The sequence below is a fragment of the Actinocrinis sp. genome (genome assembly GCF_035605935.1).
GTDB lineage: Bacteria > Actinomycetota > Actinomycetes > Streptomycetales > Catenulisporaceae > Actinocrinis.
The window spans coordinates 1-45,052 of the sequence record NZ_DATNGK010000268.1; the positions used below are offsets into that span (position 1 = coordinate 1).

Below are 45,052 nucleotides of genomic sequence, written 5' to 3' on the forward strand. Positions count from 1 at the left end.
TGCACGGGCACTTCCTGCAGTACTCCGGCGCGATCTGGTACCCGATGGTGTACGACTTCCCGGACCGGATGAAGGAGACCGTCGGCAAACGCAAGCGGCGCAACGGAATGGCCCGCGCGCTCAAGTACATGGACCAGTACCACGCGGCGCACGTCTTCCCCTTCGCCGGGCCGCCGTGCTTTCTGGATGATGATCTTTTTCACCTCAACGACGTGGATCGGGATGAGGCGAACGTCTTCCCGGACCAGTTCGTCTTCCTCGAGTACCTGGCCGAGCAGGGCCGGGAGAACGCGCACCTGTTCCTGACCGGCACGACCGTGGAGCTGTCCGCGGACGGCGGCTGCGCGGTGGAGCAGATCCCTGAGACCGAGGTGGCCCGGATCCGGGACGACCGGCGCGCGTATCTGCTCTCGTACAAGGAGAAGGTGCAGCCGGTCATCGACGAGATCAAGGCGGCGCTTCCGGCGGACCGCTCGGATCTGGTCGGGCAGCTCAAGGAGTGGGTGGAGCCGCTGATCGCGACCGCGGACCAGACCTGCGCCGGGCTCAACGGCCGAATCCTGCTGGAGGTGGCGGCGGTAGATGGCGCAGCGGACGAGCTGATCCTCTTCGACTTTCTGGACCGGCGGATCGATCTGTACGCGCAAGAGGAAGTGCGCTACCGCTTCCGGGTGGCCCGGCCGCTGATCGAGGAGCTGGTGCGCCACCGCGAGCAGGACTGGGTGAACGAACTGTTCCTCTCCTGCCGGTTCGAGGCCTCGCGTAAGGGTCCTTACAACGAGTACGTGTACACGTTCTTCAAGTGCCTCTCCGTAGAGCGGATGACCTACGTCGAGGGCTACTACGCCGAATCGTCAGGAGTCGAGGATTACGCGCGCGTCGACGGCTACGTGGTGCAGCGGCACTGCCCGCACCTGAAGGCCGACTTGGTGCGCTTCGGCACGGTGCGCGACGGCGTGCTGACCTGTCAGCTGCACGGCTGGGAGTTCGAGCTGGCCACCGGTCGCTGCCTCACCAGTGATGATCGCAAGCTGCTGAGTCGGCCGTGCCGATCCGGCGACGGTGAAGACGCCGCGCAAGACGCCGCTTTCCCGGAGATCACGGCGTCCACAGTGCACTGATCAGGCGCAGGGTTTTCCCCTGCCTTCCTCGCGGTTCCGGTCGCACAGTGCCGCGCGGCTGTGCCATTCTGACAAGGTGTCGTCAAGTCTCCGCGGGACTGACGGCACGTCAGGGGGCGGTCGTAGCGGAAACTGGGGAGGCGCACGTTGGCGGTTTCTGAGGCGTCCCAGAGCAACGGTTTGGCGTCACCGCAACAGCCGCGGCAACCGCAAATGCAGCAGCAGCCCGAGCCGCCACGGCTACCCGCACGGCGCCGACGGCGCCCCGCGGCGCGGCTGCGCGAGCTGTGGACGCGGCGGCCCAACGTGTTCGCCTTCCTGCTGCTCGGCTCGCTGGTGCTGGCGCTCGCGGTCACCTCGTGGAGCACCGGCTTCCACAGCGGCTTCTGGCCGAACTTCCTGCTCAACTCCGCCGGGGACCTGATCGGCGGCATGATCGTGCTCTTCCTCATCGAGCCGATCGTGCGGCAGGCCGCGGCGCAGCAGATCCGCCAGCATCCGCGGCTCGACTACGGCTGGTTCCTGCGCCGGGTCGGCGAGGCCCGCAAGCAGATCAGGATCCTGGACACCTTCTCCGGCATGTTCGGCAACGATCACGACGGCGCCATCAGAGCACTGCGAGATGCCGCGATCCAGGGCGCGGACATCAGGGTGCTGCTGATGAGCCCGAACACCGACGCCTCGGCGCTGCGCGAGTTCCAGCTGCGCCAGACCATGCCCGGGCTGTGGATCAACGACCGGATCCAGGCGAACATCGCGGACTTCCGGCTGCTGGAGGCGGCGATCCTGGCGGTCGGCAACGGCCTGCCGCACGGCCGGTTCGAGCTGCGGCTGTACACCGTGGCCGCGCCGTTCACGCTGTACGGCTGGGATGATCGGGCGCTGTTCGCCTTCCTGCCGCCGCACGCCCTGTCGAATCAGTCCACGCAGTTGGAGATCACCGACCAGTCGCAGTTGGGCCGGGAGGCGCTGGACCAGTTCGAGGCGATCTGGGCGGACGCGGCCCCGATCCCGCAGTTGCTTCCGGTGCTGGTGGTGGACGAGCAGGCGAACAGGGACCTGCTGGTGCGGTTCGTGCACATCGACAACGCCACCTATCTGATCAGCAAGCGGATCGACGCGGCGATCCATGCCAATCCCGCGCTGCGCATCCGATTCGGTGATCAGAGCACTGTGTTCCAACCGGAGGCGATCGCCTCGGACGATCCGGTGGCACGGGTGCTGGACCGTGAGTTCTACGCCAAGTACGCGCGCCGCCCCGACGCCGGATTCCACCTGCTGCGGCCAGAAGCGGACGTGTCCACGCCGACGGACCGGCCGCGCGAGTACGACTCGCTGCCGACCCGCACGCTGGTCGATCTCATCGGCGAGTCGCAAGAGGTCATCCGGATCCTGGACACCAGTTCCACGCTGATCGCCGAGGGTGGCGCGCCGCTGATCCGCACCATGGAGCAGGCGCTGGCCCGCGGGGTGAAGGTGCAGGTGCTGCTGCTGGCCCCGACCACTCAGGTGGCGCAGGACCGGGCCGCCGAGATCCAGGATCCGGCGTTCGACACCAGGATCGAGGAAAACATCAGGGAGCTGCGACGACTGGCACGCAAGACCGCGATGGACGGGGTGGCCGCGGACCGGCTCGAAGTACGGCTCTATGACCGGCTGCCGGAGTGCAGCGTGCATCAGGTGGACGACCGGATCATGGTCGCCTTCTTGCCCTACCAGCGGCGTACCTCGCGGGTGAAGCATCTGGAGATCGGCAACGACGCCTCGCTCGGCCAGTTCGCGCAGCTCCAGTTCGAGTCGAAATGGCAGGTGGCACGGCCGCTCGACGGCATGCGCTACGCGAACCTGCACAACGGTGCGGAGCTTCGCAGACTACTGCTGCGCATTTGGGATACCGAAGCGGCGGGAGAGGACGCCACGGGCGCGCGTTACCTGGCGTCGACCAGGATCGAGGGGATTCTCACGGCCAGCGGCCGGGGACCGGGGCCGGGCGAGGACGCGCACGTGCCGCAGGTGCGCTTGGAGGTCGAGGACCGGCCCGGTCAGCAGTACTGCCTGTCCGAGCCGATCTTCGCCGATTCGCCGGAGGGGATCCTCGCGGCCGAAGTGTTCGCCGTCGTCTTCGGGGTGGCTCCGGACGCGCCGATCCGCCGGCTCGACCCGGTCAGCGGGCACGTGCCGGGACCGGGGACGGCACCGGATGATGCCGAGGCGCGGTCCCGGGCTTAGGCCAGGCTCAGGCGGACATGGCGCGTTCCACCGCGTCCAGCACGCGGTCGACGCTCGGAAGATGCCAGTGTTCGAGCTTCGGCGGCGGGTAGGGGATGTCCAGTCCGGTGACTCGCAGCACCGGGGCTTCGAGCCGGTAGAAGCAGCGCTCTGATACCCGAGCGGCGATCTCGGCGCCGAACCCGGCGAACCCGGCGGCCTCGTGGACCACGATGGCACGGCCGGTACGCTCGACGCTGGCCAGCACGGTGGCGTCGTCGAAGGGCACCAGGCTGCGCAGGTCCAGGACTTCCAGGTCGTAGCCGAGTTCGGCGGCGTGCTGCGCGCTCTCCAGAGCGACCGGCACGCTCTGGCCGTAGGCGATGAGGGTCAGGTCGCGGCCGGTGCGCCGGATCGCGGCCGTGCCGATCGGCCCGGTGGTCACCGGAAGGGTGAGCTGCGCCTTGGACCAGTACAGCCGCTTGGGTTCGAAGAAGACCACCGGATCCGGCGACGCGATCGCGCTGCGCAGCAGCCAGTAGGCATCCTCGACCGTGGCCGGGGTGACCACGTGGATGCCCGGGGTGTGCGCGATGTAGGCCTCTGATGAATCGCTGTGGTGTTCGACGCCGCCGATGCCGCCGCCATAAGGAATGCGGATGACGATGGGCATCGGCAGGGCGCCGCGGGTGCGGTTGCGCATCTTCGACAGATGGCTGACAAGCTGCTCGAAGGCCGGGTAGGCAAAGGCGTCGAACTGCATCTCGACCACCGGCCGGTAGCCGTACATCGCCATGCCGATCGCGGTGCCCAGGATCGAGGCCTCGGCCAGCGGGGTGTCGAAGCAGCGGCTCTCGCCGAAGCGCGCGGCCAGGCCGTCGGTGACCCGGAAGACACCGCCGAGTTCGCCCACGTCCTCACCGAAGACGACGACCCGTTCGTCTGCCGTCATCGCGTCGGCGAGCGCCTGGTTGAGCGCTTTGGCGAGGGTGAGGGTCGCGGGCTTGGCCGGCGCGGGCGCGGAAGGAGTCGCGGCGGGCAGGGAGGGGGACGCGGTTGCCACGGACATCAGGCCTGCCCGCCCTGCGCCGCGTCATGCTGCTGCCCGTCGCGCTGTACGGCGGCGGCCTCCGCCTCGATCATGGCTCGCTGCGCGCGCAGCTGCGGGGTGGGGCTGGCGAATACGTGATCGAACATGTCGGCCGGGTCCACCTCGGGCTCGCGCACCAGCTCTTCGCGCATCGCGGCCGCGTACTTCGCGCCTTCCTCGCCGATCGCCGTGTCCAGGCCCGCGTCGAGGTGGCCGATCGCGGTCAGATAGCGGGCGAGGCGGTCCACCGGGTCGCGGCCGAGCCACAGGTCTACTTCGCTGGTGTCGCGATAACGGTTCGCGTCATCCGCGTTGGTGTGCGGCCGGATCCGGTAGGTGATCGCCTCGATCAGCGTCGGGCCGCCGCCGCTGCGGGCCCGCTCCATCGCCTCGCCGAGCACGTGCATCAGGCCGATGACGTCGTTGCCGTCGACGCGCACGCCGGGCATGCCGTAGCCGACGCCCTTGCCTGCCAAGGACAGCGCGTGGGTCTGCTTGCGCAGCGGCACGGAGATCGCGTACTGGTTGTTCTGCACCAGAAACACCACAGGAGCCTGATACACCGCGGCGCTGTTGCAGGCTTCGTGGAAGTCGCCCTCACTGGTCGCGCCGTCACCCAGCAGACACAGCGCGACAACCGGGTCGCCGGCCATCTTCGCGGCCAACGCCAAGCCGACCGCATGCGGGGCCTGAGTCGCCAACGGAGTGCACTGCGGAGCGGTGCGCCAGCGCTTCGAGTCGTAGCCGCAATGCCACGAACCGCGCAGCAACGTCAGCGCCTCAACGGGATCGATGCCACGCACCGCGAGCGCGGCGGTATCCCGGTAGGTCGGGAAAAGCCAGTCCTGCGGCTCAAGGCAGAGCGCCGCGGCAGTCTGGCACGCCTCCTGCCCACGCGAGGAGGGGTACACGGCCAAGTGCCCCTGCATCACCAGGGCTGTCGCCTCGGTGTCGAAGGCACGAGCCAGCCGCAACGCCCGATACAGCGCGAGCAATCGGTCCCCGGCAAGCAAGTCCGGGGCCGGGCGCAGGCCCCCCTCGACCGGTGCGCCGTGCTCATCGAGATAGCGCAGCGGATCGGTGTCCCAGTACGAGGCGGCGGCCGCGGGGTTGCCGCGGGTAGCCGCCAAGGGCAGGTCGAGCAGCGTCATGGGTTCTCCACGGGGCCGGTCTCGGTTCCCGACCGAAGGTTCGGTTGGGCGTACGGCCCCAGTCTGCGTGACGCGCGGGGCGGTGTCCACACTGTGGGACGAACGACTGCTCGAAGACCTGACGCAGAGCTGGCGCGCAGCTGGCCGACTCGCGAACCGGGTTAGCGGCGAGGCGGATTACGCAGGCCCTCGAACACGATGGCAGCCAGGGCGTCGGCCAGTTCCCCCGCCTCGACCCCAGCTCCGCGCCCACCCGGCCGGTACCACTCGGAGATCGAGTTGACCATGCCGAAGACCAGGCGCGCGGTCAGCCGCGGGTCGAGCCCGGCGCGCAGGTCGCCCTCCTCGATCGCCTCTGCGGCCAGCTCGGCGACCCGGTGATCGAAGTCGCGGCGCCGGTCGAGCGCGTCGCGCTCGGCAACCGTGTTGCCGCGCACCCGCAGCAGCAGCGTGACGTGCGGCAGCTTCTCGACCAGCTCAAGGCAGGTGCGGCGCACCACGTACTCAAGCCGATCAGCGGCCCGGCCCTCGCGCGCACCCGGCTCGTCGAGGATCCCGAACAGACCGTCCAGCGCCCGGGTCACCGCGAGGCGCAGCAACTCTTCCTTGCCCGACACGTGGTGGTAGATCGAGGACTTGGTGATGCCGGCCGCCCTCGCCAGGTCCTCCATCGAGGTGCCGTCATAGCCGCGCACGTTGAAGACCTCGACCGCGACGGCCAGCAGCGACTCGACGCTGTGGCTGTCTTTGCGCCCGGCGGTCGGGGCGGCTGTCGAGGCGGCGGCCGCGGAGACGGCGGCGGGGGGTGTGCTCACCACGGTTTGGCCTCCTGTGGGTGGTGCTCGGATGCCTGCCGACCTACCCTGCCAGACTACCGAACGTTCGGTTACTCTAAGAAGAACGCGCGTCGAATCAGTACCGGCACTGCTCGCGCAGTCCCGCATCCTCGCAAGGAGCCGCCATGACCGGCAACGCCGCCGACCTGGTCGCCCGCCATCGTCCTACCCTGGACGCCGCGCTGGCCGCGATCCGCACCCGCGAGTTCTTCACGCACTTCCCGGAGCAGATCAAGGCCTACCCGCAGGAGCGCGCCGCCGCGGGGAAGGCCTGGTTCGACGGGCTGCTCGGCGGTGCTTTCCCGCTGGAACAGGCCGGCACCGACGGGCAGGTCGGCGGCGAGCGCTCGCCATACGGGTTCGAACTCGGTGTCACGTATCCGCATTCTGATATTGATGCGCTACTGCCCGCCATGGCGTCCGGTCTGCCGGCTTGGCGGGATGCCGGAGCAGAAGTCAGGGCGGCCGTTTGCATCGAGATCCTGACTCAGCTCAATGAGCTGTCTTTCGAGGTCTCATACGCCGCGATGCACACTTCGGGCCAGGCGTTCGGCATGGCATTCCAGGCCGCCGGACCGCATGCGCAGGACCGCGGTCTCGAAGCCGTCGTGTACGGATACTCGGCGATGAATTCCCATGTGTCGCAAGCCTTGTGGGAGAAGCCTCAGGGCTCGCGCCCGCCGGTTCGGCTCGCGAAGAAGTGGGTCGCGGTCCCGCGCGGAATCGCCCTGGTCATCGGCTGCAACACCTTCCCCACCTGGAACGGCTACCCGGGCCTGTTCGCCTCCCTGGTCACCGGCAACGCGGTGCTGGTCAAGCCGCACCCGAACGCGATCCTGCCGCTGGCGCTGACCGTGCAGGTCGCGCGGAAGGTGCTGGCCGAGGCCGGGTTCGACCCGAACCTGGTCGCGCTGGCCGCCGAGGAGCCCGCGGAGCGGCTGGCCAAGACCCTGGCGCTGCGGCCCGAGGTGCGCATCATCGACTTCACCGGCTCCAACGAGTTCGGGGACTGGCTCGAGCGCAAAGCCGTACAAGCGCAGGTGTTCACCGAGAAGGCCGGGGTGAACACGATCATCGTGGACTCGTTCCCGGCGGATCAGTACCCTGCCGCGCTCGACCATCTCGCCTTCTCGCTCTCGCTGTACACCGCGCAGATGTGCACCGCGCCGCAGAACCTGCTGGTGCCCCGCGATGGCGTGCGGGTCGGCGACGAGGTCCGCTCCTTCGAGCAGTTCGGCTCGGATCTGGCGGCGGCGGTGGACAAACTGCTCGGCGACGACGCACGGGCGAGCGCCGTGCTCGGCGCGGTCGTCAACCCGTTCATCGTCGAACGGCTGACCCAGGCTGAGGGCGTGGGCAAGACCGTGCTGGCGTCGCGGGAGGTGAAGCACCCTGAGTTCCCCGAGGCGACCGTGCGCACGCCGCTGATCGCGGCCGTGGACGCGGCCGACGCGAGCGTGTACGAGCACGAATGGTTCGGGCCGGTCTCCTTCCTCATCGCCACCGAGGACACCAAGCACTCGATCGACCTCTACCGGCGTACGGTCTCGCGCAACGGCGCGCTCACCGCCGCGGTGTATTCGACCGATGAGTCGGTCATCGCGGCCACGGAGGAGGCGACCTGGGACGCGGGCGCGAACCTGTCGATCAACCTCACCGGCGCGGTGTACATGAACCAGTCCGCCGGCTTCTCCGACTACCACGGCACCGGCCTGAACCCGGCCGCGAATGCTACTTACACCGATCACGGCTTCGTCGCGTCGAGATTCCGCTTCGTACAGTCCCGCCGGCCCGCGTAGATCGCGTTTCGACGGTCCTTCGAAACACCGCTGACACCAGCGGAAACAGGGCCTGCTACGGCTTCAGCGCCGTGGCAGGTCCTTTCTTTGCTTTCCCGCCGCGTCCGGTAACAGAGAAGTAACGTTCGACGGGGCTGTCGCCGGGGGGCTTGTGAGAGCGCTCTCAAGGATGTACGTTTCCGGCATCCCCGAGGGGTAAGCGCTTACGCAAGCGCTTACCTGGACGGGATTGTGTGCTTTTGCTCCGTTCGTACCGGTGACGCCGCAACCCGGCCGAACCGTCCGCTTGCCGAGGTGCGCCCCGGCTCGCGGGGTTCTGAAACAGACGCAGTTGGAACCCGACCGACCGAACCAGCTCATAAAACCAGCACAGCCGAACCGGCCCACTCGAAACGCACGCAGTGCTCCCGTATGCAACGCCGCATCCCGAAGGGAGGGAACCGTGGTGCCCCAAGACGCGACGCCAGAACACGCTGCGGACTCAGCGTTCGACACCGCGCTGCTCCCCCTGGACGGAGCGGCCGTCGATGTGCTGACCGCGGAGCCCCGCAAGGCGACCGCCCCGCTGACCATCTACGACGTGGCGCGGCACGCCGGGGTCTCGATCGCCTCGGTCTCCCGAGTGCTCAACGGCCACGCCACTCCGCGTCCGGAGACCCGTGACCGGGTGCTGCGCGCGGTGGCCGAACTCGGCTTCGTGCCGGACGGCGCCGCTCGCGCGCTCTCCAGCCGGCTCAAGGAGATCATCGCCGTGGTCTACCGGCGCGCCCCGCTCGCGCCGCCGGACGACCCGGTGTTCGAGGACGAGTCGGAAAACCTCGCGTTCGTCGACGTCATCAACCGGGGCGTGCAGATCGCCGCCCAGCACCGCGGCTTCGACCTGCTGCTCAGCTCGGTCGAAGTGGACGACCACACCCCCGGGCCGCGGATCGCGAACCTGGCCGGCAAGAGCGACGGGATGCTGCTGCACGACCGGGTGCTCACCCCCTCCGGGATCGTGCGCCTCGCCGACCGGGTGCCGGTGGTGACCCTGGCCGGCACGCCGACCCGGGCCAGCGTGAACATCAGCGGCGACAACATCGGCGGCATGCGTGACCTGATCAAGCATCTGATCGAGGTGCACCATTGCGCCAGCATCGCCTACCTGTCCGGTCACGCCGACAGCCCCGACAGCGTCGCGCGTCACCGGGTGGTACGCGAGACCGCCGCCGAGTACGACGTGCGCGTGATCGCCGGCCCGCACTGGACCGGTGAGTACAGCGCCACCGGCGGCGCCCGCGTCATCAGGGCCCTGCTCGACTCGGGGACCGCGATGCCGGACGCGATCGCCTGCGCGAACGACCAGACCGCGCTCGGTGTGCTGCACGCGCTGCAAGAGCGCGGTTATCACGTGCCGGGCGATGTGAAAGTGACCGGCTTCGACGACATCCCGGTTGCCCGGCACGTGGTGCCGCAGCTGACTACCGTGCGCCAGCCGATTCAGGACCTCGGCGCGATGGCCTTCGACGTGCTCTATTCGATGATCAGCGGCGAGCGTCCTGATGAGCGGCAGCTGGTGCTGCCGGTGCAGGTCGTGGTGCGCGGCAGTTGTGGCTGCGCCGCCGAATCGCCGCCCTCCTTCCCCAGAACCGCCTGAAGGGTGCCGTAGGAAGACAATGCCTACCCTGATACGCAGACTCATGTTCTACGCGGTGACCGCGTTCGTGGCCATCAGCGTGAACTTCTTCCTGCCCCACCTGATGCCGGGCAACCCGGTGCAGGCGATGATGGCCGCGGCCGGTCCGAGCCTGGACCACAACTCGGTGGCCGCGCTCGAGGCGCAGTTCGGCATGGGTACCGGGCAGTCGCTGATGTCGCAGTACTGGACCTACTGGGGCCAGCTGTTCCAGGGCAACTTGGGCATCTCGGTCTCGCACTCGCCGGAAACCGTGGCCAGCGTCATCGGCTCCGCCCTGTGGTGGACCGTGATCCTGGTCGGCACGGCCACGGTGCTCAGCTTCATCATCGGCACCCTGGTGGGCGCGATGGTCGGCTGGAAGCGCGGCACGGTGCTCGACCAGGTGCTGCCGACCGCCACCTTCTTCCAGGCGATCCCGTACTTCTTCCTGGCCACGGTGTTCCTGTACTTCTTCGCCGAGCAGCTGCACTGGTTCCCGGCGGACTTCAAGGGCTACGACACCAACAACTACGTGATCGGCTTGAACCCCGGCTTCATCGGCAGCGCGATACAGCACGCGGTCCTGCCGGCGCTGACCATCGTGGTCAGCTCGGTGGCCGGCTGGATCGTCGGGATGCGCAACATGATGGTGACCACCATGGATGAGGACTACGTCCTGGTCGCGCAGGCCAAGGGGCTGCCGAACCGGCGGGTCATCTACTACGCGGCGCGTAACGCGGTGCTGCCCAGCATCTCAGGGTTCGCCAACGCGCTCAGCTTCGTGGTGGCCGGCTCGCTGCTGACCGAGCTGGTGTTCTCCTACCCCGGACTCGGCAACCTGCTGCTGAGCGCGGTGACCAACGTGGACTACCCGCTGATCCAAGGCATCTTCCTGATCATCACCTTCGCCGTGCTGGCGGCCAACCTGCTGGCCGACACGGTGTACGTGCTCCTCGACCCGCGCACCCGACAGGAGGCCTGAGCATGCTGCGCGTCCTGAAATCGCCCAAGATCGCGTTCGGTCTCGGCCTGTTCCTGTTCTTCGCGCTGATGGCGATCTTCGGCCCGTCGATCGCGCCGTACCCGGACCCGCTCAAGCTGGTCGGCACGCCGTGGCAGCACCCGAGCGGCCAGCACCTGCTCGGCACGACCCAGCAGGGCCAGGACGTCTACTCGCAACTGCTGATCGGCGCCCGGCCGACGCTGATGATCTCGTTGATCGCCGGGGTGATCGCGACGCTCCTTTCGGTGATCATCGGCGTGGCCGCGGGCTTCTTCGGCGGCATCGGCGACAACCTGCTCTCGATGCTGGCGAACATCTTCCTGGTGCTGCCGGCGCTGCCGTTCCTGATCGTGATCAACAGCTACCTGCCGGCCGGCGGAAAGTCCAACTCCTTCCTGCTGGCCACGATCATCAGCCTGACCGGCTGGGCCTGGGGCGCCCGGGTGCTGCGCGCGCAGACCCTCTCGATGCGCAAGCGGGACTTCGTGGACGCGGCGCGCATCAGCGGTGAGCGCTCCTGGCGGATCATCATCTTCGAGATCGTGCCGAACCTGGTTCCGGTCATCGCCTCCTCGTTCGTGTTCACCGTGCTGTACGCGATGGGCACCTACGTGGCCCTGGCCTTCATCGGCGCGATCGACCCGAACCAGCCGTGGAGCTGGGGCTCGATGCTCTTCTGGGCGCAGTCCAACACCGCGGCGCAGGTCGGCGGCTGGTACTGGTTCGCCGCCCCCGGCATCTGCGTGGCGCTGCTCGGCACCTCGCTGGTGCTGCTCAACTTCGGCATCGACGAGTTCATCAATCCGCGGCTGCGCGCGGCCGGCCTGTCCCGCAAGGGGCTCAAGGCCGCCGGGGTGCGCTCAAGCAACACGCTGGGCCTGACGCCGGTGGTGCGTAAGACCCCGGTCCCGGCGGCGACGATCATCGAGGAGACGGTGTGAGCGGCCTGCTCGGAACCCAGCGCACTGAATCGGCGGGGCGTCCGCGCTCGCGCGGCGACGTGGTGCTCGATATCTCAGGGCTCTGCGTGGACTACGGCTTCACCGACGACGCCGTGCACGCGGTGGTCGACGCGAGCCTGACGCTGCGCCGCGGCGAGGTGCTCGGCCTGGCCGGAGAGAGCGGCAGCGGCAAGTCGACGCTGGCCTACGCGGTCACCCGGCTGCTGCGCGCACCCGGCGTGATCACCGCGGGCGAGGTGCGGTTCCACGGTAAAGCGGGCGACTACGACCTGCTGACCGCCGACGCGGAGACGATGCGCGAGCTGCGCTGGTCGCAGCTGGCGGTGGTGTTCCAGAGCGCGATGAACGCGCTGAACCCGGTGCTGACCATCGGCAGCCAGCTGACCGACGTGCTCAAGGCGCACCGCCCCGACCTGAACCGCCAGGCCAGGAAGGACCGCGCCGCCGAACTGCTCAACCTGGTCGGCATCACCGCGGACCGGCTCAGCAGCTACCCGCACGAGCTGTCCGGCGGCATGCGCCAGCGCGTCATGATCGCGATGGCGCTGGCCCTGGAGCCGGAAGTGCTCATCATGGACGAGCCGACCACCGCCCTCGACGTGGTCACCCAGCGGGAGATCCTCGAGGAGCTGGTCGGGCTGCGCGACCGGCTCGGCTTCGCAGTGCTCTTCATCACGCACGACCTCTCGCTGCTGATCGAGCTGGCCGACACCATCGCGGTGATGTACGCGGGCCGAGTGGTCGAGTACGCGCCGGCGGCCGCATTGTTCCGTTCGCCGCGGCACCCCTACACCGCCGGGCTGCTGAACTCCTTCCCCGGCCTGCACGGCGAGCGGGTGGCGATGACCGGAATCCCCGGCTCACCCCCGGACCTGCGACACGTACCGGAGGGCTGCCCGTTCAACCCGCGCTGCCGGTACGCCATGGATGTGTGCCGCCAGGACGCACCCGTCCTCCTCACGCTGCCCTCGGCCGGCCGGCGCGCCGCCTCGTGCTGGCTTCAGGCCGAGGGCTTCATCGCACCGGAGCCGCTGGCCCTGCCAGAGCCCACCACACTCGGCGCGCGGATCGTGGCCCGGCCCGGCGCGCTGGCCGCCGACCTGAACGACTCCGACCCGCAGGACCCGTACATCGAGGCCGCAGGGAGCGCGCTGTGACCGACCTGAGCAACTACGTTCCCGCGCACGGCGCCGCGCCGGACGGGCAGGTGCCCGCGCTCGAAGCCAGATCGCTGACCAAGCACTTCCCGGTGCGCGGCGGCTGGAGCATGCGCAAGGCGGTGGTGCACGCGGTCGAGGACGTGAACCTGGTGCTGCACCGCGGCACGGTCACCTCGGTCGTGGGCGAGTCCGGCTCCGGCAAGTCGACGCTGGCCCGGATGCTGGCCCGGCTGATCGAGCCGACAGCCGGGCAGGTGCTGCTCGACGGCAAGCCCGCTCCCTCGAGCGGCCGCGCGTATTCGAACCTGGTGCAGCTGGTCCTTCAGGACCCGTTCGCGTCACTGAACCCGATCCATGGGATGCGTTACATCCTCGGCCGTCCGCTCAAAATCCACGGCACCGCCGGGGAACTGGGCATGGACGACGCCATCAAGGACTTGCTCCGCAGGGTGGCGTTGACCCCTGCGGAGCAATTTATCGAGAAGATGCCGCACGAGCTGTCCGGCGGCCAGCGCCAGCGCGTCGCGATCGCCCGCGCGCTGGCGGTGCGGCCGGAGGTGCTGCTCGCGGATGAGCCGGTCTCCATGCTCGACGTGTCCATCCGGCTCGGTGTGCTGAACCTGCTCGCCGATCTGCGCGACCGCGAGCGCCTGGCGATCCTGTACGTCACCCACGACATCGCCTCCGCGCGCTACCTCGCCGACACCATCGCGGTCATGTACGCCGGGCGGGTGGTAGAGGCCGGGCCGGCCGTACAGCTGACCGATCGTCCGCAGCACCCTTACACCCAGCTGCTGCTGTCCGCGGCCCCGGACCCGGACCGCGCCGAGGCGCCGTCGCTGGCTGGAGCCGGTTCACCGCCGAGCCTGGTCAGCCCGCCCTCGGGTTGCCGCTTCCACCCGCGCTGCCCGTTCGCGATGGCCAAATGCGCCGAGCAGGCGCCCCCGGCCTTCCCGGTCGGCCCGGGTCAGACCAGCGCCTGCTGGCTGCACGAGACGCCCACCCCAAAGACCTCCGCCACAGTGTCCGCAAGCGCAGTGGAGGAACGCACCACCCGCTCAGCACCCGACGAAGCACAGGGGTGATCCCGGTGCGGCTTGGAAAGGAGATCGCGCTGCGCTCCCCGCCACCCGGCCGGCGGCGTCGGCCAGGTGTCTGAGACGCGCGAAAGATCGCTCAGACGCAAGGAATGCACTCAGCAAGCCACGACGCGGAATGTCGGGCACACGCCCAGCCGACCGCGCCTGGCACCCCGGATAGATCCCACCACGGTCTTCCCCAAAGATGGTCGGCCACGGCCGACTGGACACAACGGAGTGTAAGCAATGTTCCGGAAATCGCTACGCCCACGGGCACTGGTAGGTGCGGCAGCACTTACTGCGCTCGCCCTGACCGCCAGCGCTTGCGGTAGCTCGCCCAAGCCGAGCAGCAACGCCGGCGGCTCGAAGTCCGCGACGCTGACGATCGAGTCGAACCCGGTCTCGCCGTTCACCGACAACTTCAACCCCTTCGTGCAGACCAGCATCGCCAAGCAGGTGAACTCCACCTCGCTGATCTACGAACCCCTGCTGCAGTGGAACATCACCAAGGCCAACTCGTACTACCCGTGGCTGGCCGACTCGTTCACCTGGAACACCGACGGCACCGCCGTCACGTTCAAGATGCACTCGGGCGTGAAGTGGTCCGACGGCCAGCCGCTTACGGCCAAGGACGTCGCCTACACGTTCCAGCTCATGCAGCAGAACAAGGCGCTCAACGCCAACGGCCTGCCGATCACCGGCGCGAACGCCGCGGATGACTCGACGGTGACGATCACCTTCAGCTCGCCGCAGTACAGCAACATCTACGCGATCTCCGGCCAGACCTTCATCGTGCCGCAGCATCTGTGGTCCGCGCAGGCGGACCCGGCGCACTGGACCGACCCGAACCCGGTCGGCTCCGGCCCGTACACCCTGGACAAGTTCTCGGCGCAGGGCTTCACCCTGAAGGCCAACCCGAACTACTGGCAGGGTGCGCCGAAGGTCTCCGAGGTCAGCTACCCGTCCTACGTGTCCAACACGACGGCGAACCAGGCGCTGACCAGCGGTCAGCTGGACTTCGCCGGAAACTACGTCACGAACATCGACCAGACGTACGTGGCGAAGGACCCGGCGCACAACCACTACTACTTCCCGGCCACCAACACGGTGGTGCTGATCCTCAACGTCACCAAGGCGCCGTTCAACGACGTCAAGGTGCGCCAGGCGGTCAGCGCGGCGGTCAACCGCACCGAGCTCTCCCAGGTCGGTGAGACCAACTACGAGCCGCCGGCCACCTCGTCCAGCGGCCTGCTGCTGCCCGAGTTCACCGACCAGGTGCCCTCGGACCTGGCCAACGACCTGCCGGCCACCTCGGACGCGAACAAGGTCAGCCAGACCATGACCGCGGCCGGTTACGCCAAGGACGGCAGCGGTATCTGGGCCAAGAACGGCAAGGAGGTGTCGTTCTCGATCGAGGACCCGTCCTCGTACACGGACTACTTCACCTGCGCGACGCTGATCTCCCAGGAGCTCAAGCCGCTCGGCTTCAAGGTCTCGGTCAACGGCGTCACCCCGGACAAGTGGACCGCGGACCTCAACGCGGGCAGTTTCGACGCCGCGATTCACTGGGGCGGCGGCGGCCCGACCGCGTACCAGCAGTACGACAACTGGCTCGACTACGGCACCAGTGCCGCGATCGGTCAGACCGCCAACGGCGACTACGGCCGCTACAACAACCCGACGGTGCAGTCCGCGCTCAAGGCCTGGGCCGGCAGCAACGACCCGGCGACCATCAGCACCCAGCTGGGCATCGTGGCGCACGCCATGTCGACCGACGTGCCTGACGTCGTCCTGATGTACGGCGCCGGCTGGGACGCCTACAGCACCAAGCACTTCACCGGATGGCCGACGAAGGACAACTCCTACATCGACCCCCGGCCGAATGACCCGTGGATCGAGTACACCGTGCTGCACCTGACGCCGGTCTCGTAACCACAACCCGCCCCGGATCCGCCGCAGCCGCACTCTGCGCGGATCCGGGGCACTTTTTTACCTGATCATGTTGATTTATCACTATTTTTTGGGAGATTCGGTGGACCTGGGGCGCACCGACGTGAGGACCCCGCAGGCCGCGCGGGACGGGCAGGCACCGCATCCTGCCCGCGACGTAGGGCCGACGCGGGATACGGGGGCCGTACGCGAACTGCTGGGCGCGCTGTCCTTGGAGCAGAAGATCGGCCTGCTGACCGGCGCCGACAACTTCAGCCTGCCGGGCCAACCACTGATCGGGCTGCGGCCGCTGGTGATGTCGGACGGTCCGGCCGGCGTGCGCGGGGCGTTCCTCGACCCCGCCGACCGCTCCTCCAGCCTGCCGGCCCCGATCGCGCTGGCCGCGTGCTGGGACCCGGAGCTGATCGAGCAGGTGGCCGCGCAGCTGGGCCGGGAGGCGCGGGCCAAGGGGATCCACATCGTGCTCGGCCCGACGGTGAACCTGGCGCGCACCCCGTTCGGCGGCCGTGGCTTCGAGAGCTTCGGCGAGGATCCGGTACTGGCCGGCCGCGCCGCCGCGGCCTGGGTCAGAGGGCTGCAATCGGCCGGTGTGGCCGCGACGGCGAAGCACTACGTCGGCAACGACGCGGAGACCGAGCGCTGGACGGCCGACTCCCGGATCGACGAGACGACGCTGCGTGAGCTTTACCTGGCGCCGTTCGAGGCCTGCGTCGTCGAGGGCGAATGCGCGATGATCATGGCCGGGTACAACAAGCTCAACGGCATCACGATGACTGAGCACACGCAGCTGCTGCGTGATGTGCTCAAGCGGGATTGGGGTTTCGCCGGGGCCGTCGTGTCGGACTGGTTCGCGGCACGTTCGACCGTGGAGACCGCGCTGGCCGGTCTCGACCTGGTGATGCCGGGCCCGCACGGCCCGTGGGGCGCCGAACTCGTCGAGGCGGTCGCCAGCGGCGCGGTGTCCGAGTCGGAGATCGACGAGAAGGCGCTGCGGCTGCTGCGGGTGGCCCGGATGGTCGGCGCGCTCGGCGGCGAGGAACCGCGGGCGCAGCCTGGTCCGCGGGCCGACCGGCAGGTGCTGCGTCGGGCCGCGGCAGGTTCGTTCACCTTGCTGCGTAACAGCGGCGGCGCGCTTCCGCTGCCGCGCAACGCGCATTCGATCGCGTTGCTCGGCCCGAACGCGTTGAGCCCGCAGTATCAGGGCCTGGGTAGCGCACAGGTCGGAGCGGCGATCGCAGTCTCCCCCGCCGAGGGACTGCGCGCGGCGCTCGGCGAGCCTACCCAGCTGACGGTGCATCAGGGTTGCCGGACCTGGCTGACCACGCCGACTCCCGATCCGCAGTTGCTGACCGAGCCGGCCACCAGGGCGCCGGGCGCGCGTCTTGAGATCCGTGGCAAGGACGGTGGGCTGCAGCACACCGACGTGCTGGAGCGCCCGGAGGTGACCTGGTGGGACCCGATGCCGCCGACGGTGGTCCGCGCCGAGATCAGAGAGCTGACTTTCCGCACGACGTACCGCGCGCAGGCCCCGGGACCGCACCGGTTCGCCGTGGCCGGGCTCGGCGCGCTGCGGCTGGAGCTTGACGGACCGTTCGAGGAGCCGGCGCCGGTCGTGCTCGCCGAGACCGCCCCGCCGGTCGAGGACCCGATCGCGGCGCTGTCGCAGCCGTTCGAGATCGGCACGGTGCTCGAACTGGACGAGGGCGACCTGGTCGAGGTGTTCGCGTCCTGCGACCCGTCCGGGCACGACGGCGAGTTCACCCGCTTCCAGCTGGGCGTGATCCCGATGCCGGAGGAGGACGCGCTGATCAAGGAGGCGGTCTCGGCGGCGCAGTCCAGCGAGGTCGCGGTGGTCGTGGTGGGCGCGGCCGCGGGCACCGAGAGCGAGGGTTACGACCGGCAGACGCTGGCGCTGCCCGGCCGCCAAGACGAGCTGGTCGAGGCGGTAGCCGCGGTCAACGCGCGCACCGTGGTCGTGGTGAACAGCGGTATGCCGGTGCTGATGCCGTGGGCGGACCAGGTGGCCGCGATCATCCAGGTGTGGTTCCCGGGCCAGGAGTTCGGGCACGCGCTGGCCGACGTGCTGCTGGGCTTCGTCGAGCCGGGCGGCAGGCTTCCGGTGACGATCCCGCGCAGCGAGGCCGGCGTTCCGGTCGGCCGGGCGCGGCCGGTCGATGGAGCGCTCGAATACAGCGAGGGCCTGCTGGTCGGCTACCGGGCGTACGACAAGGCCGGCCGGGAACCGCTGTTCCCGTTCGGGCACGGCCTCGGTTACACGAGCTGGATGTTCGAAGGCCTGGATGTTCCGATCGGTCCGGTACATGCCGGAGCCGACGTCGAGGTGACCGTGACGGTGCGCAACACGGGCCGCAGGGCCGGGCGTGAGATCGTCCAGCTCTACCTCTCTGAACCGGAAATGGGGAACGTAGACGGCTATCCCCAGTACAAGCGCCCGATCCGGGTCTTGGCCGCGCTCGGCTCGGCTCAGGCTGAGCCCGGTGAGGAGACACACGTGCGGCTGCGTGTACCCGCGCGGGCGTTCGCGCGCTGGGACGGCGAGACGCACGCCTGGGTCCATCCGCGCGGCAGCTATCTGCTGCAAGTCGGGCGTTCCTCGCGCGATCTGCGCCTATCCGCGCCGGTACTTATTGGCTGATGCCGCGCGCCGGACGGGCGTACGTAAACCCGGAGGCGGCGCCAAATAATGCGTGGCTAACATCGGGCCATGACCGCTCGCGGCAAAGAAGAGCAGACCCCCGACCCACGCAGGCTGATCGCGCTGCTGGCCGATCCGGGCCGCCTGCGAGTGTTCGCCGCGCTGGTACTGGCGCCCAAGCAGGGCGCGCGGCCGCAGGATCTGGCGAAGAGCGCCAACGTCCCGGTGCGCGATGTCATCAAGACACTCATTCGCCTTGACGAGGCAGGCCTGGCCGTCCGGCTCACCGAGCAGCCGGGCGGCCCTGGCGCGTCCAAGGTGGCGGCAGCCCGGTCCGGATCAGGGACCGAGTTCGGGTCCGGGTCCGGCAGCGGGACCGACACCGAGCTCAGCATCGGGCTCAACGACGGCGACCCGTCGGATGACCGCTGGCGCGCCGTCCCGGAAACTCTGCGCAGCGCGACCGAAGCGAACACCCGCCAGGCCGACAATGCCCTGCCGCCGGAACCAGTCGTGCGGGACCCTGGCACGGCATCGCTGCTGCGCGGCTTCTTCGCCCGCGGCCGCCTCACGCATGTCCCAGCCGCGCACGCGAAGCGTATGGTCGTGCTCGACTATCTCGCGCAGTCGTTCGAGCCCGGAGTGCGGTACGAGGAGACGAAGGTCAATCGCATCCTGGGCAAGTTCCACGATGACTATGCGGCGTTGCGTCGTTACCTCGTCGATGCCGGTTTCCTGAGCCGTTCCGAGAACATGTATTGGCGAAGCGGCGGATCTGTAGGACTGTGAACCACTGAGCTCTGAACCACCGAATGCTGAACCACTGAACTCTGAACCACTATCTGGGCGAATCCGTTTGGCGGGTGCCGCGGGAGACACCAGAGCCACACCACACGCTGCCCGATGGTGCGCGGCGGACACCGGACCGAAGACGAACAGGAGAAAAGCCCGATGCCCGTCAAGGTGTTCGGCCTGCCCACCCACATCCTGCTGCTGCACGCGGCCGTGGCGGGCATCCCGCTGGTGTGCGTCACCACGATCCTGATAGCGGCCAGGCCCGCATGGCGCCGCAGGTTCGGCATCGTCAACGCCATCTTCGCGATTGTCATGGTCGGCATCACGTACGCGACCGACCTGGCCGGCCAGGCGCTCTATAACCACGCGAGCTACCTGCAAAAGCTGGCGGCCCAGCACCGCAGCCTCGGGCTGACGTTGGTCTGGTTCGTCGGGGCGGTCGCGGTACTCGCGATCGCCCTGGTCGTCATCGACCGCGCGGGCTACGCTGAGCACCACGCCACGACGGTCACGGTGGCCGCCCTCGCGATAGCCGTGAGCGCCGTCTGCATCGTCCAGTGCATCCGGGTCGGGGACTCCGGCGCACGTGCCGTCTGGGGCGGTATCAACGTTTCCGGCAGCGCGCGGCCGGGTTCGGGGGTCGGCACGGGGTTCGGTACCGGCGCCTGAGAGCTGTCCTCGGCCGCGCGGGTGCGCGACCGAGGGAGCATCGATGGAGATCCTTGACGAGCCGCACGTCGCCGAACGCGCTGAGATCCCTTACCTCGGAATCCGTTGCGTGACACCGTTTCGCGGCATGCTGAGCCAGCGCGACAAACTACTCGCGGAATTGTCCGGCTGGCTCAGCCGCAACGACGGGGCGCAAGCCGGCCCGCTGTTCCTGCGGCTGCATGTGATCGACATGAACGGCCCGATGGACCTTGAGGTCGGAGCGATCACCGAAAAGCCGATGAACGGCGACGAGCGCGTACGCCCCGGGCTGCTGCCAGCCGGCCGGTACGCCACGATGACCTACCGCGACCACGCCAGGCGTGCCAATAGGCATCTGATCGACTGGGCCGCCGCCAACGGTCACGCGTTCGACCGTAGGGACGATCCCGCGGGGGACCTGTTCGTATGCCGTTACGAGGCGTACCGGACGGATCCGCGTACCGAACCTCGCAAGACCAAATGGGCGGTCGAGTTGAATATCCTGCTGGCCACGCCAGAGGCGTAGGCCAGATCTGACAGGGCGCCAGATCGAGCGCGCGCGCAAAGGTCCGCGAGAGAGTCAAACGACCACACCTTCGACGGTTATTGGCCCATCCGGCCATCGGCGCAGCGCGACGCGGTCGCCGGGGCGGGGCCAGATGCGCCCCGCGGCCTTCGCTTTCGCCGCCGCCAGGAGCAGCGCGGCGCAATAGGTGGCTCTGGCGGCGCCCAGCGGCATCAGCACCACGGCGCCCGCCTGGTCACATTTGACGATCCGGCCGGGCAGCAGGCCCGGCGCCGTGCGATCGAGCTCTTCGAGGTCCGACTCGCTCCAGCCGAGGCCGTCGGCGGGGACGGCGACCAGTGGCGCGGTCGAGCGGGCGCCGCGGCGCCCACGGGTGCGCGGTGGGGGCACGTCGGTTGCCGGCGCCGGGTCGCCTGCGGCGGCACTTGCCTGCATCGTGTCCTCCAAGCTTCGGACGGCCATCGGCTGCCTCTGCCGTCGCCGACTCGTGTCTGTCTGTGGTCTGGGTCGGGTCGGCCGGTTGCCGTTGGTCGGCGGGTGGATCCGGACTGCGATCCACTGCGCCACTTGTCAGCTTCGTTGTCAAATATCCGTTTATGCGGATGATCGTGTCATCTTAAGCGACCCGATCGAGGCTGTCTGCCGTTTTATTGTCACTCGCATTGTCACCCGGCAGCGCCGAGGGTTCGACAGCTTTTTTCGCCGGGCCCTGGCCTGCGCTGACACCGCTTGCACTGACATCGTCCGCACGATCATCGCCAGCGCTGTCACCGTCAGCCCTGCCACCGTCAGCACTGCCACCGCTCGTACCCCCGCGGACCGCGTTGAACACTGCGCCGATCAACACGGCGAGCGCGGTGATATAGAGCCACAGCAGGATGGCCGCGGTGGCGGCGATCCTTCCGAAGCCCGCGGCGCCGCTCGCGCCGTACTGACTGCCGTGGAGGTAAAGCCGTAGCAGCGCCGATCCCGCGGCCCACACCGCGAGCGCGACCAGCGCTCCCGGCAATCCCGCGCGCCAGCGCGGACGGTCCGGCAGCGCCAGATGGTAGAGCGTGCTGAGGAAGATCACCAGGGCCGCGGCCAGGGCCGGCCAGGCCAGTGGGCCGACCACGGCGGCCGTGGTCGCGTTGATCCCCGATAGCAATTCCGTGCCCACCAGGAGCAACGGCACTGTCGCCGCGCCGAGCAGCAGGGCCGGCAAGTAGAGCCCGAACGCCAGCAGTCTGGTGCGCACGATGCCGCGCCGCCCGTTTTGGCCAGATGCCACGGTGATCGTATCGATCGCGACGTTCAGCGCACGTGATCCTGACCACAGTGCGATGAGGAATCCGATCGAGACAACGTCGGCGTGCCCTGACGTCAGCATGCTGTGCAGAGCGGGGGCGACGGTCTGACGTACCGCGCGCTGTGAAAGCACGACGCCTGCGGCGTTTGTCAGATCGTGCTCTAGGCGCAGCGCACGTGCGGTGCCGAGTTGAGCGTGGAGGTAACCCAGTACCCCGACGATGCCTAGGGCGAGTGCGGGAAGGGAGAGTAGGACCCAGAACGCGGCTTCGGCGGCGAGCCCGGTGATGCGGTAACGAAGGCACAGCCGGAACGTCTGGACAGTTTTACCCTTGCGCCGCAGTTTGCGGGCGTAGGGCGCGGCCTGGAGCGCCTGGTCGCGCTTCAGCGACGGAACGACTCGGCGCCGCGAGACCGCATCCTCGAACAGTGCGGTACCGCATGTCGCGGAATCGAGTCCCGAAGGTTCGAGGCCCGCAGTGTCGAGATCGAGTGCTTCGATGGCGATCTGCGTGGATCGGGCGCTGCGTAACGCCTCGTCGGCGGTTTCCGTATACATCCTGATTTCTTGGTCTTCTGCACCGGGCACCCCACGGTACCTCACCTAGCCGCGCCTTCCGCCGCACGACGCTCTCAGCGGTCTGCGATTGCTCCGCGCGGCGGCGAACACACTGTCGGTACAGGAGTCAGGGCTACACGTCGCCAACACATCCGAGGATCGAAGCAGGCCGGTAAATTTCAGGTAAAGACCCACGGTGAAGTCCGAATTGTCCCAGGCCGACAGGCATATCTTTTCGCTTCAGGCGCTACCTGACACCCGGTCTACTCCCCGGATCGGACGCGGGTCGCGCTTGACGCCGAATCCGGCCTCGCGGCCGGAACCGGGGAACCAACGATCGCCCGAGGGTCTCGGAACCCACCCGGCCAAGCCGGTCCGAACCGCCGCGGCGATCCGGGGTGAATCGGACCGCACCGCCCGCCGCGCACACCAGCGCGGCACCGGCGAGGCGTGCCGTAGGGCACTTTCCGCCCGAACCCGTCAGCTCACCCGGTAGGCGGCAGGAAAGAGACCGCATTGGAGTGCGCGAGAAATGGCGTCCCACAGACGGGCGAAGGTTCCGGCCCGTTCCGTCATGACCCTGACGGCCACGACCGCGGCGGCAGCCGTCGGCGTGGGGCTCGCCCCGACCACGAGCCACGCGGCCTCTGTCTCTGACATCGAGGCCCAAGTACACGCGCTGAACGCGCAGGCCGAACAGGCCACGAACGTCTACGACGCGTCGGTCGAGCAGTTGGCGAACCTGCAGAAGCAGGTGGACAACCTGCAGGGCGAGGCCGCCACGATGCAGCAGTCGATGAACAAGCTGCTCTCCACGCTCGGCCCGCTGGCCGCCGCGCAGTACCGGGCCGGCTCGGTGGATCCGACGCTGGAGCTGATGCTGCAAAGCCACCCGGACCAGTACCTGCAGCAGGCCGCGACGATGAGCCAGCTGGGCCAGAACGAGGTGATGAACCTCAAGTCGCTCAAGGTCGAGCAGGCGCAGCTCGCGGTGCTCAAGAAGCAGGCCGCCGATCGGCTCGGCGCGCTGCAGCAGGCCGAGGCGCAGGCCGCCTCGATGAAGAAGCAGATCGTCGGCAAGTTCCAGCAGGCGCAGTCGCTGCTCTCCCAGCTGACCTACGCCGAGCAGCAGAGCTTCAACTACGGCGGCGTTACGCAGGCCGAGATCAACGCGGTGCCGCAAGCCACCGGCCGGGCCGCGATAGCCATCGCGTTCGCCAAGTCCAAGCTCGGTACTCCGTACCAGTGGGGCGGCACCGGCGACCCGTACTACGACTGCTCCGGCCTGACCCAGGCATCGTGGGCAGCGGCCGGGGTCTCGCTCGGGCGCACCACCTATGACCAGATCAACGACGGCTACGCCGTGCCCGCGATCCTGGCCGACCTGGAGCCCGGCGACCTCATCCTGTACAACGGCGACGAGCACGTGGCGTTGTACGTCGGCGCTGGCCTGGTCATACACGACCCGACCACCGGATCGGTGGTCCAGTACGGGCACTGGAACATGATGTCGATCTCGGGGATCCGCCGGGTGAGCTGACCCCGGTAGCCGCGGGCCGCAGGCCGGTCGCGCGAGCAGTCAGACCCCCACGCGGCGGCGGACCTTTGTCCGCCGCCGTCTCACATTTCGGTCCGCATTCTGAGCAGCGTTGGACGCTGCTCGCGTTCGGCTGGCAATCTCGGCAGGGAATGCCCTCTTCGCGAAGGACACGAGGATGACCGAGTCGAGCACGCCTGCCGCCGCCGAGCCTTCGGGGACGAGCGTGCGTTCCCACCAGGTGAGACGGCACCGCGGCGAGGGCCAGTGGGCCAAGGGCCATTTCACTCCGCTGAACGCGAACGAGCAGGTCAAGAAGGACGACGACGGCCTGAACGTGCGGGCCCGGATCGAGAACATCTACGCGTACCGCGGCTTCGACGCGATCGACGGGCAAGACCTGCGCGGCCGTATGCGCTGGTGGGGGCTGTACACGCAGCGTCGGCCCGGAATCGACGGCGGCAAGACCGCGGTGCTTGAACCCCATGAGCTCGACGACGAGTACTTCATGCTGCGGGTACGCATCGACGGCGGGGTTTTGAACGTCGCCCAACTGCGCGCCATCAGCGAGGTCTCGGTGACCTACGCGCGCGGAACCGCCGACGTCACGGACCGGCAGAACATCCAGCTGCACTGGATCCGTATCGAAGATGTGCCCGCTATTTGGAAGATCCTCGAAGGCGTCGGCCTGCAGACCACCGAGGCCTGTGGCGACACCCCGCGCGCGATGCTCGGCTCGCCGGTCGCGGGCGTGGCCAAGGACGAAGTGATCGACGCCACACCGGCGCTGGAGGAGCTCAAGCGCCGGTTCGTCGGCTCGAAGGAGTTCTCGAACCTGCCGCGCAAGTTCAAGACCGCGGTGTCCGGATTGCAAGACGTCGTCCACGAGACGAACGACGTGTCCTTCGTCGGCGTCGAGCACCCCGAGCACGGCCCCGGCTTCGACCTGTGGGTCGGCGGCGGCCTGTCCACGAACCCGCAGTTCGCCAAGCGGCTCGGCGCCTGGGTGCCGATCGAGGAGGTCGGCGACGTCTGGGCCGGAGTCTGCGGCATCTTCCGCGACTACGGCTACCGGCGGCTGCGCAACCGCGCCCGGCTGAAGTTCCTGGTCGCCGACTGGGGCGCGGAGAAGTTCCGCGAGGTGCTGGAGACCGAGTACCTGCACCGCAAGCTGATCGACGGCCCGCCGCCGCCCTTCGTGCCCCCGACCCAGCGCGACCACGTGGGCGTGCACGAGCAGAAGGACGGCCGGTTCTACGTCGGCTTCTGCCCGCGGGTCGGCCGGATCGACGGCGCCACGCTCGGCCGGATCGCGGACCTGGCCCGGTCAGTGGGCTCGGATGAGATTCGCACCACACCCGACCAGAAGATGCTGATCCTGAACGTGCCCGGCGACCGGGTCGAGGGCCTGATCGGCGAGCTGAAGGCGCTGGACCTGCAGGTGCGCCCGTCGGTCTTCCGCCGGCACACGATGGCCTGCACCGGCATCGAGTTCTGCAAGCTGGCCATCGTGGAGACCAAGGCGCTGGCCTCGGACACCATCGACGAGCTGGAGAAGCGGCTGCCGGACTTCGACACCCCGGTCACCATCAACGTCAACGGCTGCCCGAACTCCTGCGCCCGGATCCAGACCGCTGACATCGGCCTGAAGGGGCAGCTGGTCCGCGATGCGGACGGCAACCAGGTCGAGGGCTTCCAGGTGCACCTCGGCGGCCACTTCGGCTCGGACATGGATGACGACGGCTCATTCGGCCGCAAGGTGCGCGGACTGAAGGTGACCGCGAAGGAGCTGCCCGACTACGTCGAGCGGGTGCTGCGCAACTTCCAGGCCGAGCGCGAGGACGGCGAGTCGTTCGCGGCTTGGACGGTACGGGCCACCGAGCAGCAGCTTTCCTGAGCCGAGCGGGCCGTCGCCGTACGTCCGGCGTCCATCATTTGTCTCACCGCCCCGTCCAGATAATGGTACGTGCTGGACGTAAACGCCGCCGCGATGGCACGCTCGATGCATGTCCCGCGCCGGAATCGCCCTCGTAGCTCGACGCCACGTCGACTACAAGCGCGTCTCCAGCGCCGTCTGTATGCCGACGCGATAGCCCGCACACCAGCGAAAAGACAGTCAGCCAGGACAGTCAGCACCGCCTCCGAGGAAGCTTCCCGGAGAGCGATCGCGGGTGCGAAACGCGTCGGCCGGACTCCACTACGTTCCTTCCGGTCGCCCGCGCGACGTGCCCGCACCGACCCGAAGGACCGGACCCGTGAGCGCCACCCGACCCGAACGCGCCGCCGGCGGTTTCGACGGGGGCGGCGAGCAACGCGCCGCGCCCCAGTACTGCCCGTACTGCGCAGAAGAGGACCTGCGTCCCGAACCGTCCAGCCATCGCGCCTGGAACTGCCGTTCCTGCGCGCGCGTCTTCGAGGTCTCCTTCGTCGGGCTCAAGTTGGGAGCCGGCGCATGACCTCCACGCTGACCGAGACCGAACTGCGCGACCTGGCCGACGCGGCCAACGAGCAGCTGGCCGACGCGAGCGCCGCCGAGATCATCGCCTGGGCCCGCGAGACCTTCGGTGCCGACCTGGTGGTCGCCTCATCGATGGCTGACACGCATCTGGTGCACGTCGCCCAGGCCGCCGCTCCCGGCATCGACGTTCTCTTCCTGGACACCGGCTACCACTTCGCCGAGACCATCGGCACCCGCGATGCCGTCGCGCAGGCGTACAAGGTGAATCTGCTCTCGATCACGCCGAAGCAGACGGTGGCCGAGCAGGACGCGGAGTACGGCCCGAAGCTGCACGACCGCGACCCGGACCGCTGCTGCGCGCTGCGCAAGGTGGAGCCGCTGGAGCGGGGCCTGGAGCCGTACGGCGCCTGGATCAACGGGATGCGCCGCGAAGAGTCGCCGACCCGCGCGGACATCCGCGTGGTCGACTACGACGCCAAGCGCAACATGGTCAAGATCTCGCCGATCGCGGCCTGGACGCAGCAGCAGGTGGACTCGTACATCGAGGAGAACAGCGTCCTGATCAACCCGCTGTTCTTCGACGGCTACACCTCGATCGGCTGCGAACCGTGCACCCGCCGCGCGCTTCCCGGCGAGGACCCGCGCGCCGGGCGCTGGGCCGGGTCGGCCAAGACCGAGTGCGGCCTGCACACGTGACCCACGCCGAACCGATCGACACCGCACCAACAGACACCGCAGCAACAGACACCGCGCCGATATCGACGAAGGAGGAGCACGTGACCGTCCTGACCGACGCCCCGTCACGACTGCACCAGTCCCACCTCGACGCGCTCGAATCCGAGGCGGTGCACATCTTCCGGGAGACCGCCGCGGAGTTCGAGCGGCCGGTGCTGCTGTTCTCCGGCGGCAAGGACTCCATCGTGATGCTGCACCTGGCGCTCAAGGCGTTCTGGCCGGCGCCGGTGCCCTTCGGACTGCTGCACGTGGACACCGGGCACAACTTCCCCGAGGTGCTGGATTTCCGCGACCGCACGGTCGCCCAGCACGGGCTGCGGCTGACCGTGGCCAAGGTGCAGGACTACATCGACGACGGCCGGCTGCGTGAGCGCGCGGACGGCACGCGTAACCCGCTGCAGACCGTGCCGCTGCTCGACGCGATCACCGGCAACAAATTCGACGCGGTGTTCGGCGGCGGACGCCGGGACGAGGAGAAGGCCCGCGCTAAGGAACGGGTCTTCTCGCTGCGGGACGAATTCGGCGGCTGGGACCCGCGCCGGCAGCGCCCCGAACTCTGGGCGCTGTACAACGGCCGGCACCGGCCCGGCGAGCACGTGCGCGTCTTCCCGCTGTCGAACTGGACCGAGCTGGACGTCTGGCAGTACATCGAGCGCGAAGAGATCGAGCTGCCGGAGATCTACTTCGCGCACCAACGCGAGGTGTTCCAGCGCGACGGGATGTGGCTCACACCCGGCGAGTGGGGCGGCCCGAAGGACGGCGAACTGGTTGAGCTGCGCGAGGTGCGTTACCGCACCGTGGGCGACATGTCCTGCACCGGCGCCGTGGATTCGGACGCCGTGACGATCAGTCAGGTCATCCGCGAGATCGCCGCCTCGACGCTGACCGAGCGCGGAGCCACGCGCGCCGACGACAAGATGTCCGAGGCCGCGATGGAAGACCGCAAGCGCGAGGGGTATTTCTAAACATGACCGCCACGCCCACGGAAATCTCCCTGCTTCGCCTGGCCACCGCCGGGTCGGTCGACGACGGCAAGTCCACCCTCGTCGGCCGGCTGCTGCACGACTGCAAGGCGGTGTTCGCGGACCAGCTCGACGCGGTCGAGCGGGTCTCCCGCGAGCGCGGCCTGGCCGGCGCCGACCTGGCGCTGCTCACCGACGGGCTGCGTGCGGAGCGCGAGCAGGGCATCACCATCGACGTGGCATACCGCTACTTCGCCACCCCGCGCCGCCGGTTCATCCTGGCCGACACGCCGGGGCACGTGCAGTACACCCGCAACATGGTCACCGGCGCGTCCACCGCGCAGCTCGCGGTCGTGCTGGTGGACGCGCGCAACGGCGTGGTCGAGCAGACCCGGCGGCACGCGGCCGTCGCGGCGCTGCTGCGGGTGCCGCACGTCGTGCTCGCGGTGAACAAGATGGATCTAGTCGACTACGACGAGGCGGTGTTCGCGCCGATCGCGGACGAGTTCACCGAGTACGCCGCACGGCTGGGCGTGCCCGAGGTCACCGCGATCCCGATCAGCGCGCTGGCCGGCGACAACGTGGTCGAGCCCTCAGCCTCGATGGACTGGTACGGCGGCCCGACGCTGCTTGAGCACCTTGAGGCAGTGGACGTCGAGGAGGACCCGGCGGCGCATCCGGCGCGCTTCCCGGTGCAGTATGTGCTGCGTCCGCAGAGTCCTGGGGAGTTCCGCGACTACCGGGGCTACGCCGGGCAGCTGGTTTCCGGCGTGCTGCGGCCCGGTGACGAGATCGTGGTGCTGCCTTCGGGTCAGCGTTCGACGATCGCCGGGATCGACCGGCTCGGTGAGCAGGACGTCGACGTGGCGTTCGCGCCGCAGTCGGTCACCCTGCGCCTGACCGACGACCTGGACATCTCGCGCGGCGACGTGATCGCCCCGGCCGCGGACGCGCCGACCGCCACGCAGGATGTGATCGCGACCGTGTGCCACCTGGCCGACCGGCCGCTGCGTGCCGGTGACAGGGTGCTGCTTCGGCACACCACGAAGACGGTCAAGGCGATCGTCCGCTCGCTGGACGCGCGGCTGGACATCGACACCTTGGCCGAGGAGCCGTTCCCACAGGGGCTCTCGGTCAACGAGATCGGCCGAGTCACCCTGCGCGTCGCGGCCCCGCTGCCCCTCGACGACTACACCGACAACCGGCGCACCGGTTCGTTCCTGCTCATTGACGAGAGCGACGGCGCCACGCTGACCGCGGGCATGGTCGGCACGCCGCTGCACGCGGACACGGCCACCACACCGACCGTCGATGCGGCGGAGGTGTAGCAGGTGCCTGACTTCATACTCGCCGGGATCTCCGGCGCGATCCACCCGAGGGAGACGGGGCGGCTAAGCGGGTGTACCGGCTCGGACAACTGCCCGGCCGCGCTCTAAGCGCTTAACAGAGACGGTGCTCAATGAGGAGCGCCAGCGGCTGACGCATATCAATGACCGCTGTCGCCACGGTTCGGCAATTGCGAACCGCCTTGCTCAGGCTTCCCTCTCTCTCGACACCGAACGAGGAATCCACGTGTCCCCGCTCCGTATCGCGCACGGCTCCCGCCCCGCCCACCCCGTCAAACGCGCTCTGCTCGGCGCCACCGCGCTGGCCACCCTCGCGCTGACTGCCGCCTGCGCGCACGCCGCCGCGCCGATCAGCAGCACGCCGGTCGCCGCGAACAGCTCGGGGGCCGCGACCGGCACCCCGGCGAGCGAGCTGCACCTCGGCTACTTCGCCAATGTCACGCACACCACCCCGATCGTCGGGGTCGCGAAGGACTTCTTCGCGCAGAAGCTCGGCTCGACCAAGCTGAGCACGCAGATCTTCAACGCCGGCCCGGACGAGATGACCGCGCTGCTCGGCGGCAAGCTCGACGCCGCATACGTGGGGCCGTCATCCGCGCTCAACGCCTGGGTCAAGTCCAAGGGCGGCCTGGTCATCGTGGCGGGAGCGGAGAACGCCGGCGCCGAACTGGTGGTCTCCTCGAAGATCAACTCGCCGGCCGACCTCAAGGGCAAGAGCCTGGCCTCGCCGCAGCTCGGCAACACCCAGGACGTCGCGCTGCGCTACTGGCTCAAGCAGCAGGGCTATGCGACCGACCAGCAGGGCGGCGGCGATGTCAAGATCACACCGACCGACAACGCCACCTCGCTAGCCCTCTTCGAAGCCGGGAAGATCGACGGCGCGTGGGTGCCTGAGCCGTGGGCCTCGCGCCTGGTCGTCGAGGGCAAGGGCCACGTGCTCGTGGACGAGAAGTCGCTGTGGCCCAACGGCCAGTTCGCCACGACGAACCTGGTGGTCTCCAAGTCCTTCCTGCAGGCGCACCCGCAGAGTGTCAAGGCGCTGATCGAAGGTCAGCTCGAGGCGAACGCCTGGGTCGCCGCCAACGCGGCCGACGCGGCCAAGCTGGTCAACACGACCATCAAGTCCTTGACCGGCAAGGCGCTCAAGGACCCGGTGATCACCCGGGCGTGGACCGAGGAGAACGTGACCAATGACCCCGAGGCCTCCTCACTGCAGACCAGCCTGACCCACGCGGTCTCGGATGGCCTGCTCAAGCAGACTCCGCTCGACGGCATCTACGACCTGACCCTGCTCAACCAGGCGCTGGCCGAGGCCGGGCAGCCGGCGGTGTCGTCGGCCGGGCTCGGTAATCAGTAGCGCGGCAACCACTAACGCACCGAAGCAAACCGGCTGAACAGCCTTCCCGTCCCACACCGCCGCCCGGCGAACCCCGTAACGCGCAAGGCGCCGAGACCGCCGGGCGGCGGACCAAGGAGGACAGCGAGATGACCGTGACGATCGACGAGGCGCCCAGCGCCCGGACGCTCACCGAGGCGGCCGTGCGGCTCAGCGGCGTGTCCAAGTGGTTCGGCAAGGAGACCGACAAGCCGGTGCTCGACGGCATCGACCTGACCGTCGCGCCCGGCGAGTTCGTCTGCCTGCTCGGCGCGTCGGGCTGCGGCAAGTCCACGCTGCTGAACCTGGTGGCGGGGCTCGACCCGGTCAGTGCCGGCTCGATCGAGGTGACCGGCGGCCGGGCGGCGCTGATGTTCCAGGAGTCCGCGCTGTTCCCGTGGCTGACCGCGGCCGGGAACATCGAACTGGCGCTGCGGCTGCGCGGGGTCGGCAAGGCGCAGCGGCGCAGCGAGGCGGAGCGGCTGCTGAGCCTGGTGCGGCTGGAAGGCGCGGCGCACAAGCGGGCGCACGAGCTGTCCGGCGGCATGCGGCAACGGGTCGCGCTGGCCCGCGCGCTGGCGCAGCAGGCCGAGGTGCTGCTGATGGACGAGCCGTTCGCCGCGCTCGACGCGATCACCCGCGATGTGCTGCACGGCGAGCTGACCGCGCTGTGGCAGGAGACCGGGGTCACGGTGCTGTTCGTCACGCACAACGTGCGCGAGGCGGCGCGGCTTGGGCAGCGGGTCATCCTGCTTTCCTCCCGGCCGGGCCGGGTGGCCCGAGAGTGGCAGGTCGACATTCCGCAGCCGCGCCGGATCGAGGACGCGGCCGTCTCGGAACTGGCCCGCGAGATCACCGATGAGCTGCACCGGGAGATCACCAAGCACGCCCGGTTCGCCCAGGGCAGTGCGACACAGCGCAGCGGGATCAAGAGCAAGGAGACGCGCCGCGATGGCTAACGAGACCGCGACTTTCGAGAGCGGTTCCTTTGAGGACGCCTCGATCGACGCCTCCGGCGGCGTCGGCGTCGGCATCGACTCCGCCTCTGCCGCGACGGCGGCGAAGCCGGTTGCGGACAACAGCCAGAACCGGCTCGCGACCCTCGAAGCCGGTCTGGACGCGCTGGACACCGCGGCGGTCAAGACTCGGCGGCCGTGGTGGCGGGTCCTGATCTCCAGGGTCTTGCCGCCGGTCGTCGCGCTGGTCGTGACCCTGGCGATCTGGGACCTGCTGGTCGTAATGCACGTGCATTCAGGCGAGATCATGCTGCCCGGACCCGGCGACGTGTGGGACTCCCTGACGACTAACTGGGGTCCTAGCCGGATGGGCGCGGCCATCTGGGACTCGGTGTATCGCGCCGCCATCGGCTTCGCCGCCTCGGTCGTGATCGGCACCGTGATCGGGCTGCTCGTCGCGCGAATCGCCCCGCTGCGCGCCGCCGTGCAGCCGTTGCTTTCCGGCTTGCAGAACCTGCCCTCGGTGGCGTGGGTGCCGATCGGCATCATCTGGTTCGGTGTCACCTCGGCGACGATCTACACGGTGGTGCTGCTCGGTGCGGTGCCGTCGATCGCGGTGGGCTTGATCGACGGGCTGGACCGCGTGCCCCCGATTTACCTGCGCGTCGGCCGCAACCTTGGCGCACGCGGGCTGGACTCGGTGCGCTTCGTGCTGATCCCGGCCGCGCTGCCGGGCTATGTCTCGGGCATGAAGCAGGGCTGGGCCTTCGCCTGGCGCTCGTTGATGGCCGCAGAGCTGATCGCGATCTCGCCCTCGCTGGGTCCCGGCGTCGGCCAGGTGATGAAGTTCGCCCAGGACAACCTGGACCTGTCCCTGGCGATCGGCTCGATCATCATCATCCTGATCATCGGCATCGGGATCAACCAGTTGTTCTTCGCCCCGCTTGAGCGCAGGCTGCTGCGTACCAGGGGTCTGAGCCGGTCATGAATACGCAGCGCACGCGGATCGAGCGGGTCGCACAGGCCAAGCAGCCCGCTCTGCTCGCCGTGGCTCACGGTTCGCGCGATCCGCGGCACGCCGCCGCGTTGCGCGGGCTGTTGGCCGCGGTGCGCCGTGCCAGGCCCGCGCTGCGTGCCGAGCTTGGATTCCTCGACCTGTGCGGCCCCGATGTCCCCACCGCGCTCGCTCGCCTCGTCGCATCAGAGCACGAAGAGGCCCGCAGCGTCGTCGTGCTGCCGCTCTTTCTCAGTCACGGCTACCACGTCGGTCACGACATCCCGGCTGTCACCGCGCTTGCGCGTGAATCCGTGCATCGTCCGCCGCGGCTGATCATCGCCGATCCGCTCGGCCCGGATCCGCTTCTCGACGCGGCGATGCAGCGTCGCCTGCGTGAGCAGGGTGAGTTCGGCGCCGAGTCGGACCTCAGCCTGGTCGTCGCCTCGGCCACGATCGCTGCGACGGAAACGATGGACGCCATCAGGGTGCTGCGGTCCGCCGGCATCGGGCCGATCGCCGTCGCCTCGTACTTCCTCGCGCCGGGCCTGCTATACGACCGAGTGCGCACCGACGCGCTCGCCGCGCGCGTACCGATCGCGGCTCCGCTGACCACTGCGGACGGCGAGCCGCCGGCCGAACTGGTGCAGCTCGTCCTGAATCGCTACGCGCAGGCCGCCGAGGCTCGGCCCTTGGCTTCGCGACTGGCCGGCGCCGCCGCAGTGGCCTGATTCACCCTCAGCTGGCCAGCACACGCTCGCGCTCGGCCTCGAGGTCGAAATCTCCCGCCGGGTACTGGGGATCGATCCGCTCAAGGGCCTCGACCAGCAGGCGCGTGACCGCGTAGTTGCGGTACCACTTGTGATCCGCGGGCACGACGTACCACGGGGCGTCCTGCGTCGAGCACTTCTCCAGCGCGACGCGGTAAGCATCCTGATACTGCGGCCACAGTTCGCGCTCATCGACGTCGCCGGGGTTGTACTTCCAGTGCTTCGCCGGATCCTCCAGCCGGGCCAGCAGGCGCTCCTTCTGCTCGTCGCGGGAGATGTGCAGGAAGCACTTGACCAGCACCGCGCCGTCCGCGACCAGTTTCTGCTCGAAGCCGTTGATCAGCTGGTACCGCCTGCCGATGGTCATCGGCACAGCGAGCTTGCGTACCCGGGCGATCAGCACGTCTTCGTAGTGTGAGCGGTCGAAGATGCCGACCTCGCCGGCCGTCGGCAGCGCCCTGCGAATGCGCCAGAGGAAGTCGTGCGCGCGCTCTTCCTCGGTGGGCGCCTTGAAGGCGGTCAGCCGGGTTCCGTTCGGGTCGAGCTGGCCGATGACGTGGCGCACCGTGCCGCCCTTGCCCGAGGTATCCATGCCCTGCAGGACAAGCAGCACCTTGCGACTGCTGTCGCCGCCGCGCGCCGCCGCGAAAAGTCGTTCCTGGAGCTCTTCGAGCCGCGCCGCCAGCTTCGGCAGTTCGTCCTCGGCCTTATCACGGGAGGAGACGCCCGGTGTGGAATCGGGATCGATCGCCGCGAGGTCCACCGCGCCCGCCGGCACGCGCAGCAGCTCACTGAACACCGCCGCTTCGGCGTCAGCCCCCTGCTTCGCCTTTCGCCCACCGCTCTTCTTCGCCACAGCCTTCTCCCCCGCCGGCTCCTTCTTCCCAGCCTTTTCCCCCGCAGCCGTCTTCTCCCCGGCCTTCTCCCCCGCGGGCTTCTTTTCCGCCGCGGCTTTCACCTTCTCAATGCTCTGCGGCGCGATCTGCGGGAAGCCCGCGGTCACCGGCTCCAGTTCGGCCGCACGGTCGAGTTCGGCGATGACGATCTCGGCCGCGACCTGCTCCACGAGGCGCTGCGTGCCCTCGGCTCGCTTGAGCTTCACCGACTTGAGCTTCGTCGACCCGTTCGAACGCGCGCTCTCGCCGGCGCCCGGCTTCGCCACCTCGGCGCGCACGACGGCTTGCGCCTTGCCCGAAGACTTGTCCTTCTTCTTGCCCGCCCGCTTGTCGGCCACGTCGCTCTTCTTGTGCTTCTCGTCAGCACGGCGCTTGCCGTCGCCCTTGCCCCCAGACTTCGCCACGTGACCGCTCCTCAGTCAGCCGAGCCGCGCGCTCGGTCGTTGACGCGATTCTCGCACTTCACTGCGCGGCAGTCAGGACCGCGCCGGAACCAGTGCGGCTCCGGCGCTCGCCAGGGACACCAGCCGCGAGGTCGCGCGCAGGTATTTCTTCCGGTACCCGCCGGTCAGCAGTTCCGGGGCGAAGAGCTGGTCAACCGGTGCGCCAGCGGCGAGCACGGGGATCGAGCGGTCATACAGCCGGTCCACCAGGACGACCAGCCGCAGCGCGGCGTTCTGGTCGTCGATTGGACGCAAACCGCTCAGCGCCACCGCGCCGACACCGTCCAGCAGCGCGCCGTAGCGGCTCGGATGCAGCGTGCTGAGATGGCCGATCAGGTCATCGAAATCGTCTGCGACGCGCCCGGCCTCGTCAGCGTCCAGAAACGCGGCGAGGTCCCCGTCACTCGCGGGGCTCGGTGCCGCGGCGGCGTCTCGTCTGCGATAGTCCGAGCCCTCGATCCGGAGGGGGGCGAAACGCGCGGCCAGGCCTTGGATCTCACGCAGGAAGTCAGCGGCGGCGAATCGCCCCTCGCCTAGCCGATCAGGCAGTGTGTTCGAGGTCGCCGCGAGCTGTACCCCTGCTTCCGCCAACCGGGTGAGCAGAGTGCTGATGAGCACTGTGTCGCCTGGATCGTCGAGTTCGAATTCGTCGATGCAGATCAGCTCACGGGTCGCCAGTCGCGCGACGCAGGCGGCGAAACCGAGGGCCCCGACCAGGTTCGTGTACTCGACGAACGTGCCGTACGCCTTCTGCCCTTCCGTCGCATGCCACAGCGAAGCCAGCAGGTGCGTCTTGCCGACTCCGTAGCCGCCGTCGAGGTAGACCCCGGCCTTGCCCTCAAAGCTACCGCTCGCCGAGCCTCCGGCCGCGGACCGGCTCAGCAGCCGTCGAGCCGAGAATCGAGATGTGTGCCCCGCGTTCCTGGACCGAGCGGCCCTACCTGCTAGCAGGTCGCGCGCAGCGCTCTGCGATGGCTCTGCGGGGTCGGGTACGTATGTGTCGAAGCGTGCGGACGCGAAGCGCGGCGGCGGTACAAGCTCCGCGAGCAACCGCTCCGGCGTGACCGTCGGGACGCGCCCGGCCAGGCTCGCCGGCGCCTCCGTGCCTAAGATCAGCTTCACCTATCGATCGTATTTCCGGCGCGGCCTCGGACCGGCCGTCAGCCGCGTGACCTTCCTCTCCATAACTCGTGTTTTCGCAGTTCAACTGCCATCTGTGAGCGATATCACGGCCCGACCACCGTCGGCCCCACGCGCATTCCGCTCCCATCGACCGTGTCCCCGACACGGCTGCAATAGTGGCGCCGCTGTGTCACGCTGACTATGTGCGCCAACTGATTCCGCGACCCAACCGAGACGTCGAACCCGATCTGGCCGTGGTGTACGCGTACCCCGGACACACCCGCCGCTGGGTGCGGGCGAACATGGTGTCCTCCGCGGACGGCGCGGCGCAGTCAGACGGCAAATCCGGCGGGCTGTCCGGAGAAGCGGACAAGAAGATCTTCCGCGCGCTTCGCGGCCTGGCCGACGTCATCCTCGTCGGCGCGACCACGGTGCGCACCGAGGGGTACCGCCAGCCCGCGCAGCCCCGGGAGCCGTACGCACGGCTGCGCACGGCCGCGGGCCAGACTCCGGCCGCCGCGATCGCCGTGATCAGCGCGAGCCTCAACCTCGACTTCGACGCGCCGCTCTACCGGGAGCCGGTCGTGCCCACCATCACCATCACGGTCAGCGATGCTCCCGCCGACCGCCTAGCCGTGGCGCGAGACGCGGGCGAGGTGCTGATCGCGGGCACCGGCCGTGCCGATGTAGGGCTCGCGATCGACCAGTTGGCGGGATCGGGCCGCGGCCGGATCCTGTGCGAGGGCGGCCCGCATCTACTCGCCGAGGTGGCCCGCGCGGGCCGTTTGGACGAACTCTGCCTCGCTCTTTCGCCGCAATTGGTGGCCGGTCACGCGCTACGCATCCTCGACGGACCGCCGCTCGAGCCGCCGCTCCCGCTGGCTCTGCACACGCTCCTCATCGAGGACGGCTTCCTGTTCACCCGGCACCTCGTCACCAACCGGGTGGCGGCCTGACCGGGGCCTGCGCGACGAGCACGATGAATTCTCTGAGTTGCCTCTGAACCCCATTACCGTCCGCTTACCCCACCATCCCGCAGCCCCAAGAGCCGCCCGGCGGCCTTACGCTCGAATCATGACCTACGAGGTGACGAAGTCCGAGGACGAGTGGCGCGCCGAGCTTTCCCCGCAGGAGTACCGGGTCCTGCGCCAAGCCGGTACTGAAGCCGCCTTCACCGGCGAGTACACCGACACCGAGACGGTCGGCGTCTACAAGTGCCGCGCCTGCGGTAACGAGCTGTTCCGTTCGGACACTAAGTTCCATTCGCACTGCGGCTGGCCGTCGTTCTTCGACCCGGCCGACTCGAAGGCCGTCGAAGTGCTGCAAGACCGCTCCTTCGGCATGGTCCGCACCGAGGTCCGCTGCGCCCGCTGTGGCTCCCACCTCGGCCACGTCTTCGAGGGCGAGGGCTACCCGACCCCGACCGACCAGCGCTACTGCATCAACTCCATCAGCCTGACCCTCGAACCGGCCGAGGAGTAGGCCAGCGTCAGCGCCCGGCGAGGTGTCGCAGCAGCCGACATCACGCCGCGGTCGTACGCGGCGTGATCGTCACGGCAAGGTTCGCACCAAGCGCGGCGGCGAGGCGCTCAAGCACGGGAAGCGTCGGAACCGTACCGCCGGCCTCGAACCGCGCCACCGCAGACTGGGTCATCGCTGCTCGGTTGGCGAGTTCGGACTGGCTCCAGCCCGCCTCTTCTCGCAGCAGCCGGACAGTGCGGCCGAGTTCGAACGCGAGCCTTGCCGCCTCGTACGCTTCAGGCGCTCCAGTCTCCGCCATTCGGCGGGCACGCAGCTCGGTCCAGTCAGTGCGATCACTCATGCCTCAACCTCCTCGTCGGCCGTGTGCGCCTCAGCGATGCATCGAGTCATAGAACGCCGTGTGAGCGAATTGCTCAGTAACAAGCGTCTCCAACCACAGCCTGACCTCTTCTTCCAGCTCTACCCCAAGCCATAGCATCGATGCTATGGAGACTTAGGGACCAGGGGTGGCCGACACAACGGACATTCACTCGATCTTGTGACGCTGACGCTTTGCAGGTCGGCAGGCGCAGCGGCGAAACGCGCACAGCTTGACCAGCGAGATCCTTTGCGGACCCGCCGGGGATGCGGTTGGCTGGATCGCAGCCGCCGCGGCGCGTGCGCGCTGGCGTGTCAGCCGTTGCCGCCGGGCGGCCATCAGTGCAAGTTGCGACTCGTCGTCCTCGCGGGAGCCCGGATGCGCTTGACCCCGACGGAGCGGGACCGGCTGCTGCTGTTCACCGCGGCGCAACTGGCTCGCGCCCGACGCGCCCGAGGCCTGCTGTTGAACGTGCCCGAAGCGACCGCGTTGATCGCCGACACGGTATGCGAGGCCGCACGCGACGGGCTACGGCTGGCCGAGGCGGTCGAGGCCGGGCGCACGGTGCTTTCCGCCGCCGAGGTGCTGCCCGGCGTACCGGACATCGTCACCGAAGTGCAGGTCGAAGCGGTCTTCGACGACGGGACGCGGCTGGCCATCGTCTCGGAGCCGTTCCGCGGCGCCTCACTCGGCGGGCGTGCGCCGGGGGCCATCCTGCCGCGCGAGGAGCGGGACGACGCGCGGAGCAGCCCGTGGGAAGCGGAACGCAGCGCGCCTCCAGCCCCAATCGCGACGCTGCCAGTCGTCAACATCGGCGAGGTACCCATCTCGGTCACCAGCCACTTCCACTTCTTCGAGGTCAACCGGCGGCTGGCATTCGACCGCGCCGCCGCGTACGGCCTGCGGCTCGACATCCCGGCCGGTTCCTCGACGCGCTTCGAGCCGGGCGCCGTCGTCGAGGTCGCGCTCGTGCCGATCGGCGGGGCGCGTGTCGCGATCGGGTTCTCCGGCCTCGTCGACGGTCCGCTGGACGCCCCGGGGGCGCGCGAGGCCGCGCTCGCTCGAGCACGGGCCGAGGGTTACACGATGGCCTTCGGTGAGGCCGGGGACGGCGCGCGATGAGCAGCCTCGAACCACGCGACTACGTGTCCGTACACGGCGCGCGCAAGGGCGACCGCATCCGTCTCGGCGACACGAACCTGGTCATCGAGGTCGAAGACGACGCGCAGGAACCGGGCTCGGAATTCCTGGCCGGCTTCGGCAAGACCGCCCGTGACGGACTGCACCTCAAGGCCGCCTCGGTCGCCGCGACCTGCGACCTAGTCATCAGCAACGTCGTGGTCATCGATGCCGCTCTCGGCATCCGCAAGGTCTCGATCGGCATCCGCGACGGCCGGATCCACGCGATCGGGCGCGCCGGGAACCCGGACACGCTCGACGGCGTGGATATCGTCGTCGGCACCGGGACCGCGATCGTGTCCGGCGAAGGGCTGATCGCGACGGCAGGAGCGATCGACACCCATGTGCACCTGCTCTCGCCGCGCATCATGGAGGCTTCGCTGGCCTCGGGTGTGACCACGATCATCGGGCAGGAATTCGGTCCCGTGTGGGGCGTCGGGGTCAACTCACCGTGGGCGCTGCGGCACTCCTTCAACGCGTTCGACGCCTGGCCGGTCAACATCGGCTTCCTGGCTCGCGGCTCATCCTCCGATCCGGCGCCGCTGATCGAGGCGCTGGCCGAGGGCGGCGCGTCCGGCTTCAAGGTGCACGAGGACATGGGCGCGCACGCTCGCGCCCTGGACACCGCGCTGCGCGTCGCCGAGGACTTCGACGTTCAGGTCGCGGTGCACACGGATGGCCTGAACGAGGCGTTGAGCGTGGAGGACACGCTGTCCGTGTTGGAAGGGCGGACCATTCACGCGTTTCACATCGAGGGCTGCGGAGGCGGACACGTGCCGAACGTGCTGCGGCTGGCCGGCGAACCGAACATCATCGGCTCCTCGACCAACCCGACGCTGCCGTTCGGCCGGGACGCGATCGGCGAGCACTTCGGCATGATCGTCTCAGCGCACGGACTTAAAACGGACCTGCCCGGAGACGCCGCCCTCGCCCGCGACCGGATCCGCGCCGGAACGATGGGCGCCGAGGACGTGCTACACGACCTTGGCGTCATCCCGATCACATCCTCCGACGCGCAGGGCATGGGACGCGCTGGAGAGACGGTCAGGCGCACGTTCGCCGTCGCGGACAAGATGAAGACCGAGCGCGATACGGGGAACTCGGCGCGCGACAACTCCATGCACGACAACGATCGCGTGCTGCGGTACATCGCCAAGCTGACGGTCAATCCGGCGATCGCGCACGGCCTCTCCCACGAAATCGGCACGCTCGAAGTCGGCAAGGTAGCGGACATCGTGCTGTGGAACCCCTCCTCATTCGCCGCCAAGCCGTACCTGGTCCTCAAAGCCGGGTTCCCGGCGTACGGCGTGGTCGGCGACCCGAACGCGTCCACCGACCGTTGTGAACCGCTCGTCTACGGCCCGCAATTCGGCGGGCACGGCGCGACTGCCGCAGACCTCTCCATCGCCTTCGTCGCCGACGCGGCCGTACAGTCCGCCGCCGACCTCATGCCAACGCGCCGACGCCGAGTCGCGGTCCGCGGCACCCGCGGCATCGGTCCAGGCGCCATGATCCGCAACAGCCGCACCGGCGCGGTACGGGTCGATCCGGCCACCGGCCGAGTCACCCTCGACGGCGCGCCGATCGAATCAGCCCCCGCAGATTCCGTCCCCCTCTCCCGCCTCTACTTCCTGTAGGAGCCACGCCGCGCCATGACCACTCCCGCAGAGCACGGATACGCCATGCCCGCCGAATGGCAGCCGCACGAGCGCACCTGGATGGCGTGGCCGACCGAGGGCTACACGCTCGGCGACGACCCGGACGAGGCGTACCAGGCGTGGTCACAGGTCGCGAACACGATCGCCCGCTACGAGCCGGTGACCATGGTGGTCGACCCGGCGGAAACGGCGACCGCCTCGGCCCGCCGCTGGCTCGACCCCGCGGTGACCGTGGTCGCGCGGCCGCTGGACGACGCCTGGATGCGTGACATCGGCCCGACTTTCCTCACCCGCCCGGCGAGCGGAGCCAAGCAGGCCGGACTGGCCGCCGCGGACTGGATCTTCAACGGCTGGGGCGCGCAGTCCTGGGCCAGCTGGGACAAGGATGCCGAGATCGCCGAAACGGTCGCCGAACTGGCCGGGGCCCGCCGCTTCGCCTCGCCGATGGTCAACGAGGGCGGCGGCATCCATGTGGACGGCGCCGGTACCGTGCTGGTCACCGAGACCGTCCAGCTCGATCCCGGACGCAACCCGGGCTGGACGCGCGAGCGGGTCGAGGCCCAGCTGCGCGGATTCCTCGGCGCGTGGAAGGTGATCTGGCTGCCGCGCGGCCTGACCCGTGACTACGGCGAGTTCGGCACGCGTGGGCACGTCGACATCGTCGCGGCATTCGTGAAACCGGGCGTCGTCGTGGTGCACACACAGCCGGATCCGGCGCACCCCGATCACGAGGTCGGCAAGGAAAACGCGGCGATCCTGCGCGCCGCGACAGATGCACAGGGCCGCCGGCTAGAGGTCGTCGAACTCCCCGCGCCGACGGTGCTCGAAGAGGACGGCGAACCGGTCGACTACTCCTACGTCAACCACTACCTGGCCAACGGCCTGGCGCTTATGTGCGGCTTCGACGATCCGCGCGACGAACAAGCCGCCGAGATATTCGCCAAGCTGCTGCCGGACCGCAAGATCGAGTTCGTCGACGCACGGCCGATCTTCGCGCGCGGCGGCGGGATCCACTGCATCACCCAGCAGCAGCCTCGGGTGTGACGGCCCCTGCTTGCGCCTGCTACGGCAGCGCTTCGACGATCTCCGCGACCGACCGGCGGCGGCCGGTGTAGAAGGGCACTTCCTCGCGCACGTGCCGCCGGGTCTCCGAGCCGCGCAGGTGCCGCATCAGGTCCACGATGCGGTGCAGTTCGTCGGCTTCGAAGGCGAGGATCCACTCGTAATCGCCAAGGGCGAACGACGGGACCGTGTTGGCGCGTACGTCCGGGTACTCGCGCGACATCATGCCGTGCTCGGCCAGCAGCCTGCGGCGCTCCTCGTCGGGCAACAGGTACCACTCGTACCCGCGCACGAAGGGGTAGACCGCGATCCACGCGCGGGCCTGCTCGCCGGCCAGGTACGCCGGGATGTGGCTCTTGTTGAACTCGGCGGGGCGGTGCACGGCCATGTTCGACCACACCGGCTCGCAGGATCGTCCGAGCCCGGTTTTGCGGAACCGCGAGTAAGCGTCTTGCAAGGCTTCGGCGGTCTCGGCGTGCCACCAGATCATCAGATCGGCGTCCGCACGCAGGCCGGAGATCTCGTACGTGCCCCGCACGACGACGTCCTTCTCGGCGAGGTCGGCGTAGAGCGCGTCGACTTCCTGCGCATATGCGGCGCGGCTGTCCTCCGGCAGCGGCTTGGCCACCCGGAAGACGGACCACGCCGTGTAGCGGATCACTTCGTTCAGCTCGCGGGCCTTGCGGCTGATCGGCGCGGCCTCGGTCATGACAGTTCTCTTCCTTCGTCGCCGTGTTGCTTCAAATCCGCGTGTTGCTTCGCATCGCTGCTGTCGTCAAGCTTCTCAACGCCGGTCGCACCCAGCTCGACGATCGCCCTACGCGCCGATGCGATGCACGCCGGGATTCCAACACCGTCATACGCGGCTCCCGCGACGGCGAGTCCTTCCGGCAGCGCGGCGCGTACCGCAGCCACTCGGTCCAGATGCCCGACTGCGTACTGCGGTAGAGCACGCATCCAGCGCTGCACGTGCGTGTCCACGGGCGTAGCGGCGATACCTATCGCGTCGCCGAGGTCTGACAGGGCGACCTTGACCAAGTCCTCGTCGTCGCGGTCGAGATCCTTCTCCTCGCCGTGCCGGCCGAGCGAGGCACGCAGGATCACCAGGCTTCCCGCAGCGTGCGCCAGCCACGGCCACTTAGCCGTGGAGAACGTTGACGCCTTGATCGCACGGCCGTCCACCGGCGGGACGAGGAACCCGGAGCCGGGCAGTCCCTCCGGACCGAGCGCGGCAGCCGGGATAGCGAAGGTGACGATGGCCATCGAGGCGTACTCGATCGCGCTGAGCTGCGCGGCCGCAGTCGGGGCGTGCCCGGCCAGCAAACGTGCGGCCTCCGGCGCCGGAACGGCCAGCACCACCGCGTCAGTGTCGACGGCGCTGCCATCACCCAGCTCGAGCCGCCATCCATCCCCCGCCTTCGTCAGCGCCCTGACCGCGAGCCCGGTCCTCAACTGCGCGCCGTATCTCCTCGCGTCATCCCCCACCGCGATCGGCAACCGTCCGACCCCGCCACGGATCCCCGCGAAGACCGGGCCACCAGGCACGCCCGAGCGCGCGGCGAGCAGGTCCCGCACGCCGTTGGTCAGCGACGTTCCCGCAGCGGCCAGCGGCGCGAGCTGAGGCACCGTGGCAGCGAGCGAAAGCTTGTCGGCATGTCCGGCGTAGACGCCGCCGAGCAGCGGTTCGACCAGCCGATCGACCACATCGTGCCCGACGCGCTTGGCGACGTACTCGCCGACCGCGACGTCGCCTTCCACCGGCGTGCGCGGTAGCAGCCGGTCGGCCCGCACCCGCGCCAGTGCGGCGGCATTGAGCAAGCCGCTCGCCGCCAACGCGCGCAGATCGCCTGGCACGCCCATCAATTGGCCGCCGGGCAGCGGATGCAACTCGCCGCGACTCCAGATCCCGGCCGCGGTCGTCGCGGGATGTACGAGGTCTTCGGCGAGCCCGACCTCCTCGGCCAGGCCGGTGCCCTCGGGGCGGCGCGCCAGGATCGACTCGGCGCCGAGGTCCACCTGCACTCCGGCGACGCCGCCGAGGGCGAGCTTTCCGCCCGTACGAGCGTCGGCTTCGAACAGCGTCACCTGCCAGCCGGCGCGGGCCGCGGCCTGCGCGGCGGCCAGACCGGCGATGCCGCCGCCGACGACCGCGAGCCGCTTGGTCCGCGCGCCCAACCTCTCCGAAGAAGTCATCGCTGTCGGGCCGCGCGGATACTCATCGTGAACTCACCTCATGGACCACTTCAACGATCCTGGCCAGCACGTCCGGGTCGGTCTGCGGACCGACGCCATGCCCCAGGTTGAACACGTGCCCCTCCAGCCCTTCGGCATCGCGCAGCACCCGGCGGGTCGCCGCCTCGACGGCTTCCCAGGGCGCGAAGACGACGGCAGGGTCGAGATTGCCCTGCAGCGCCTTTCCCGGACCGATCCGCCGCGCGGCCTCGTCCAGCGGCACTCGCCAGTCCACGCCGACCACATCGGCCCCGGCCTCGCCCATCAGCGCGAGCAGTTCGCCGGTCCCGACGCCGAAGTGGATGCGCGGCGCGCCGAAGTGGGCGACCGAGCCGAGCACCTTCGCCGAGGCGGGCATCACGTGCGTGCGGTAGTCGAGCGGAGCCAGCGCCCCAGCCCAGGAGTCGAACAGCTGCACCGCGCTCGCGCCCGCGCTCAACTGCACGGTGAGGAACGCGGCGGTGATGTCCGCGAGCCGGTCGAGCAGCGCCGCGAACAGCTGCGGCGCGCCGTACATCATCGCCTTGGTCTGCTCGTAGCTGCGCGACGGGCCGCCCTCGATCAGATAGCTGGCCAGGGTGAACGGCGCGCCCCCGAAGCCGATCAGCGGGGTCGGGCCGAGTTCGGCGGTGAGGATCCGCACCGCCTCGGTGACAAAGGAAAGATCATCCGAATCCGGCACGCGCAGCCGCTCCAGATCGGCCTCGGTGCGGAATGGCTGCTCTATGACGGGACCGACGCCGGGCTTGATGTCCAGGCCGAAGCCGATCGCTTTGAGCGGCGTCACGATGTCGCTGAAGAAGATCGCTGCGTCGACCCCGTATCGGCGGACCGGCTGCAGCGTGATCTCGGCGACCATCTCAGGCATCATGCACGAGGTCAGCATCGGCACGCCCTCGCGCAGCTTGCGGTATTCGGGCAGCGCGCGGCCAGCCTGGCGCATGAACCACACCGGCGT

The 45,052-nt window shown here is 69.0% G+C and carries 39 protein-coding genes and 1 riboswitch; of the genes, 28 read left to right on the plus strand and 11 right to left on the minus strand.

Annotated elements, in window-relative coordinates:
- Both VN779_RS21520 and VN779_RS21525 read left to right on the plus strand, forming a co-directional pair.
- On the plus strand, window positions 1–1,121 hold a 1,121-nt coding region (locus VN779_RS21520), incomplete at its 5' end, for a Rieske (2Fe-2S) protein (protein ID WP_325726197.1).
- A 213-nt stretch (window positions 1,122–1,334) separates the two neighbouring features.
- Window positions 1,335–3,350, plus strand: a complete 2,016-nt coding sequence (locus VN779_RS21525) for a hypothetical protein (protein WP_325726199.1) — start codon at window positions 1,335–1,337, stop codon at window positions 3,348–3,350.
- 7 nt (window positions 3,351–3,357) lie between these two features.
- Here the strand turns inward: VN779_RS21525 and VN779_RS21530 are convergent, their stop codons facing one another.
- From VN779_RS21530 to VN779_RS21540, 3 genes are all read right to left on the minus strand, one after another.
- Window positions 3,358–4,398, minus strand: coding sequence for an alpha-ketoacid dehydrogenase subunit beta (locus tag VN779_RS21530; protein WP_325726201.1), 1,041 nt, complete (start codon window positions 4,396–4,398; stop codon window positions 3,358–3,360).
- On the minus strand, window positions 4,398–5,570 hold the full coding sequence (locus tag VN779_RS21535; protein ID WP_325726203.1) for a thiamine pyrophosphate-dependent enzyme: 1,173 nt from the start codon (window positions 5,568–5,570) through the stop codon (window positions 4,398–4,400). The genes VN779_RS21530 and VN779_RS21535 overlap by 1 nt, the downstream gene beginning before the upstream one ends.
- Before the next feature lie 161 nt (window positions 5,571–5,731).
- Entirely contained in the window at window positions 5,732–6,385 is a 654-nt protein-coding gene (locus VN779_RS21540) for a TetR/AcrR family transcriptional regulator (RefSeq protein ID WP_325726205.1), read from the minus strand.
- Window positions 6,386–6,531: 146 nt separating this feature from the next.
- On the opposite strand from VN779_RS21540, the gene paaN reads away from it, so the two are divergent.
- The 11 genes from paaN to VN779_RS21595 all read left to right on the plus strand — a co-directional run bounded on the left by paaN (window position 6,532) and on the right by VN779_RS21595 (window position 20,683).
- Window positions 6,532–8,205, plus strand: coding sequence for a phenylacetic acid degradation protein PaaN (gene paaN, locus VN779_RS21545; RefSeq protein ID WP_325726206.1), 1,674 nt, complete (start codon window positions 6,532–6,534; stop codon window positions 8,203–8,205).
- Between the two features lie 442 nt (window positions 8,206–8,647).
- Window positions 8,648–9,841 (plus strand): LacI family DNA-binding transcriptional regulator, encoded by a 1,194-nt coding sequence (locus tag VN779_RS21550; RefSeq protein ID WP_325726208.1) that lies wholly within the window; start codon window positions 8,648–8,650, stop codon window positions 9,839–9,841.
- Window positions 9,842–9,860: 19 nt separating this feature from the next.
- Window positions 9,861–10,844, plus strand: coding sequence for an ABC transporter permease (locus tag VN779_RS21555; protein ID WP_325726210.1), 984 nt, complete (start codon window positions 9,861–9,863; stop codon window positions 10,842–10,844).
- 2 nt (window positions 10,845–10,846) lie between these two features.
- The gene (locus VN779_RS21560) at window positions 10,847–11,806 is read left to right on the plus strand and encodes an ABC transporter permease (protein WP_325726212.1); all 960 of its coding nucleotides are present in this window, start codon (window positions 10,847–10,849) and stop codon (window positions 11,804–11,806) included.
- Window positions 11,807–11,811: 5 nt separating this feature from the next.
- Window positions 11,812–12,984: an ABC transporter ATP-binding protein gene (locus VN779_RS21565; protein ID WP_349260885.1), complete on the plus strand. Its 1,173-nt coding sequence runs from the start codon at window positions 11,812–11,814 to the stop codon at window positions 12,982–12,984.
- A 5-nt stretch (window positions 12,985–12,989) separates the two neighbouring features.
- Window positions 12,990–14,072, plus strand: coding sequence for an ABC transporter ATP-binding protein (locus VN779_RS21570; protein WP_349260886.1), 1,083 nt, complete (start codon window positions 12,990–12,992; stop codon window positions 14,070–14,072).
- Window positions 14,073–14,312: 240 nt separating this feature from the next.
- The gene (locus VN779_RS21575) at window positions 14,313–15,998 is read left to right on the plus strand and encodes an ABC transporter substrate-binding protein (protein ID WP_325726218.1); all 1,686 of its coding nucleotides are present in this window, start codon (window positions 14,313–14,315) and stop codon (window positions 15,996–15,998) included.
- 100 nt (window positions 15,999–16,098) lie between these two features.
- On the plus strand, window positions 16,099–18,672 hold the full coding sequence (locus tag VN779_RS21580; protein WP_325726220.1) for a beta-glucosidase family protein: 2,574 nt from the start codon (window positions 16,099–16,101) through the stop codon (window positions 18,670–18,672).
- Window positions 18,673–18,741: 69 nt separating this feature from the next.
- Window positions 18,742–19,461: a DUF2087 domain-containing protein gene (locus tag VN779_RS21585; protein WP_325726222.1), complete on the plus strand. Its 720-nt coding sequence runs from the start codon at window positions 18,742–18,744 to the stop codon at window positions 19,459–19,461.
- Window positions 19,462–19,623: 162 nt separating this feature from the next.
- Window positions 19,624–20,136 (plus strand): DUF2231 domain-containing protein, encoded by a 513-nt coding sequence (locus tag VN779_RS21590; RefSeq protein WP_325726225.1) that lies wholly within the window; start codon window positions 19,624–19,626, stop codon window positions 20,134–20,136.
- Between the two features lie 43 nt (window positions 20,137–20,179).
- Complete coding sequence (locus VN779_RS21595; RefSeq protein ID WP_325726227.1) at window positions 20,180–20,683, plus strand: GyrI-like domain-containing protein; 504 nt, start codon at window positions 20,180–20,182, stop codon at window positions 20,681–20,683.
- A 54-nt stretch (window positions 20,684–20,737) separates the two neighbouring features.
- Here the strand turns inward: VN779_RS21595 and VN779_RS21600 are convergent, their stop codons facing one another.
- The gene (locus VN779_RS21600) at window positions 20,738–21,118 is read right to left on the minus strand and encodes a hypothetical protein (RefSeq protein WP_325726229.1); all 381 of its coding nucleotides are present in this window, start codon (window positions 21,116–21,118) and stop codon (window positions 20,738–20,740) included.
- Between the two features lie 181 nt (window positions 21,119–21,299).
- Complete coding sequence (locus VN779_RS21605; RefSeq protein WP_325726231.1) at window positions 21,300–22,529, minus strand: YihY/virulence factor BrkB family protein; 1,230 nt, start codon at window positions 22,527–22,529, stop codon at window positions 21,300–21,302.
- A 286-nt stretch (window positions 22,530–22,815) separates the two neighbouring features.
- Window positions 22,816–23,042, plus strand: a riboswitch (cyclic di-AMP (ydaO/yuaA leader).
- Window positions 23,043–23,103: 61 nt separating this feature from the next.
- Here VN779_RS21605 and VN779_RS21610 point away from each other — a divergent pair.
- The 10 genes from VN779_RS21610 to VN779_RS21655 all read left to right on the plus strand — a co-directional run bounded on the left by VN779_RS21610 (window position 23,104) and on the right by VN779_RS21655 (window position 33,623).
- Entirely contained in the window at window positions 23,104–24,069 is a 966-nt protein-coding gene (locus VN779_RS21610; protein ID WP_325726233.1) for a C40 family peptidase, read from the plus strand.
- 175 nt (window positions 24,070–24,244) lie between these two features.
- Window positions 24,245–25,963 carry a nitrite/sulfite reductase gene (locus VN779_RS21615; RefSeq protein WP_325726235.1) on the plus strand — a complete coding sequence of 573 codons (1,719 nt, stop codon included), beginning with the start codon at window positions 24,245–24,247 and terminating at the stop codon, window positions 25,961–25,963.
- A 358-nt stretch (window positions 25,964–26,321) separates the two neighbouring features.
- A complete protein-coding gene (locus tag VN779_RS21620) occupies window positions 26,322–26,522 on the plus strand; it encodes a hypothetical protein (RefSeq protein ID WP_325726237.1) in 201 nt (66 codons plus the stop codon).
- Window positions 26,519–27,220 carry a phosphoadenylyl-sulfate reductase gene (locus tag VN779_RS21625; protein WP_325726239.1) on the plus strand — a complete coding sequence of 234 codons (702 nt, stop codon included), beginning with the start codon at window positions 26,519–26,521 and terminating at the stop codon, window positions 27,218–27,220. The genes VN779_RS21620 and VN779_RS21625 overlap by 4 nt, the downstream gene beginning before the upstream one ends.
- Before the next feature lie 80 nt (window positions 27,221–27,300).
- Window positions 27,301–28,224, plus strand: a complete 924-nt coding sequence (gene cysD, locus VN779_RS21630) for a sulfate adenylyltransferase subunit CysD (RefSeq protein WP_325726241.1) — start codon at window positions 27,301–27,303, stop codon at window positions 28,222–28,224.
- Window positions 28,225–28,226: 2 nt separating this feature from the next.
- Window positions 28,227–29,549, plus strand: a complete 1,323-nt coding sequence (locus VN779_RS21635) for a sulfate adenylyltransferase subunit 1 (RefSeq protein WP_325726243.1) — start codon at window positions 28,227–28,229, stop codon at window positions 29,547–29,549.
- Between the two features lie 244 nt (window positions 29,550–29,793).
- Entirely contained in the window at window positions 29,794–30,924 is a 1,131-nt protein-coding gene (locus tag VN779_RS21640; RefSeq protein ID WP_325726245.1) for an ABC transporter substrate-binding protein, read from the plus strand.
- Window positions 30,925–31,052: 128 nt separating this feature from the next.
- Window positions 31,053–31,901, plus strand: a complete 849-nt coding sequence (locus tag VN779_RS21645) for an ABC transporter ATP-binding protein (protein ID WP_325726249.1) — start codon at window positions 31,053–31,055, stop codon at window positions 31,899–31,901.
- Window positions 31,894–32,886: an ABC transporter permease gene (locus VN779_RS21650; RefSeq protein ID WP_325726251.1), complete on the plus strand. Its 993-nt coding sequence runs from the start codon at window positions 31,894–31,896 to the stop codon at window positions 32,884–32,886. Before VN779_RS21645 ends, VN779_RS21650 begins: the two co-directional genes overlap by 8 nt.
- Window positions 32,883–33,623 (plus strand): sirohydrochlorin chelatase, encoded by a 741-nt coding sequence (locus VN779_RS21655; RefSeq protein WP_325726253.1) that lies wholly within the window; start codon window positions 32,883–32,885, stop codon window positions 33,621–33,623. Before VN779_RS21650 ends, VN779_RS21655 begins: the two co-directional genes overlap by 4 nt.
- Before the next feature lie 7 nt (window positions 33,624–33,630).
- Here VN779_RS21655 and VN779_RS21660 read toward each other — a convergent pair whose 3' ends face one another.
- Together VN779_RS21660 and zapE are read right to left on the minus strand one after the other, a co-directional pair.
- Window positions 33,631–34,962 (minus strand): polyphosphate kinase 2 family protein, encoded by a 1,332-nt coding sequence (locus VN779_RS21660; protein ID WP_325726255.1) that lies wholly within the window; start codon window positions 34,960–34,962, stop codon window positions 33,631–33,633.
- Window positions 34,963–35,034: 72 nt separating this feature from the next.
- Window positions 35,035–36,117 carry a cell division protein ZapE gene (gene zapE, locus VN779_RS21665; RefSeq protein ID WP_349260887.1) on the minus strand — a complete coding sequence of 361 codons (1,083 nt, stop codon included), beginning with the start codon at window positions 36,115–36,117 and terminating at the stop codon, window positions 35,035–35,037.
- Between the two features lie 209 nt (window positions 36,118–36,326).
- Here zapE and VN779_RS21670 point away from each other — a divergent pair, with 209 nt between their 5' ends.
- A complete protein-coding gene (locus VN779_RS21670) occupies window positions 36,327–37,079 on the plus strand; it encodes a dihydrofolate reductase family protein (protein ID WP_325726259.1) in 753 nt (250 codons plus the stop codon).
- Between the two features lie 118 nt (window positions 37,080–37,197).
- Complete coding sequence (gene msrB, locus VN779_RS21675; protein ID WP_325726261.1) at window positions 37,198–37,605, plus strand: peptide-methionine (R)-S-oxide reductase MsrB; 408 nt, start codon at window positions 37,198–37,200, stop codon at window positions 37,603–37,605.
- 40 nt (window positions 37,606–37,645) lie between these two features.
- Here msrB and VN779_RS21680 read toward each other — a convergent pair whose 3' ends face one another.
- Window positions 37,646–37,945 carry a helix-turn-helix transcriptional regulator gene (locus VN779_RS21680; protein ID WP_325726263.1) on the minus strand — a complete coding sequence of 100 codons (300 nt, stop codon included), beginning with the start codon at window positions 37,943–37,945 and terminating at the stop codon, window positions 37,646–37,648.
- Between the two features lie 396 nt (window positions 37,946–38,341).
- Between VN779_RS21680 and ureA the strand changes: the two genes are divergently transcribed.
- Genes ureA through VN779_RS21695 form a run of 3 tightly spaced genes read left to right on the plus strand, consistent with a single transcriptional unit; the run spans window position 38,342 to window position 41,844 of the window.
- Window positions 38,342–39,085, plus strand: coding sequence for an urease subunit gamma (ureA, locus tag VN779_RS21685; protein ID WP_325726265.1), 744 nt, complete (start codon window positions 38,342–38,344; stop codon window positions 39,083–39,085).
- Window positions 39,082–40,779: an urease subunit alpha gene (locus VN779_RS21690; protein WP_325726267.1), complete on the plus strand. Its 1,698-nt coding sequence runs from the start codon at window positions 39,082–39,084 to the stop codon at window positions 40,777–40,779. The genes ureA and VN779_RS21690 overlap by 4 nt, the downstream gene beginning before the upstream one ends.
- Window positions 40,780–40,794: 15 nt before the next feature.
- Window positions 40,795–41,844, plus strand: a complete 1,050-nt coding sequence (locus tag VN779_RS21695; RefSeq protein WP_325726269.1) for an agmatine deiminase family protein — start codon at window positions 40,795–40,797, stop codon at window positions 41,842–41,844.
- A gap of 19 nt (window positions 41,845–41,863) precedes the next feature.
- Here VN779_RS21695 and hemQ read toward each other — a convergent pair whose 3' ends face one another.
- The 3 genes from hemQ to hemE all read right to left on the minus strand — a co-directional run.
- Window positions 41,864–42,571: a hydrogen peroxide-dependent heme synthase gene (hemQ, locus tag VN779_RS21700; protein WP_325726271.1), complete on the minus strand. Its 708-nt coding sequence runs from the start codon at window positions 42,569–42,571 to the stop codon at window positions 41,864–41,866.
- A complete protein-coding gene (gene hemG / locus VN779_RS21705; protein WP_325726273.1) occupies window positions 42,568–44,055 on the minus strand; it encodes a protoporphyrinogen oxidase in 1,488 nt (495 codons plus the stop codon). Before hemG ends, hemQ begins: the two co-directional genes overlap by 4 nt.
- A gap of 22 nt (window positions 44,056–44,077) precedes the next feature.
- The coding region (gene hemE, locus VN779_RS21710) for a uroporphyrinogen decarboxylase (RefSeq protein ID WP_325726275.1) at window positions 44,078–45,052 on the minus strand (975 nt) is incomplete at its 5' end.

Coding starts and splice junctions, on each gene's coding strand:
- VN779_RS21525 (WP_325726199.1), top strand. CDS start 1,335: ATGCAGCAGCAGCCCGAGCCGCCACGGCTACCCGCACGGCGCCGACGG.
- VN779_RS21530 (WP_325726201.1), bottom strand. CDS start 4,398: ATGTCCGTGGCAACCGCGTCCCCCTCCCTGCCCGCCGCGACTCCTTCC.
- VN779_RS21535 (WP_325726203.1), bottom strand. CDS start 5,570: ATGACGCTGCTCGACCTGCCCTTGGCGGCTACCCGCGGCAACCCCGCG.
- paaN (WP_325726206.1), top strand. CDS start 6,532: ATGACCGGCAACGCCGCCGACCTGGTCGCCCGCCATCGTCCTACCCTG.
- VN779_RS21555 (WP_325726210.1), top strand. CDS start 9,861: ATGCCTACCCTGATACGCAGACTCATGTTCTACGCGGTGACCGCGTTC.
- VN779_RS21560 (WP_325726212.1), top strand. CDS start 10,847: ATGCTGCGCGTCCTGAAATCGCCCAAGATCGCGTTCGGTCTCGGCCTG.
- VN779_RS21575 (WP_325726218.1), top strand. CDS start 14,313: ATGTTCCGGAAATCGCTACGCCCACGGGCACTGGTAGGTGCGGCAGCA.
- VN779_RS21585 (WP_325726222.1), top strand. CDS start 18,742: ATGACCGCTCGCGGCAAAGAAGAGCAGACCCCCGACCCACGCAGGCTG.
- VN779_RS21590 (WP_325726225.1), top strand. CDS start 19,624: ATGCCCGTCAAGGTGTTCGGCCTGCCCACCCACATCCTGCTGCTGCAC.
- VN779_RS21595 (WP_325726227.1), top strand. CDS start 20,180: ATGGAGATCCTTGACGAGCCGCACGTCGCCGAACGCGCTGAGATCCCT.
- VN779_RS21600 (WP_325726229.1), bottom strand. CDS start 21,118: ATGCAGGCAAGTGCCGCCGCAGGCGACCCGGCGCCGGCAACCGACGTG.
- VN779_RS21605 (WP_325726231.1), bottom strand. CDS start 22,529: ATGTATACGGAAACCGCCGACGAGGCGTTACGCAGCGCCCGATCCACG.
- VN779_RS21610 (WP_325726233.1), top strand. CDS start 23,104: ATGACCCTGACGGCCACGACCGCGGCGGCAGCCGTCGGCGTGGGGCTC.
- VN779_RS21615 (WP_325726235.1), top strand. CDS start 24,245: ATGACCGAGTCGAGCACGCCTGCCGCCGCCGAGCCTTCGGGGACGAGC.
- VN779_RS21625 (WP_325726239.1), top strand. CDS start 26,519: ATGACCTCCACGCTGACCGAGACCGAACTGCGCGACCTGGCCGACGCG.
- VN779_RS21635 (WP_325726243.1), top strand. CDS start 28,227: ATGACCGCCACGCCCACGGAAATCTCCCTGCTTCGCCTGGCCACCGCC.
- VN779_RS21645 (WP_325726249.1), top strand. CDS start 31,053: ATGACCGTGACGATCGACGAGGCGCCCAGCGCCCGGACGCTCACCGAG.
- VN779_RS21650 (WP_325726251.1), top strand. CDS start 31,894: ATGGCTAACGAGACCGCGACTTTCGAGAGCGGTTCCTTTGAGGACGCC.
- VN779_RS21655 (WP_325726253.1), top strand. CDS start 32,883: ATGAATACGCAGCGCACGCGGATCGAGCGGGTCGCACAGGCCAAGCAG.
- msrB (WP_325726261.1), top strand. CDS start 37,198: ATGACCTACGAGGTGACGAAGTCCGAGGACGAGTGGCGCGCCGAGCTT.
- VN779_RS21680 (WP_325726263.1), bottom strand. CDS start 37,945: ATGAGTGATCGCACTGACTGGACCGAGCTGCGTGCCCGCCGAATGGCG.
- ureA (WP_325726265.1), top strand. CDS start 38,342: ATGCGCTTGACCCCGACGGAGCGGGACCGGCTGCTGCTGTTCACCGCG.
- VN779_RS21690 (WP_325726267.1), top strand. CDS start 39,082: ATGAGCAGCCTCGAACCACGCGACTACGTGTCCGTACACGGCGCGCGC.
- VN779_RS21695 (WP_325726269.1), top strand. CDS start 40,795: ATGACCACTCCCGCAGAGCACGGATACGCCATGCCCGCCGAATGGCAG.
- hemQ (WP_325726271.1), bottom strand. CDS start 42,571: ATGACCGAGGCCGCGCCGATCAGCCGCAAGGCCCGCGAGCTGAACGAA.
- hemG (WP_325726273.1), bottom strand. CDS start 44,055: ATGACTTCTTCGGAGAGGTTGGGCGCGCGGACCAAGCGGCTCGCGGTC.